57 protein-coding genes and 3 pseudogenes (1 of these 60 only partly in view) are annotated in these 56277 nt (G+C 64.3%); 36 read left to right on the top strand and 24 right to left on the bottom strand.

What is annotated here, in order from left to right; all coding sequences use genetic code 11:
• The 5 genes from CWO91_RS14585 to CWO91_RS14570 form a co-directional block, all read right to left on the bottom strand.
• A protein-coding gene (locus tag CWO91_RS14585; protein WP_165405459.1) for a type II and III secretion system protein family protein crosses the window boundary here: on the bottom strand, positions 1-643 show its 5' portion. 833 nt of this gene lie to the left of the window's left edge; 643 of the gene's 1476 nt are visible here — the first part of the coding sequence; its start codon is at positions 641-643; its stop codon lies off the left edge, out of view.
• 11 nt (positions 644-654) lie between these two features.
• Positions 655-1452, bottom strand: a complete 798-nt coding sequence (cpaB, locus tag CWO91_RS14580) for a Flp pilus assembly protein CpaB (RefSeq protein ID WP_165405457.1) — start codon at positions 1450-1452, stop codon at positions 655-657.
• A gap of 128 nt (positions 1453-1580) precedes the next feature.
• Complete coding sequence (locus CWO91_RS14575) at positions 1581-2105, bottom strand: A24 family peptidase (RefSeq protein ID WP_128940034.1); 525 nt, start codon at positions 2103-2105, stop codon at positions 1581-1583.
• 120 nt (positions 2106-2225) lie between these two features.
• A complete protein-coding gene (locus tag CWO91_RS42935; RefSeq protein ID WP_165405456.1) occupies positions 2226-2372 on the bottom strand; it encodes a hypothetical protein in 147 nt (48 codons plus the stop codon).
• A 71-nt stretch (positions 2373-2443) separates the two neighbouring features.
• Positions 2444-2608: a Flp family type IVb pilin gene (locus tag CWO91_RS14570; RefSeq protein ID WP_014498224.1), complete on the bottom strand. Its 165-nt coding sequence runs from the start codon at positions 2606-2608 to the stop codon at positions 2444-2446.
• 266 nt (positions 2609-2874) lie between these two features.
• On the opposite strand from CWO91_RS14570, the gene CWO91_RS14565 reads away from it, so the two are divergent.
• Positions 2875-3702: a sterol desaturase family protein gene (locus tag CWO91_RS14565; protein WP_130214055.1), complete on the top strand. Its 828-nt coding sequence runs from the start codon at positions 2875-2877 to the stop codon at positions 3700-3702.
• Positions 3703-3961: 259 nt separating this feature from the next.
• Entirely contained in the window at positions 3962-4459 is a 498-nt protein-coding gene (locus CWO91_RS14560; protein WP_130214054.1) for a pilus assembly protein N-terminal domain-containing protein, read from the top strand.
• A gap of 152 nt (positions 4460-4611) precedes the next feature.
• On the opposite strand, the gene CWO91_RS14555 is transcribed toward CWO91_RS14560, so the two are convergent.
• From CWO91_RS14555 to CWO91_RS14545, 3 genes are all read right to left on the bottom strand, one after another.
• On the bottom strand, positions 4612-4824 hold the full coding sequence (locus CWO91_RS14555; RefSeq protein ID WP_130214053.1) for a cold-shock protein: 213 nt from the start codon (positions 4822-4824) through the stop codon (positions 4612-4614).
• 267 nt (positions 4825-5091) lie between these two features.
• Positions 5092-5382 (bottom strand): translation initiation factor IF-1, encoded by a 291-nt coding sequence (infA, locus tag CWO91_RS14550; protein WP_128936634.1) that lies wholly within the window; start codon positions 5380-5382, stop codon positions 5092-5094.
• A 25-nt stretch (positions 5383-5407) separates the two neighbouring features.
• Entirely contained in the window at positions 5408-6931 is a 1524-nt protein-coding gene (locus tag CWO91_RS14545) for a DEAD/DEAH box helicase (RefSeq protein WP_130214052.1), read from the bottom strand.
• A 479-nt stretch (positions 6932-7410) separates the two neighbouring features.
• On the opposite strand from CWO91_RS14545, the gene urtA reads away from it, so the two are divergent.
• From urtA to CWO91_RS14465, 16 genes and pseudogenes are all read left to right on the top strand, one after another.
• Positions 7411-8739, top strand: a complete 1329-nt coding sequence (gene urtA, locus CWO91_RS14540; protein ID WP_165405455.1) for an urea ABC transporter substrate-binding protein — start codon at positions 7411-7413, stop codon at positions 8737-8739.
• Between the two features lie 84 nt (positions 8740-8823).
• Entirely contained in the window at positions 8824-10431 is a 1608-nt protein-coding gene (urtB, locus tag CWO91_RS14535) for an urea ABC transporter permease subunit UrtB (RefSeq protein WP_130214050.1), read from the top strand.
• A complete protein-coding gene (gene urtC / locus CWO91_RS14530; RefSeq protein ID WP_130214049.1) occupies positions 10428-11597 on the top strand; it encodes an urea ABC transporter permease subunit UrtC in 1170 nt (389 codons plus the stop codon). Before urtB ends, urtC begins: the two co-directional genes overlap by 4 nt.
• A 4-nt stretch (positions 11598-11601) precedes the next feature.
• Positions 11602-12363, top strand: coding sequence for an urea ABC transporter ATP-binding protein UrtD (gene urtD, locus CWO91_RS14525; RefSeq protein WP_130214048.1), 762 nt, complete (start codon positions 11602-11604; stop codon positions 12361-12363).
• Positions 12364-12366: 3 nt separating this feature from the next.
• Positions 12367-13062 carry an urea ABC transporter ATP-binding subunit UrtE gene (gene urtE, locus CWO91_RS14520; RefSeq protein ID WP_128936628.1) on the top strand — a complete coding sequence of 232 codons (696 nt, stop codon included), beginning with the start codon at positions 12367-12369 and terminating at the stop codon, positions 13060-13062.
• A gap of 31 nt (positions 13063-13093) precedes the next feature.
• Entirely contained in the window at positions 13094-13924 is an 831-nt protein-coding gene (locus CWO91_RS14515; RefSeq protein WP_130214047.1) for an urease accessory protein UreD, read from the top strand.
• A gap of 24 nt (positions 13925-13948) precedes the next feature.
• Positions 13949-14251 carry an urease subunit gamma gene (locus CWO91_RS14510; RefSeq protein WP_027553946.1) on the top strand — a complete coding sequence of 101 codons (303 nt, stop codon included), beginning with the start codon at positions 13949-13951 and terminating at the stop codon, positions 14249-14251.
• Positions 14252-14382: 131 nt separating this feature from the next.
• Positions 14383-14688 (top strand): urease subunit beta, encoded by a 306-nt coding sequence (locus tag CWO91_RS14505; RefSeq protein ID WP_129145009.1) that lies wholly within the window; start codon positions 14383-14385, stop codon positions 14686-14688.
• Positions 14689-14780: 92 nt separating this feature from the next.
• On the top strand, positions 14781-15221 hold the full coding sequence (locus CWO91_RS14500) for an endonuclease domain-containing protein (RefSeq protein WP_165405454.1): 441 nt from the start codon (positions 14781-14783) through the stop codon (positions 15219-15221).
• Positions 15222-15224: 3 nt separating this feature from the next.
• Positions 15225-15767 (top strand): HD domain-containing protein, encoded by a 543-nt coding sequence (locus CWO91_RS14495; protein ID WP_130214045.1) that lies wholly within the window; start codon positions 15225-15227, stop codon positions 15765-15767.
• A gap of 59 nt (positions 15768-15826) precedes the next feature.
• Positions 15827-17478: pseudogene (gene ureC / locus CWO91_RS14490) on the top strand (urease subunit alpha).
• A 128-nt stretch (positions 17479-17606) separates the two neighbouring features.
• A complete protein-coding gene (locus CWO91_RS14485; protein WP_027553941.1) occupies positions 17607-17906 on the top strand; it encodes a putative quinol monooxygenase in 300 nt (99 codons plus the stop codon).
• 12 nt (positions 17907-17918) lie between these two features.
• Entirely contained in the window at positions 17919-18548 is a 630-nt protein-coding gene (locus CWO91_RS14480; RefSeq protein WP_130214044.1) for an urease accessory protein UreE, read from the top strand.
• Positions 18529-19257 carry an urease accessory protein UreF gene (locus CWO91_RS14475; RefSeq protein ID WP_130214043.1) on the top strand — a complete coding sequence of 243 codons (729 nt, stop codon included), beginning with the start codon at positions 18529-18531 and terminating at the stop codon, positions 19255-19257. Before CWO91_RS14480 ends, CWO91_RS14475 begins: the two co-directional genes overlap by 20 nt.
• Before the next feature lie 65 nt (positions 19258-19322).
• Positions 19323-19946, top strand: coding sequence for an urease accessory protein UreG (ureG, locus tag CWO91_RS14470; protein WP_130214042.1), 624 nt, complete (start codon positions 19323-19325; stop codon positions 19944-19946).
• Between the two features lie 317 nt (positions 19947-20263).
• Positions 20264-21922 carry a CHASE domain-containing protein gene (locus CWO91_RS14465; protein WP_130214041.1) on the top strand — a complete coding sequence of 553 codons (1659 nt, stop codon included), beginning with the start codon at positions 20264-20266 and terminating at the stop codon, positions 21920-21922.
• A 7-nt stretch (positions 21923-21929) separates the two neighbouring features.
• On the opposite strand, the gene CWO91_RS14460 is transcribed toward CWO91_RS14465, so the two are convergent.
• From CWO91_RS14460 to CWO91_RS14440, 5 genes are all read right to left on the bottom strand, one after another.
• Positions 21930-22544 (bottom strand): TetR/AcrR family transcriptional regulator, encoded by a 615-nt coding sequence (locus CWO91_RS14460; protein WP_130214040.1) that lies wholly within the window; start codon positions 22542-22544, stop codon positions 21930-21932.
• Positions 22545-22724: 180 nt separating this feature from the next.
• The gene (locus CWO91_RS14455; RefSeq protein WP_130214067.1) at positions 22725-23867 is read right to left on the bottom strand and encodes an OpgC domain-containing protein; all 1143 of its coding nucleotides are present in this window, start codon (positions 23865-23867) and stop codon (positions 22725-22727) included.
• Positions 23868-24055: 188 nt separating this feature from the next.
• Positions 24056-24511: a hypothetical protein gene (locus tag CWO91_RS14450; protein ID WP_165405453.1), complete on the bottom strand. Its 456-nt coding sequence runs from the start codon at positions 24509-24511 to the stop codon at positions 24056-24058.
• Positions 24512-24604: 93 nt separating this feature from the next.
• The gene (locus tag CWO91_RS14445; RefSeq protein ID WP_130214039.1) at positions 24605-24976 is read right to left on the bottom strand and encodes a DUF883 family protein; all 372 of its coding nucleotides are present in this window, start codon (positions 24974-24976) and stop codon (positions 24605-24607) included.
• Positions 24977-25054: 78 nt separating this feature from the next.
• Positions 25055-26167 carry an AI-2E family transporter gene (locus CWO91_RS14440; RefSeq protein ID WP_165405452.1) on the bottom strand — a complete coding sequence of 371 codons (1113 nt, stop codon included), beginning with the start codon at positions 26165-26167 and terminating at the stop codon, positions 25055-25057.
• Between the two features lie 211 nt (positions 26168-26378).
• Between CWO91_RS14440 and CWO91_RS14435 the strand changes: the two genes are divergently transcribed.
• Entirely contained in the window at positions 26379-27161 is a 783-nt protein-coding gene (locus tag CWO91_RS14435; protein WP_130214037.1) for a L,D-transpeptidase, read from the top strand.
• Positions 27162-27178: 17 nt separating this feature from the next.
• Positions 27179-27829 carry a DUF2865 domain-containing protein gene (locus CWO91_RS14430; protein WP_130214036.1) on the top strand — a complete coding sequence of 217 codons (651 nt, stop codon included), beginning with the start codon at positions 27179-27181 and terminating at the stop codon, positions 27827-27829.
• Positions 27830-28065: 236 nt separating this feature from the next.
• Here CWO91_RS14430 and CWO91_RS14425 read toward each other — a convergent pair whose 3' ends face one another.
• Entirely contained in the window at positions 28066-30159 is a 2094-nt protein-coding gene (locus tag CWO91_RS14425) for a methyl-accepting chemotaxis protein (protein ID WP_130214035.1), read from the bottom strand.
• A gap of 289 nt (positions 30160-30448) precedes the next feature.
• Between CWO91_RS14425 and CWO91_RS14420 the strand changes: the two genes are divergently transcribed.
• On the top strand, positions 30449-30604 hold the full coding sequence (locus tag CWO91_RS14420; protein WP_008546817.1) for a Thivi_2564 family membrane protein: 156 nt from the start codon (positions 30449-30451) through the stop codon (positions 30602-30604).
• A 60-nt stretch (positions 30605-30664) separates the two neighbouring features.
• Here the strand turns inward: CWO91_RS14420 and CWO91_RS14415 are convergent, their stop codons facing one another.
• The 4 genes from CWO91_RS14415 to cysD form a co-directional block, all read right to left on the bottom strand.
• Entirely contained in the window at positions 30665-30865 is a 201-nt protein-coding gene (locus CWO91_RS14415) for a CsbD family protein (protein ID WP_164934719.1), read from the bottom strand.
• Between the two features lie 95 nt (positions 30866-30960).
• Positions 30961-33126 (bottom strand): malate synthase G, encoded by a 2166-nt coding sequence (locus CWO91_RS14410; protein WP_130214034.1) that lies wholly within the window; start codon positions 33124-33126, stop codon positions 30961-30963.
• A gap of 373 nt (positions 33127-33499) precedes the next feature.
• The gene (gene cysC / locus CWO91_RS14405; protein WP_130214033.1) at positions 33500-35416 is read right to left on the bottom strand and encodes an adenylyl-sulfate kinase; all 1917 of its coding nucleotides are present in this window, start codon (positions 35414-35416) and stop codon (positions 33500-33502) included.
• Between the two features lie 22 nt (positions 35417-35438).
• Complete coding sequence (cysD, locus tag CWO91_RS14400; RefSeq protein ID WP_130214065.1) at positions 35439-36233, bottom strand: sulfate adenylyltransferase subunit CysD; 795 nt, start codon at positions 36231-36233, stop codon at positions 35439-35441.
• A 243-nt stretch (positions 36234-36476) separates the two neighbouring features.
• Here cysD and cysG point away from each other — a divergent pair, with 243 nt between their 5' ends.
• The 12 genes from cysG (at position 36477) to CWO91_RS14340 (ending at position 47797) form a co-directional block, all read left to right on the top strand.
• Complete coding sequence (gene cysG / locus CWO91_RS14395; protein ID WP_130214032.1) at positions 36477-37901, top strand: siroheme synthase CysG; 1425 nt, start codon at positions 36477-36479, stop codon at positions 37899-37901.
• A complete protein-coding gene (locus CWO91_RS14390; RefSeq protein ID WP_130214031.1) occupies positions 37898-38215 on the top strand; it encodes a DUF2849 domain-containing protein in 318 nt (105 codons plus the stop codon). The genes cysG and CWO91_RS14390 overlap by 4 nt, the downstream gene beginning before the upstream one ends.
• An 11-nt stretch (positions 38216-38226) precedes the next feature.
• On the top strand, positions 38227-39882 hold the full coding sequence (locus tag CWO91_RS14385; protein ID WP_130214030.1) for a nitrite/sulfite reductase: 1656 nt from the start codon (positions 38227-38229) through the stop codon (positions 39880-39882).
• Positions 39869-40384, top strand: coding sequence for a DUF934 domain-containing protein (locus CWO91_RS14380; protein WP_130214029.1), 516 nt, complete (start codon positions 39869-39871; stop codon positions 40382-40384). Before CWO91_RS14385 ends, CWO91_RS14380 begins: the two co-directional genes overlap by 14 nt.
• Positions 40381-41106 (top strand): phosphoadenylyl-sulfate reductase, encoded by a 726-nt coding sequence (locus CWO91_RS14375; protein ID WP_130214028.1) that lies wholly within the window; start codon positions 40381-40383, stop codon positions 41104-41106. The genes CWO91_RS14380 and CWO91_RS14375 overlap by 4 nt, the downstream gene beginning before the upstream one ends.
• Before the next feature lie 112 nt (positions 41107-41218).
• Positions 41219-42220 (top strand): sulfate ABC transporter substrate-binding protein, encoded by a 1002-nt coding sequence (locus CWO91_RS14370; protein WP_130214027.1) that lies wholly within the window; start codon positions 41219-41221, stop codon positions 42218-42220.
• A 38-nt stretch (positions 42221-42258) separates the two neighbouring features.
• On the top strand, positions 42259-43095 hold the full coding sequence (gene cysT, locus CWO91_RS14365) for a sulfate ABC transporter permease subunit CysT (protein ID WP_165405450.1): 837 nt from the start codon (positions 42259-42261) through the stop codon (positions 43093-43095).
• A gap of 10 nt (positions 43096-43105) precedes the next feature.
• Positions 43106-44017, top strand: coding sequence for a sulfate ABC transporter permease subunit CysW (gene cysW, locus CWO91_RS14360; RefSeq protein ID WP_130214025.1), 912 nt, complete (start codon positions 43106-43108; stop codon positions 44015-44017).
• Positions 44007-45041 carry a sulfate/molybdate ABC transporter ATP-binding protein gene (locus CWO91_RS14355; RefSeq protein ID WP_130214024.1) on the top strand — a complete coding sequence of 345 codons (1035 nt, stop codon included), beginning with the start codon at positions 44007-44009 and terminating at the stop codon, positions 45039-45041. Before cysW ends, CWO91_RS14355 begins: the two co-directional genes overlap by 11 nt.
• A gap of 208 nt (positions 45042-45249) precedes the next feature.
• The gene (locus tag CWO91_RS14350) at positions 45250-45753 is read left to right on the top strand and encodes a CAP domain-containing protein (RefSeq protein WP_130214023.1); all 504 of its coding nucleotides are present in this window, start codon (positions 45250-45252) and stop codon (positions 45751-45753) included.
• A gap of 78 nt (positions 45754-45831) precedes the next feature.
• Positions 45832-47007 (top strand): DUF3734 domain-containing protein, encoded by a 1176-nt coding sequence (locus CWO91_RS14345; protein ID WP_130214022.1) that lies wholly within the window; start codon positions 45832-45834, stop codon positions 47005-47007.
• A gap of 1 nt (position 47008) precedes the next feature.
• Positions 47009-47797, top strand: a complete 789-nt coding sequence (locus CWO91_RS14340; RefSeq protein ID WP_091881341.1) for a 3-hydroxybutyrate dehydrogenase — start codon at positions 47009-47011, stop codon at positions 47795-47797.
• A 133-nt stretch (positions 47798-47930) separates the two neighbouring features.
• Here the strand turns inward: CWO91_RS14340 and CWO91_RS14335 are convergent, their stop codons facing one another.
• From CWO91_RS14335 to CWO91_RS14325, 3 genes are all read right to left on the bottom strand, one after another.
• Entirely contained in the window at positions 47931-48755 is an 825-nt protein-coding gene (locus CWO91_RS14335; RefSeq protein ID WP_130214021.1) for a sulfite exporter TauE/SafE family protein, read from the bottom strand.
• A 187-nt stretch (positions 48756-48942) separates the two neighbouring features.
• Entirely contained in the window at positions 48943-50310 is a 1368-nt protein-coding gene (locus tag CWO91_RS14330; RefSeq protein WP_165405449.1) for a flippase, read from the bottom strand.
• Between the two features lie 341 nt (positions 50311-50651).
• Positions 50652-51491, bottom strand: a complete 840-nt coding sequence (locus CWO91_RS14325; protein WP_130214019.1) for a protein-disulfide reductase DsbD domain-containing protein — start codon at positions 51489-51491, stop codon at positions 50652-50654.
• A 141-nt stretch (positions 51492-51632) separates the two neighbouring features.
• Here CWO91_RS14325 and CWO91_RS14320 point away from each other — a divergent pair.
• Positions 51633-52276 (top strand): annotated as a pseudogene (locus tag CWO91_RS14320) (YqgE/AlgH family protein).
• Between the two features lie 316 nt (positions 52277-52592).
• Here CWO91_RS14320 and CWO91_RS14315 read toward each other — a convergent pair.
• Entirely contained in the window at positions 52593-53480 is an 888-nt protein-coding gene (locus CWO91_RS14315) for a TauD/TfdA dioxygenase family protein (RefSeq protein ID WP_130214018.1), read from the bottom strand.
• Positions 53481-53577: 97 nt separating this feature from the next.
• On the bottom strand, positions 53578-54357 hold the full coding sequence (locus CWO91_RS14310; RefSeq protein WP_165405448.1) for an SDR family NAD(P)-dependent oxidoreductase: 780 nt from the start codon (positions 54355-54357) through the stop codon (positions 53578-53580).
• 96 nt (positions 54358-54453) lie between these two features.
• Here CWO91_RS14310 and CWO91_RS14305 point away from each other — a divergent pair, with 96 nt between their 5' ends.
• Complete coding sequence (locus CWO91_RS14305; RefSeq protein ID WP_130214017.1) at positions 54454-55188, top strand: SDR family NAD(P)-dependent oxidoreductase; 735 nt, start codon at positions 54454-54456, stop codon at positions 55186-55188.
• A 64-nt stretch (positions 55189-55252) separates the two neighbouring features.
• On the top strand, positions 55253-55627 hold the full coding sequence (locus CWO91_RS14300; RefSeq protein WP_091881369.1) for a CsbD family protein: 375 nt from the start codon (positions 55253-55255) through the stop codon (positions 55625-55627).
• Between the two features lie 158 nt (positions 55628-55785).
• On the opposite strand, the pseudogene CWO91_RS14295 reads toward CWO91_RS14300, so the two are convergent.
• Positions 55786-56277, bottom strand: a pseudogene (locus tag CWO91_RS14295) (DUF459 domain-containing protein); the annotation flags it as partial.

The following is a 56277-nucleotide window of genomic DNA, read 5'->3' as shown; positions in this document are numbered from 1 at the left end:
AGAGGTCGATGCCGAGCTGCTTGACGATGTTGCGCTGGACTTCCGCCACCGTCACCTTCAGCATGACCTGGTCGCGGCCGCGGACCACGATCGAGTTCACCACCTTGTCGGCGCTGCCGGCGAGCCGCGCGGCGAGATCGTTGGCCTGCTGCGCTTCCAACGGGTTCGCCGCCGTGCCGGTCAGGACGATGCCGTCGCCGAGGCCGTCGATCTGGATGTCGGAGTTGGGCAGGATCTGCTTCAGCGCGGCCCGCACGCCGTTGAGGTCGCGCTTGACCGCGATGTCATAGGCCGCAATCTGCTGGCCGGCGGAATCGAAGAACACGATGTTGGTCTGGCCGACGGTGGCGCCGATGATGTAGGCGCGCTGCGCCGAACGGACCACCGCATTGGCGATCTTGGGATCGGCGACCAGCACGTCCTTGATGTCGCGCGGCAGGTCGATCACGACAGACTTGCCGATGCCGAGCGAGAGGAAACGCGCGTTCATCTGGCCGTCGGCCGCGACCGGCGCCACGGGACGGTAGTCGGCGGCGACCACCGGGCTGAGGGCCGGGTTGAGCGTCAGCGCGAGGGCGGCCGAAAACGACAGGGCGCGAACCAGTGAGGTTCGCATCGTCGCCAGATTTGCCCTGCAATTCATATCGACTGCCTTCATCTTGCTTTCGCCGTCTGACCTGGAATGCCGTAGCGAATGATCGAAACGCCGTCGCGCTTCTGTGCGGATTCGTCGAGCGTGATCTCGCTCATCTTGACGTCGGCTATGCTGCGCAACGCCAGCGACAGCGTTCCGGCCTGGCGGGCCGACGAAAGCGCCTGGGTCTGCGCGGGATTGAGCTCCAAGGTCACGGTCTTGCCGACCACCGTGTTCTGGCCGTCCTTCTCCTTCGGCGCCTGGTCGATGGCCAGCACGCGGACGTTGGTCAGGATGATCTCGGAGGTGACGATGTCCGGAGCACCGTTGCTCTGGTCCGGATTCTTGAGGCGGCGCGTGAGGATCACATCGACGCGGTCGTTGGGCAGGATGAAGCCGCCTGCGCCGGTCTCCGGCGAGATCTCGGTCGAGATCGCCCGCATGCCGCTCGGCAGGATGGCCGCCATGAAGCCGGAGCCCTCGGCCTTGACCAGCTTCTGGTCGCGGATCGGCTCACCCTGAATGAAAGGAGCGCGCGCGATCGAGCCGGTCACCTGGGTCACGCCCTCGGGACGCTCGTTGCGGCGGATGAAAGTGGCGCTGGCGGTCGCGGCTGGCCAGGTCTGCCATTGCACGTCTTCCGGCTTCACGGTCTGGCCGAGACCGATGTCGTTCTTGGCGACCAGGACGTCGACGGTCGGAAGCTGTGCGACCGGAGCCGGAGGCGGCGCAGAATTGTCCGTGCCGCTCGCCAGGTACGCGGCGACGCCGCCGGCGCAGATGGCGACCGTCAGGACGACAATGCGTGCCCTATTCATACGCTTCACTTTCCAACAAAACGCCGCGACGCTGCCGCCGCCGTGATCGGCAGTTGACCAGCTATTCGTCAAGGCATGGTTAATGAGGCGTATCTAAATCGCCTTAACGCCGGGTTTACCCGGTGCATTCAGCGCAGCGCGAGGTGAGCGAGATCGATCGCCTTCACCCATTCGGTCTCCGGGTAGACCATCAGCGCGCTCAGTGCGAGCGCGATGCCGTAGGGAATGCCGCTCTCCTTGGCGTGCAGCCGTGCGAGCCAGGCCTGGCCCGCCAGTCCGTAGGGCAGCGGCCATTGCCGGAACTGAAGCAGGAGCAGCGTCAGCGCCCCGCCGAACAGCGAGGCGTAGAGCAGGAAGTTCATCAGATGTGCAAAGCCGAACCAGAGTGCGACGGAGGCCGCAACCTTGGCATCGCCGCCGCCGACCCAGCCCATCGCAAAGCAGGTGAAGGCCACGACCAGCAGAAGTGCGCCGGCGCCGACATGGCTCAACATCTCATAAGGCGCCATGCCACCGGCGAGAGCGAGGGCGAAGAAGCCGGCGACCAATGCCAGCGACACGCGGTTCGAGATCGTCATCGTGAAAAGGTCGCTCGCGGCGGCGAACGCCATGAGAGCCGGGAAGAGCAGAAGGCGCGCAAGGTCGAGGATCATGGGACTGCGTCTTGAGGCCTGATTGTGTCGCCGAAGCTGGCGGCGCGGATGCTAGCCGGCAGTGCTAAACAAACCGACAACGGCAGCCGGGTGGCGAGGCTGGCCCCGCCGCGAGCGTGCTCACCAGAGGCTGGCAATGCGCACGGCAAGCACGATCGTCGCAAGCAGCAGCGCAAGGCAGACCCAATAGGCCGGCGAGCCGGTCTGCGCCGCCTCCGCTTCGTTCGCCGCGACCGCGGCATCGGTTCTGTACTCGCGCAACGCCACTGGAACTTGCCGTCTTCAGAAAAACAAAGGCCCCGGAGGTCCGGGGCTTTTGCGAATCGCTCGTCGGGTGCTTACTTCAGCGACGAGCTGATCGAGCCGAACTTGGTGTTCAGCGAGCTGCCGAGATTGTTGACGACCGTGATGATGGCCAGCGCGATGCCGGCGGCGATCAGACCGTACTCGATGGCGGTGGCGCCGGATTCGTCCTTCGCGAAACGCGCAATAAGGTTCTTCATGAACAAAACTCCGTCTGGGTGGGATCGCCTCGTTCGGCGCTGTCTTTGACGCGACGAAGATGAGAGCCGAGCTCTTTCGGTAGCGTTAATTCAATCGCGCAAATCCGCTTGTCGCGCGATGCTTTTGGCCAGAGTGAATTTCGTCTTAAGGCGGCCGTTGAATTGCCCCGGTTCCGAATGCAGCGCACGCGCCGTCCGGCTTCACCCTCCCTTAAATTTAGCGGAGTAGGCCTAGGCAGGACCAGCAATTCGGAAGTGAGGCGACGATGTCGAGCCTGCCCATGCAAGTCGCCCTGATGCTCGGCGAGACCATCGCGAAGGTGGTCCCCGTCACCCTGGTGCTCGCGGCAGTCTTCACCGTGCTCGAGCATTTCTGGGCCTGCAATCCCGGTGCGCCGTGGTGGCGCAAGCGCGAGATCCTCACCGACATCTGCTACTGGTTCTTCGTTCCGGTGTTCGCGCGCACCATGCGGATCGGACTGCTGATCGTCGGCGCCGGCGTCGTCTTCAACATCCACGATGCCGACGAGCTCATCGCCTTCTACGACAATGGCCATGGCCCGCTGTCACAGCTGCCGCTGTGGGTGCAGGCCGTGCTGTTTCTGGTGCTGTCCGATTTCATGCTGTACTGGCTGCACCGGCTTTTCCATGACGGCGGGTTCTGGAAGTACCACGCAGTCCATCATTCGTCGGAGGAGATCGGCTGGATTTCCGCGGCGCGCTTCCATCCCGTCAATCTCATGCTCGGGACGATCAGCGTCGACGTCGTGCTGCTGATGGCCGGTATCTCCCCGAATGTCATGATCTGGGTCGGCCCGTTCACCACCTTCCATTCGGCCTTCGTGCACGCCAATCTGAACTGGACCTTCGGAGCGTTCAGATACGTGCTGGCGACGCCGGTGTTCCACCGTTGGCACCACACTTCGCTCGAAGAGGGCGGCGACACCAATTTTGCCGGAACGTTCCCGATCTGGGACGTGCTGTTCGGCACCTTCCGTATGCCGGAGGGCAGGCTGCCGCAGGATTACGGCAAGGACGAAGCGACCATGCCGAAGGAAATCGGCGGCCAGCTCGCCTATCCGTTCCGCCGGTAGGGCATGATCCGGAAAAGTGTGCAGCGGTTTTCCGAAAAGATCATGCTCAAACAATAACCTAAAGCGCGATGACGATTCGTCTCATCGAGCTTTAGGGCGGCGTCAACGCCTCCGAGGGCCACAAAGCGCCGGTCCCTTCAAACAATAGTCGGCGAGTTTGCGGAACGTTCACGAATTAAGGGCAGGTTAGCCGGGTCGGGCACCGGCTCCGCTGTATCTGATCGTTTCTGCCGGTTTGTGACGTCCCGGGGGTAAGTGTATGCGTAAAGAGTTGCTGCGCCGTCAGGCGCGCGTCTGCCTTCTGGTTGCGGCTGCGATGCTGGCATCGTCTGGTGCCGGCCTTGCCGAGCCCACCGCCGACACCATTGCCGTCAATGTCGACCAGGCCAAGCTGGTCCGGCTCCCCGGCAAGGTCGCGACCATCGTGGTCGGCAATCCCCTGATCGCGGACGTCACGCTGCAGCCCGGCGGCATGATCGTCGTGACCGGGAAGGGTTATGGTGCCACCAATTTCATCGCGCTCGACCGGGGCGGCGAGATCCTGGTCGACCGGCAGATCCAGGTCGAAGGTCCGAGCGACCGGCTCGTCACCGTCTATCGCGGGATCGAGCGCGAGTCCTACAGCTGCATGCCGCTTTGCCAGCGTCGCTTGACGCTCGGCGACAGCGACGCCTACTTCAACCACACGATGACCCAGGCAGGTTCGCTGAGCAACAGTGCCAGCGGGGCTGCCGGCGGGGCCGCCAAGACCAACTAGCAGGACCGGATTGGAGCTCTGCCCGGGCAGGAGATCCGTGCCGCGTACGGAGGAGTCTTCGAACATGAAAAAGGCCGTGCGTTGCGCACGGCCTTTTTGATTCCTTGGCTCGCCTGAGCCGGCCCGGGTCAATATCCGGGGGCCCGGCAGGCTCAGCCCGCGGCGCGGAGGTTGTCCGCTGCCGACTTGCCGGAGCGGCGGTCGGCCACGACCTCATAGGAGACCTTCTGACCTTCCTGCAGCGAGCCGAGGCCCGCGCGCTCGACGGCGCTGATGTGAACGAACACGTCCTTGCCGCCGTCGTCGGGCTGGATGAAGCCATAACCCTTGGTCGCGTTAAACCACTTCACGGTTCCCATGCTCACTGGGGTAGTCCCTTCTAGATAACACAATGTAAGAGCCTGCTCGCGCAGGCAGGTTAGATCGAATTTTTGGAAGGGTCGTCAGCGTGTCTGACCGGCTGTACCGGTGGATGCTAATGTCGTCCGGCCGAAAATCGATTAATTTATTTTATTGGAAATAGGGCCTCAAAACAATCCTGACGCGCACGATTTTTTGATCCGCCGTGATGCCCACGGCGGATCAGCATGCAGATCAGAATTTTACTTCCGCGCTCGCGCGCCAGCAGGCGACTAACGGCGGCGGAACTGGCCGCCGCGCTGCGCCCCACCCCGCGGCGGGCCGCCGGGCGTCGAGGGACGTTCGTCCTTGTGACGGAAAATCAGTCGGCCCTTCTCGAGGTCGTAGGGCGACATCTCCACCGTCACGCGGTCGCCCGCGAGCGTCTTGATGCGGTTCTTCTTCATCTTGCCGGCGGTGTAGGCAACGATCTCGTGTCCGGCGTCGAGCTGCACGCGGTAGCGGGCGTCGGGGAGGATTTCGGTGACCAGTCCTTCGAACTGGATCAGCTCTTCCTTGGCCATGTGGTTGTCTCCAGGTCGTGGACGACTAGTGCGAATGAGGATTGCGATTCGGTCGGCCGTTGGGACGACTCTCGCGACGCAAAAAGGCAACGCCTTGTATTCCATCAGGCTTGCCGGCGCTATGCGCGGGACGCTGTTCCGACCGATCGGTTGGTGAAGAATTCATCTTACCACCGGAATGGCGGCGGCGGCGAGACCCCTTCGACGTGTTGTGGCCCTCACCGGACCTGCCATCAACAGGCCTGCCCTCGACGTGCCGTCCTTCGCCATGTCGTCCATCCGCATGTCTCGCGCCGTGCGGGCGCTGGCCGGGACGGCCTGGCCGGCCCGAGCGATGCTGCCCAGCAGCAGGTGCCTGGGCGGCCTCGCGGCCGGCGTCGGTGCGGTGATCCTCCCGTGGCAGCGCCACGCGGATCAGGCGCTCGATGTCGCGGAGATAGCTGAGCTCCTCGCCGCCGGCGACCAGCGAGATCGCGGTGCCGTCGGCGCCGGCGCGCGCGGTGCGGCCGATGCGGTGGACATAGGTCTCGGGCACGTTGGGCAGATCGAAATTGATGACGTGGCTGATGCCGTCGACGTCGATGCCGCGGGCGGCGATGTCGGTGGCGACCAGGGTGCGGATCTCGCCCGAGCGGAACTGGGCGAGCGTGCGCTCGCGATGGTTCTGCGACTTGTTGCCGTGGATGGCGTTGGCGGCGATGCCCGCCTTGGCCAGCGTCTTCACCACCTTGTCGGCGCCGTGCTTGGTGCGGGTGAAGACCAGTGCGCGGTTGATCGGCTCGTCCTTCAGCAGCTTGGTGAGGAAGGCGGGCTTGGCCGAGAAATCGACCTGGAGGATGCGCTGGTTGATCCGCTCGGCGGTGGAGGAGACCGGGGTCACCGCGACGCGGGCGGGATCACGCAGCATGGCGTCGGCGAGCTCGGCGATGTCCTTCGGCATGGTGGCCGAGAAGAACAGCGTCTGCCGCTTGATCGGCAGCTTGGCGACGATTTTGCGGATGTCGTTGATGAAGCCCATGTCGAGCATGCGGTCGGCCTCGTCGAGCACGAGGAACTCGACGCTCGAGAGCTTCAGTCCGTTGCTCTGGACGAGATCGAGCAGGCGGCCCGGGGTGGCGACCAGAACCTCGACGCCGGGCATCAGCGAGCGGACCTGCCGGCCCATCGGCACGCCGCCGATGGCGAGTGTCGAGGACAGGCGGATGTGGCGGCCATAGGCGTTGAAGCTGTCGAGGATCTGGCCGGACAGCTCGCGGGTGGGCGACAGCACCAGGACGCGGGCCGTCTTGGGCTGCGGCTTGATGCGGTTCTCGAGCAGGCGATGCAGGATCGGCAGCGCGAAGGACGCGGTCTTGCCGGTGCCGGTCTGGGCGATGCCGACGACGTCGCGGCCGGTCAGCGCCAGCGGGATGGTCTGGGCCTGGATCGGGGTGGGGGTGACGTAATTCTCTTCACGAAGAGCGCGCGCGATGGGTTCGGCGAGGCCGAAATCCTGAAACGAAGTCAAAAGAGGGGTTCTTTCCATGTCAAAAGCGGGCGCCCGGCGCATTCGGCGCGGCGCGCGCATAGGGTGTCGAGAAGACACCTGCGTGTTTGGGGTGTCGGATGGGCTTGGGAGATATGGGGCAAGCCAAAGCCCCGTAGGGGCTTAAGAACACGCAGCTCGCAACGACGGCTTGATTCGCAAGCAGTCTCGGTCGTTCATATGGAACATCGTAGGGGCGCTTTCAAGGCAAGCTCGCCTCAAACGGCGGTTGCGGTGCAGAAATAGTTATGCCGGAAATTTAGCCAGAATTGGCAATTTGCATAAAAAGTAGACTGCCTGCCGCTTTCGCATACATTTCCGTTGCCCAGGGTTTAGGCGGACAGAGTGCGGCTAAACTTGGAATTCTGGCTGTTTTATAAGTAAATACAATGACTTGAGAGGTGTTCAGTCCATGGCATGGTTCTTGCGAATCCGTTAATCGCAGGCGGCCGTGGGGCCGTTTCGCAGCGTTTTCACGTCTGCGTCAGGGAGATGATACACTCATGCTTAGCAAATCCACTCACGATATAGCGGCGTCATTTAGCCGCCGCGGCGTCCTCGCCGCGACCGCCGGACTGATGCTCGGTCTGGCTTCATTGACCGGCGCCAAGGCCGCGGATGACACCATCAAGGTCGGCGTGCTTCACTCCCTTTCCGGCACCATGGCCATCAGCGAGACCACGCTGAAGGACACCATCCTCTTCCTGATTGACGAGCAGAACAAGAAGGGCGGCGTGCTCGGCAAGAAGCTGGAAGCCGTCGTCGTCGATCCCGCTTCGAACTGGCCGCTGTTTGCCGAGAAGGCGCGCGAGCTGATCACCAAGGACAAGGTCTCGGTCGTGTTCGGCTGCTGGACCTCGGTGTCGCGCAAGTCGGTGCTCCCGGTCTTCAAGGAGCTGAACAACATCCTGTTCTACCCAGTGCAGTACGAGGGCGAGGAGAGCGAGCGCAACGTGTTCTACACGGGTGCTGCGCCGAACCAGCAGGCGATTCCCGCCGTCGACTATCTGATGAAGGAAGAGAAGGTGAAGCGCTGGGTGCTCGCGGGCACCGACTACGTCTATCCGCGCACCACCAACAAGATCCTGGAAGCCTATTTGAAGTCCAAGGGTGTCGCCCAGGAAGACATCATGATCAACTACACGCCGTTCGGTCACTCCGACTGGCAGACGATCGTGGCCGACATCAAGAAGTTCGGCTCGGCCGGCAAGAAGACCGCGGTGGTCTCGACCATCAACGGCGACGCCAACGTTCCCTTCTACAAGGAGCTCGGCAACCAGGGCATCAAGGCGAAGGACATTCCGGTGGTCGCGTTCTCGGTGGGTGAGGAAGAGCTCGCCGGCATCGACACCAAGCCGCTGGTCGGCCATCTCGCCGCCTGGAACTACTTCGAATCGATCAAGACCAAGGATGGATCGAACGAGAAGTTCATCAAGGACTGGCAGACCTACACCAAGAATCCGAAGCGCGTGACCAACGACCCGATGGAGGCGCACGTGATCGGCTTCAACATGTGGGTGAAGGCCGTGGAGAAGGTGAAGTCGACCGATCCGGACAAGGTGATCGACGCGCTTCCCGGCATCGAGGCGCCGAACCTGACCGGCGGCGTGTCGAAGATGCTGCCGAACCACCACATCACCAAGCCGGTGTTCATCGGCGAGATCAAGGGCAATGGCCAGTTCGACGTGGTCTGGAAGACCCCGGGCCTCGTTGCTGGCGATGCCTGGTCGAAGGAGCTGGACGGCTCCAAGGACCTGATCGGCGACTGGGTCGGCAAGAAGTGCGGCAACTTCAACACCAAGACCAACAAGTGCCTCGGTTCGGGCTCCTGATCCCGACCTGACGCTCCACCACACGATCGGAGAGGGCGGCGATCCCGCCGCCTTCTCCAACCATTTCTGCCGGGGTCATTCACAGTGCCAGCCCATTTGTCTGCCCGTCTCTGCTCGCTTGCGCTCTCGCTGTTTCTGATCGCGTTCGCGCTGCCGGCCTTCGCCGGTCCGTTCGAGGATGCGGTCGCCAAGTTCGCCAATGACGATTTTTCCGACACGGAGGAGGCGATCGGCGCGGTCGCGAGCAGCGGCAATCCGCTGGCATTCCCGATCATCAGCGCGCTGCAGGACGGCCGCCTCATGGCCGACCTCGACAGCAAGAAGGTTTACGTCACCGGCGCCGACGGCAAGTCGATCGACGCAGCAACCGGCCAGTCCGTGGCCAGCGTTCCCGACAGCGCGAGCGCGGTTCGCCTCAACAACCGCCTGCGCCGCAGCGTGGACGCCGCGCTCGGCAGCCTGACGCTTCAGTCGCCGGATCTGTCGACGCGCCTCCAGGCTGCGCAGTCGGTCTTCAAGTCGCATGAGGAAGCCGCGCTCGACGCGGTCGAGGCCGCACTGGCCAAGGAAGGCAACAGATCCGTCAAGACCGCGCTCGGCGAAGCCCGCGCGGCCATCCTGCTGTTCAAGTCGGACGCGACCGAAGTCGAGAAGCTGGAGGCCGTCGCCACCCTCAAGGCGCGCGGCGACCAGGAGGCGCTGGCGCTGCTCACCGGCATGGGCGACCAGCCGGCCTCGGTGAGCAAGGCTGCCGCGAGCGCGATCGGCTCGATCCAGAACTCGCTTGCGGTCTGGTCGATGGTGCAGAATGCCTGGTATGGCCTCTCGCTCGGCTCGGTGCTGCTGCTCGCCGCGATCGGGCTCGCCATCACCTTCGGCGTGATGGGCGTGATCAACATGGCCCATGGCGAGATGGTGATGATCGGAGCCTATACCACCTTCGTGGTGCAGGAGGTGATCCGCACCCGCTATCCCGGCCTGTTCGACTATTCGCTCTTGATCGCGGTGCCGCTTGCCTTCCTCGTCGCCGGTGCCATCGGCGTCCTGATCGAGCGCAGCATCATCCGCTTCCTCTACGGCCGTCCGCTGGAGACGCTGCTGGCGACCTGGGGCCTGTCGCTGGTGTTGCAACAGGCGGTGCGCACCATGTTCGGCCCGACCAACCGCGAGGTCGGCAACCCCTCCTGGATGAGCGGCGCCTTCGAGCTCGGCCAGATCACCATCACCTATAACCGGCTCTGGATCCTCTGCTTCACGCTGGCCGTGTTCGCGATCCTGCTCGCGATGCTGCGCTATACCGCACTCGGCCTCGAGATGCGCGCGGTGACGCAAAATCGCCGCATGGCGGCTTCGATGGGCATCGCCACCTCGCGTGTCGATGCGCTCACTTTCGGGCTCGGCTCGGGCATTGCCGGCATCGCCGGCGTGGCGCTGTCGCAGATCGACAATGTCAGCCCCAATCTCGGCCAGAGCTACATCATCGACAGCTTCATGGTCGTGGTGTTCGGCGGGGTCGGCAATCTCTGGGGCACACTGGTCGGCGCTTTCACACTCGGCATCGCCAACAAGTTCCTGGAGCCGGTCGCGGGTGCCGTGCTCGGCAAGATCGCCATCCTGGTTCTCATCATCCTGTTCATTCAAAAGCGGCCGCGCGGCCTGTTCGCGCTCAAGGGCCGTGCGGTGGAAGCATGACTCCTCACATGCTGACGCGATCGCTGGACCGCAGCGCGACGATCTTCCTTGCCGTCGTCGCAGCCTGCGGCATCCTCATCCCGCTCTCCAACCTGCTGCTGCCCGCGGGCTCGTTCCTGCAGGTGCCGACCTATCTCGTCGCGCTCTGGGGTAAATATGTCTGCTACGCCATCCTCGCGCTCGCGATCGACCTGATCTGGGGCTATTGCGGCATCCTCTCGCTCGGCCACGGCGCCTTCTTCGCGCTCGGCGGCTACGCCATGGGCATGTACCTGATGCGGCAGATCGGCACCCGCGGCGTCTACGGCAACCCGATCCTTCCCGACTTCATGGTGTTCCTGAACTGGCAGAAGCTGCCCTGGTACTGGTACGGCTTCGACATGTTCTGGTTTGCGGCCCTGATGGTGCTGGTCGTGCCGGGCCTGCTCGCGTTTTGCTTCGGCTGGCTCGCCTTCCGCTCCCGCGTCACCGGCGTGTACCTGTCGATCATCACGCAGGCGATGACCTATGCGCTGCTGCTCGCCTTCTTCCGCAACGATTTCGGCTTCGGCGGCAACAACGGCCTGACCGACTTCAAGGACATCCTCGGCTTCAACGTCCAGGCCGAAGGCACGCGTGCCGCATTGTTCGCGCTGAGCTGCCTGGCGCTGATTGCCGGCTTCCTGATCTGCCGCGCCATTGTCTCGTCCAAGCTCGGCAAGGTGCTGATCGCGGTGCGGGACGCAGAATCGCGCACGCGCTTCCTCGGCTATCGCGTCGAATCCTACAAGCTGTTCGTGTTCACGGTGTCGGCCTGCATGGCCGGCGTCGCCGGCGCGCTCTACGTGCCACAGGTCGGCATCATCAATCCCTCAGAATTCGCACCGGGCAATTCGATCGAGGCGGTGATCTGGGTCGCGGTCGGCGGCCGCGGCACGCTGGTCGGCGCCGCACTCGGCGCCGTCGTCGTCAACTACGCCAAGACCTTCTTTACCTCCGGCGTGCTGGCGCCCTACTGGCTGTTCATGCTGGGCGCGCTGTTCATCCTGGTGACGCTGCTGCTGCCCAAGGGCATCGTCGGCACCTTCAATGCCTGGTGGGACTCCTCGAGCGAAAAGCGCACCGCTGCGGCCATTGCGAGCGCTGCGGCCGAAGACGGCGTCACCGAACCCAAGCTGGCGGAGTAGCGCGATGAACGTCATGGACAGCCGCGCGACATCCGCAATGCTCTATCTCGACGGCGTGCACGTCTCTTTCGACGGCTTCCACGCCATCAACAACCTGTCGCTGACGCTCGAGCCCGGCGAGATGCGCGCCATCATCGGTCCGAACGGCGCCGGCAAGACCACGATGATGGACATCATCACCGGCAAGACCAAGCCCGACGAGGGCACCGTGCTGTTCGACGGCGTCACCGATCTGACGCGGCTCGACGAGACCCGCATCGCCGAGCTCGGCATCGGCCGCAAGTTCCAGAAGCCGACCGTGTTCGAGAGCCAGACCGTGCAGGACAACCTCCTGCTGGCGCTCAATGTGGACCACTCGGTCCGCGGCACGCTGTTCTGGCGCGGCAGCAGGGCCGAGTCCGAGCGCATCGACAAGGTGCTGGAGACGATCCGTCTCTCCGAGGCCCGCAACCGCCTTGCCGGCAGCCTCAGCCACGGCCAGAAGCAGTGGCTCGAGATCGGCATGCTGCTGGCGCAGGATCCGAAGCTGCTCCTCGTCGACGAGCCGGTCGCAGGGATGACCGATGTCGAGACGCATCTCACCGCCGAGCTGCTGAAAGAGATCAACAAGACCCACACCGTGATGGTGGTCGAGCACGACATGACCTTCGTGCGCGAGCTCAGGGTCAAGGTCACCTGCCTGCACGAAGGCACCGTGCTGGCGGAAGGCACCATCGACCAGGTCTCGTCGAACGAGCGGGTCATCGAAGTCTATCTGGGACGCTGAGCGATGCTTGAGGTCAAGGACATCAACCTGTTCTACGGCGCTGCCCAAGCGCTGCGCGGCGTCTCGATCTCGGCCGAGCCGGGCAAGGTCACCTGCGTGCTCGGGCGCAACGGCGTCGGCAAGACCTCGCTCTTGCGCGCCATGGTCGGGCAATATCCGATCTCGTCGGGTGCGATCGTGCTCGACGGCAGCGACATCACGGGTCTGAAGCCCTATGAGCGCGCGCGCAAAGGCATCGGTTTCGTACCGCAGGGCCGCGAGATCTTTCCGCTGCTCACGGTCGAGGAGAACCTCAAGACCGGCTTCGGCCCGCTCAGGCGCGAGGACAAGCACATTCCGGACGACGTATTCTCGCTCTTCCCGGTGCTGCAATCCATGCTCGGCCGGCGCGGTGGCGACCTCTCCGGCGGCCAGCAGCAGCAGCTCGCGATCGGGCGCGCGCTGGTGATGCGGCCAAAGCTGCTGCTGCTCGACGAGCCGACCGAGGGGATCCAGCCCTCGATCATCAAGGACATCGGCCGCGCCATCTCCTACCTGCGCAACCTCGGCAACATCGCGATCGTGCTGGTCGAACAATATCTCGACTTTGCCTGCGAACTCGGCGACAGTTTCGCGGTGATGGATCGCGGCGCGGTGAAGTTCACCTGCGACCGCTCCAATCTCGACGCGAGCGAAATCAGCCGCCAGATGGCGCTGTAAGCCATTCTGCCGCGACCGGCTGGGGAGGCGGATGCGCAGCGACGTTTCAGTCACATCAACGGTTTTCGAGGCCAACCGCGCCCGCGGCGCGGTGCGCTTCGACGTCCATGCACGCGATGGCGTGACACGGCGCGGGACCTTGCATGAGTCCGGCTCCCTGCGCGTTCGCTTTCCCTCGCCGGAAGGCGAGGGGCTCTCCGGCGTGTTCGTCAACACGGCCGGTGGTGTCGCCGGCGGCGATCGCTTCGACATTGACATCACAGCCGCTGACGCTGCGCGGCTGACGCTGACGACGGCGGCCGCAGAAAAGGTCTATCGTGCGCAGGGCAATGCGGCCGAGCTCAATATCGCGCTGAGGGTCGGCGCAGGTGCGCATCTGTCCTGGCTGCCCCAGGAAACGATCCTGTTTGACCGCGCCCGTGTCCATCGCCGTTTCGACATCGCGCTCGATGAGGCGGCTTCGCTCCTGCTTTGCGAAATCGTGGTGTTCGGCCGCACCGCCATGGGCGAGCGGATGGAGCAGGGCGAGTTCGTCGATCGCTGGCGGCTCTCTCGGGGCGGCAGGCTGGTGTTCGCCGAGACCGTCAGGCTGCATGGTCATATCGGTGAAAAACTGGCGCGATCCGCCGTGGCCAAGAGTGGCGCCGCGATCGGCACGGCCCTGATCGTGCCTGGCGACGAGGCGTTGGTCGAGCGCATTCGCGAGGCCTCGGAATCGTTCGCCGGCGAGGTCGGGATATCCGCCTGGAATGGCTTTGCAATGGCGCGGTTCTGTGCCCAAGATGCGGCGCGTTTGCGCGCCGACATGATGGCCGTGCTGGCGCGCACCGGCGCCGTGCTGCCGCGGCTCTGGCTGAATTGACGTGTTGAACGGAAGAGATGTCGCATGAATCTGTCTCCCCGCGAAAAGGACAAGCTTCTGATCTCGATGGCGGCCATCGTGGCCCGCCGTCGGCTGGACCGCGGCGTCAAGCTCAACCATCCCGAGGCGGTCGCGATCATCTCCGACTTCATCCTCGAAGGCGCCCGCGACGGCCGCACCGTCGCCGAGCTGATGCAATCCGGCGCGCAGGTGCTGACCCGCGACCAGGTGATGCCGGGCATTCCCGAGATGATCCACGACATCCAGGTCGAGGCGACCTTTCCGGACGGCACCAAGCTCGTCACCGTGCACGAGCCGATCAGGTGAGGCGCGACACCGTATCAACACCGTCATGCCCGGGCTTGTCCCGGGCATCCACGATCTTCGAACCAAGTGGCACCGCGTGGATGGCCGGGACAAGCCCGGCCATGGCGCAGCGGAGCAAGACGAGGTAGCACATGATCCCCGGCGAACTCTTCATCCAGGACGGCGAGATCGAGCTCAATGCCGGCCGCAAGACCGTGACGCTGACGGTCGCCAACACCGGCGACCGCCCGATCCAGGTCGGCTCGCACTACCATTTCTTCGAGACCAACCCGGCGCTGAAGTTTGACCGCAAGAAGTCCCGCGGCATGCGCCTCGACATCGCCGCCGGGACCGCCGTCCGCTTCGAGCCCGGCCAGACCCGTGAGGTCCAGCTCGTCGCCATGGCCGGGAAGAAGACCATTTATGGCTTCCGCGGCGACGTGATGGGGAAGCTGTGATTTAAGCCGAGGCGAGTGCCGTGATCTACAGTGAGGTGAGCACGCCGGTCGGGCTCCCTCCCCCCTTGCGGGGGAGGGTTGGGGAGGGGGGTATGCCACACGACGAGGTCCCTCAGTTTCTAAGAATTCGTGCCAAACAGTTGCGGCGCTCGATGACACGCGCCGAGACGCTCCTATGGCGCCATCTCAAAGCACATCGCCTTGCCCGTCTGGGCTTCCGTCGCCAAGCGCCCATGGGCGACTACATCGCGGATTTCGTCGCGCATTCATGCAAGATCATCGTCGAGGTCGATGGTGAAAGCCACGACTTCGAGGAAAGACTTCGCAAGGACCAAGCGCGCGACCAATGGTTTGCATCCCGCGGCTACCAGGTTCTGCGTTTTACCAACGACGATGTACTGAACAATTTGGAGGGAGTGGCCCTCGCCATCCTTCAAGCAGCGGAGCCCGGAGCACCCCCCTCCCTAACCCTCCCCCGCAAGGGGGGAGGGAACGGAGAGAGAGGTGCGCCCAACGGTGTCGAGGAGGCTTGACGCGTGCTGTCGCCAATCCGCCTCGTTTCTGAAGCTGCAGATTTCGCCGCGCACCGTCACACTGGTATCTCGCGCAAGGCGCGAGCTAACGAGCCATATCTCAATCACCTGGCCGAAGTCGCCAACATGCTCGCGATCGTGACGGATGGATCCGATGCGGAGCTGGTCGCGGCTGGCTGGCTGCACGATACGCTTGAGGACACCAGAACAACCCGCGATGAACTAGAAGAAGAATTTGGTGCACGTGTCGCTGCGCTCGTCGCCGAGGTCACCGACGATATGTCGCTTCCAAAATCTCAGCGCCGACAGAAGCAGATTGAGGACGCTCCGCACAAATCCCCAGATGCGAAGCTCATCAAGATCGCGGACAAGATAAGCAATATTCTCGCGCGTATTCATCCAAACCCGAGCTCGGACAAGCGCGAGGAAGAACTCATCGACTACGTCCATTGGGCCGAGAAGGTTGTCGCGGGTTGCCGTGGCGGCAACGCGACTCTCGACCGGATGTTCGACGACACCGTCAAGCTTGCAAGGAGTTCACTGTGAGCACGAAAATCAAACGTTCCGTCTATGCCGACATGTTCGGCCCGACCACCGGCGACAAGGTGCGGCTGGCCGACACCGACCTCATTATCGAGGTGGAGAAGGATTTTACCACGTACGGCGAGGAGGTGAAGTTCGGCGGCGGCAAGGTGATCCGCGACGCATGGGGCAGTCGCAGGTCACCAACAAGCAGGGCGCGGCCGACACCGTCATCACCAATGCGCTGATCGTCGACCATTGGGGCATCGTGAAAGCCGACGTCGCGATCAAGGACGGCATGATCTCCGCGATTGGCAAGGCCGGCAATCCCGATATCCAGCCGGGCGTCACCATCGTCATCGGCCCGGGCACAGATGTTATCGCAGGCGAAGGCAAGATCCTCACCGCCGGCGGCTTCGACAGCCACATCCATTTCATCTGCCCGCAGCAGATCGAGCACGCGCTGATGAGCGGCGTCACCTCGATGCTGGGTGGCGGCACCGGTCCCTCGCACGGCACCTTCGCCACCACCTGCACGCCGGGGCCGTGGCACATCGCGCGGATGATCCAGTCGTTCGATGCTTTTCCGGTCAATCTCGGCATCTCCGGCAAGGGCAACGCCTCGCGTCCCGCCGCGCTGGTCGAGATGATCCGAGCCGGCGCCTGCGCGCTGAAGCTGCACGAGGATTGGGGCACGACGCCGGCTGCGATCGACAATTGCCTGTCGGTCGCCGACGATCACGACATCCAGGTGATGATCCACACCGACACGCTGAACGAATCCGGTTTCGTCGAGGATACGATCAAGGCATTCAAGGGCCGCACCATCCATGCCTTTCACACCGAAGGCGCCGGCGGTGGTCACGCGCCTGACATCATCAAAGTCGCCGGCCTGAAGAACGTGCTGCCATCCTCGACCAATCCGACGCGGCCGTTCACGCGCAACACCATCGATGAGCATCTGGACATGCTGATGGTGTGCCACCACCTCGATCCCTCGATCGCCGAAGACCTGGCCTTCGCGGAAAGCCGCATCCGGAAAGAGACCATCGCCGCCGAGGACATTCTGCACGATCTCGGCGCGCTCTCGATGATGTCCTCGGACTCGCAGGCCATGGGCCGCCTCGGCGAGGTCATCATCCGGACCTGGCAGACCGCCGACAAGATGAAGAAGCAGCGCGGGTCGCTGCCGCAGGATAAGGGCAAGGACAACGATAATTTCCGCGTCAAGCGCTACATCGCCAAATACACCATCAATCCCGCCATCGCCCACGGCGTGTCGAAACTGATCGGCTCGGTCGAAAAGGGCAAGCTCGCCGATCTCGTGCTGTGGTCGCCGGCCTTCTTCGGCGTCAAGCCGGACTGCATCGTCAAGGGCGGCAGCATCGTCGCAGCGCCCATGGGCGATCCCAACGCCTCGATCCCGACCCCGCAGCCGGTGCACTACCAGCCGATGTTCGGCGCCTTCGGCAAGGCGCGCACGGCGTCCTCGGTGGTGTTCACCTCGAAGGCCGCGGTCACCGGCGGTCTGGCGCGAAAGCTCGGCATCGACAAGAAGCTCTATGCAGTCCAGAACACCCGCGGCAAGATCTCCAAGAAGAGCATGATCCACAACGACGCCACGCCCGATATCGAGGTCGATCCGGAGACCTATGAGGTCCGCGCCGACGGCGAGCTGCTGACTTGCGCCCCCGCCGAGGTGCTGCCCATGGCGCAGCGATATTTTATGTACTGAAATAGCGTCTCAACGCATGTCCCCGGATCCAGTCCGGAGACGGCTTTTCCGGTGTTGCGTTCGATCCGGCCTGGTCTAATGTCCCGCCCGGTATCGTACCCTCAGAAGAAAAGCCGGGAGGATTTCTCGTGATCTATGTCGTTGCCACCTTGACCATCAAGCCCGAAACGCGCGCCGAATTCATTGCAGCCGCCACCGCCTGCATCAAGGAGACGCGGAAGGAGCCCGGCAATATCGCCTACGATTTGCACGAGAGCGTCACCGATCCCAGCAAGATGGTATTCGTCGAGCAGTGGGAGAATGCAGAAGCGCTGGTGCCGCATCGCGCCATGGAGCACATGAAGACGTTCGGCCGCGTCGCGGTGAAGTGCTTCACGGCACCGCCGAAGATCGAGGTGATCACGCCCGAGAAGGTCGAGACACGGTAACGAGGTAAACGCATGATCCGGGCGACGCAGGTCAAAGGACAGTACCGCTTCACGGAAGCACCCGTGGATACGGTCGTGCTCGATTTCGACGATCGGCACCGCCGCCGCATGGCGATGACGGGGACGCGGGGGCTCGAATTCCTGCTCGACCTGGAGCACGCCGTCGCGCTGCGCGGCGGCGATGCCCTGGTGCTGGAGGACGGCCGGCTGGTGGAGGTGGTGGCGGCACCCGAGCCGCTGCTGGAGATCCGCGGTCGCGATCCGCACCATCTCATCCGCGTTGGCTGGCATCTCGGCAACCGCCATCTGCCGACGCAGATCATGGCCAAAGCCTTGCGCATCCGCCGGGACCACGTCATCGAAGCCATGGTGAAGGGTCTCGGCGCCCGCGTGATCGAGATCGAGGCGCCGTTCGATCCCGAGGGCGGTGCCTATGCCGATGCCGGCCACGCGCACGGCCACGACGACCACGCGCATCACGATCACGGCCATCACGATCACCATGATCATCACGGTCATGATCACCACCATCATGGCCATGCCGCGCATGACCATGGTCACGATCATCACCATCACCACGACGAGCATTGCGACCACCCCGACCATCACCACGGCCACAAGCATGCTCATGACCACAAATGACCCGGTCAGCCGCGCTGACCTCGCCGAGCGTGAGGCGGCGGCGCTGTACCGGTTGATGACCTGGCTGTCGCCGGCATTCCCTGTCGGCGGGTTCTCCTATTCCAGCGGCATCGAATGGGCGGTCGAGGCCGGCGATATCACCGACACCGCGACGCTGGCCGACTGGCTCGACGCGATGCTCGGCGACGGCTCGGGCTTTTGCGATGCGACGTTCCTGGTCCATGCCTATCGCGCCGCGGAAGCGGGCGAGACCACCACTTTGAACGATATCGCCGAGCTCGCCGCTGCCTTCGTGCCGTCGCGCGAACGACAGCTGGAAACGACCTCGCAGGGCCGTGCCTTCATCGACATCGCCCGCGCCGCGTGGGATGCCGATGGCCTGGATGCCATGGTCGCGGGATGCCGCACGCCGCTGGTCTATCCGGTCGCGGTCGGCGTGGTCGCCGCGATGCATGGGGTGCCGTTGGCGCCGACGCTCCACGCCTTCTTGCATGCTCTGGTCTCGAACTGGATTTCCGCGGCCAGCCGTCTCATTCCGCTCGGCCAGACCGACAGCCAGCGTGTGCTGGTGAGGCTGGAAGCCGCCGCCGCCGCGACCGCCAATCGTGTGCTGAATGCGACACTGGACGATCTCGGCAGCGCGACCTTCCGCGCCGATCTCGCCAGCCTGCGGCACGAGACACAATATACGCGGCTGTTCCGGTCGTGAGCACGTTGCGTCACACTCAGCCGTCGTCCCGGCCTGCGCCGGGACGACACTAAGAAAGCAACTGCATGTCGAAAACTCACGGACCCTTGCGTGTCGGCGTCGGCGGCCCGGTCGGATCGGGCAAGACCGCGCTGATGGACCTGCTCTGCAAGACCATGCGCGAGCGCTATGACATCGCCGCGATCACCAACGACATCTACACCAAATGGGATGCGGAATACCTCGTGCGCTCGGGCTCGCTGACGCCGGACCGCATCGCGGGGGTCGAGACCGGTGGCTGCCCGCACACTGCGATCCGCGAGGACGCCTCGATGAATCTCGCCGCGGTGGCGGACATGCGTGCGAAATTCCCGGACCTCGATCTCGTGCTGATCGAGTCCGGCGGCGACAATCTGGCTGCCACTTTTTCCCCGGAGCTGGCCGACCTCACCATCTACGTGATCGACGTTGCCGCCGGCGACAAGATCCCATCCAAGGGCGGCCCGGGGATCACCCGGTCAGACCTTCTTGTCATCAACAAGATCGACCTGGCACCCCATGTCGGAGCTTCCCTGGAAAAGATGGAGACGGATGCCAAGCGCATGCGTGGCCAGCGTCCCTTCGTCATGACCAACCTGAAGAAGAGTCAGGGTCTCGATCGCATCGTCGGCTTCATCGAGACCAAGGGAGGCTTAAAACGGGACGCTTAAAACCGCGGGGCCCGACGGACGCGACGACTTAGCGCAGGCGTTTTTGCCCTAACCCCCCGGGGGCAGGGCCGCCACCGCGGAACAAATTTCGGACACGGCGATTAACTACCTCTTGGCCCCCAGGGGCAAATCCATGCCGGCCGGACCATCGGCCGGGACGGATTAAGCTTTTCAGCCGACCTACGTTGCGTACTGATGCCTCCTCCTCCATTATCTCCGCCACTGGGGGTTCACCCTGTTTCGGCACATGGCCGTTCGAGCGGCGTTCATATGCTCCGTGTTTATTGCCGACCTCCTGCTTTCGCCTGAGTAGTCGCGTGGTCCGGCTGGGTTTCATCATTGGCTTCATCGCTCTGCTCGGAGCCTTGCTCTCCGGGCTTGCGGCCTATCGCGTTCACGATCAGGAGCTGGCGCTGGACCGGATCGCGCTCGCGCGTGCGATCGACGTTCACGCAAGCCTGGTCCAGGACCGCCTCACCGAGCGGGAGCTGCTCGCGCGTGTCGCCTCCGGCCTGTTCCGTACGCCATCCGTGATCAAGCCGAGCATGCTGGAGCCGCTGCGCTCGGCCATCTACGCCTTCAAGACCGATTTCGTGGTGGCCGGCTGGATCGCCCGGCTGAAGCCGAACGAGCTTACGGCGGCGCAGGCTGCCATTGCCGGCGCCGGCTTCCCCAATCCACGGATCCGCATGTTTGACGACAAGCCGATCAATTCCGCCGATGTCACCCAGCCGATCGACGTGCTGATGGACCTCGAGCCGCGCAGCAACGAGACCAAGGCGCTGCCTGGCCGCAGCTACGATCAGGATCCGGTTCGCAGCGCCATGCTGACGCGTGCCCGGGTCGAGAAGCGGTCGATCGCCTCAGACCCGATTCCGCTGCTCCGCGGCAACGGACCGATCGGCGTCATCGTGGCCGCGCCCGTCATTCCCGAGGGGGCGACGGAGCCGGCCGGGTTCGTCACATTCTCCTACGAGCTTGCCTCGCTGATGCTGACCAATGACGACATGTCGTTGTTCTCGGTCGCGCTCAGGGATCCGCGCAGGGACGGTGGCGAGCTCGTTGCCAACGACCAGGGCGTGGTCTCCACGCGCATGACGGCGGCGGACGGACTGGCGCCGTCGGCGATGCGCACCGTGAGCTTCGGTGGCCGTGACTGGCAGCTCGCCTACTACGCGAAGACGAATTCGGCGCGTCGCGCCGAGCAGACCGCCATCATCGTGGCGGCGATCGGCTTCGCCATCACCGCCATGGTGTGCGGCCTGTTCGGCTATGTCGCCTACAACAATCTGCGGCTCAGCCGGGAAATCCAGGTGCGGATCGGCTTCGAGCGCCGGCTGACCGCTGTCATCGACGAGCTCAACCACCGGGTCAAGAACATCCTGGCCGTGATCCAGTCGATCGTGACACGCACGCTGCGCCACGGCTCGGATATCGATGTCGCACGCGAGCTGCTGATCGGCCGCATCCACGCCATGTCGAACGTGGTCTCGCTGCTCAGCGAGAGCCAGTGGCAGGGTGTCAAGTTGAGGGGCCTGTTCGAAGCGCGCGCCATCCCGCATGCCGATCGCATCGCCGTCACCGGTCCCGACATCGCGGTCAGCGCGCGCGCGGCGCAGAGCCTGTCGCTGCTGTTCTTCGAGCTCGCCTCGCATTCCGACGAAGGCCTGTCGCTGGTCGGCAAGCATCCGCACATCACCGCCAATTGGACGGTAACGGGCGAGGAGCCCGACGAGATTTTCAATTTCCGCTGGGAGGAGTTCAACACCAGCGAGGCGACGCGCCGCCCCGATTCCGATTTCGGCCTGATCCTGCTCGACCGCGTCGCGCCCGAGGCGCTCGGCGGCACCGCCAAGCGCTACTTCACCGACGTCTCCTATGTCTACGAGCTGATCGCGCCGATGGAGACGGTGGTCGACATGACCGAGCGCGATCGTACCGACAAGATTTCGGCCCCGGTCAGGCCTGTGCGGTGATGCGAGGTCAGCTCTTCGGCCGCAGCACCAAATCAACCAGATTGCGCGCGTAGGCCGGCGTGACCGGCGCGATGCCGAAGACGTAGCGGTAGAACAGGCCGCCGTAGATCGCGTCGTAGAGATCCTCGGGCAGTCCCTCGGCCAGGATGCTGCCGTCCTTCTGGCCCGCCGCGATCATCTCAACCAGCGCGTCGCGGCGGAATTGCAGATAGCGGGCGTAGAACAGCTCGGCGGAGCCGGTCTTCGAAATGCATTCGGAGATCACGGCGAGCTGCACCTTGCCGAACTCGTCCTGGAGCGCCTCGGCATAGGCCGCGGCATGGCGGCGTGCACGCGCCGCGGGCGTTCCGGAGCTCTCCGGCGGCAGCGGCAGCATCTGCGCCGCGTGGTGGAGAAAGGCGTCGATCAGAAGCGCCTCGCGGGACGGCCACCATTTGTAGATCGTCATCTTGGAGACGCTGGAGTGCCGCGCGACCGCGTCGATGGTGGTGGCGGCAAGGCCGGTCGTGGCCATCAGCGCATAGGCGCTTTCGAGAATGGCGTTGGTGGTCTCGATCGATCGCGGCCGGCCGCGCCGGGGCGCGCCGTCGGCCCCATCACCCTCGCTGTTCGCCGTCACCACGTCCGGTCTCCTCGCAACCCGCTTCTGCTCCGGATAGCGCAGCCGCGGCGGCCAGCCTAGGGCATGATCCGGAAAAGTGTGTAGCGGTTTTCCGAAAAGATCATGCTCAAACATAACCTAAAGCGCGATGACGATTCATCCTGATCTCATCGCGCTTTAGGGGAATCGGATGCGCGCCCGCTAGGCCTGCTGCCGCAAGGCGGCGGGCAGGTCCTGCCACTTCGACCAGGCGATGTAATAGGCGACCGCGGTCATCGCGGCGAAGCCGGCGAGGCTCACCACGACCTGCATCACCACCATATTGGGCCCGGTGATCAGGATGAGATGACCTGCAAAGGACAGGAATACGCCGACGCAGAACACGGCGAGCCATTCCTCGCCGCATCTGATGACCGCCTGTAGCGGCTTCAATTGCAGGCCGGGATGATCGGCCGGAATGAGATGAGTCGCGAGGAAGGCGAGCGCAAGGAAGTGAAGCACGCGATAAGGCGCTAGGTTTTCCTTGTCGGTCGGCGCGATGCCGTTGAGGAGAACGTCCGGCAGATAAGCGGAGAGCGCCGGTGAATGGCGCATCAGGGTGACGGCCATCGCGAACACGAGGTAGGCTCCGGCGAGGATCCGCAGCCAGGGCATGCCGCGCAGCGCCCGCCCGGGCGCGCCCGTCACGGCGAACCAGCCGCCCAGCACCATCAGCATCTGCCAGCAGAGCGGATTGAAGGTCCACTCCTGGTCCGGATAGACCCGGAAATTCCAGTCGAACCAGCGTGCGGCAAGGTACAGCGCGACCGATGCCGCCAGCGTCACGTTCGGCCGCCGCAACAGGCCCCAGAGCACAAGCGGAAAGAAGGCCATCAGCGGGATCATCAATTGCAGCAGGTCGAGGTTCAGCGGCTCCTCCTGGAGCACGAGACCGCGGATCAGGATGCGCAGCGGGTGCTCGAGAATCCCCGAGATGTTGTATTCGTGGATGATTTCCGGTGCCATCGATTGCGAGGCGACATAGGCGATGGTGTCGATATAGATGACGAACAGGACGACGTAGGCGGCGTAGAGCCGCCAGACGCGTCGAAAGATGCGCGTCGCCGCGACGACGTAGCCGCGCTCCAGCGCCATCCGGCCGTGGATGATGGCGACGCCATAACCCACCACGAATACGAACAAATCCGCGGCGCCGCTGAAGCCGAAGTTTCGCAGCGTCAACAGGTTGACGACGTTGTTCGGGATGTGGTCGACGAAAACCGACCAGTTGGCGATGCCGAGTGTCAAATACAGTCTGGCGTCGGGTTGAAATGCGGCGAGGTTCGCCTTGACGGACGGTTTCATCACGAAAAAGACTTTTGGAATCAGGGGCGACGCTTTTAGCGGCAACCGCCTGCCCATCCGAGTAGCGTTTGCGTGATGGCGGGGGCATTCGTGCCGGATGGCGCAAAATTGCGCGCGACCGCTCGTACCGATTTGCGATAGATGGGCTCGGAGGAGTTACGACGAAATTTTCTGACCCGCTCTGACCATTATTCAGCAGGTTCGGCCGACGCCTCGTCTGCTACGCCAGCGCGACTCGCCATGATTCCGAGTGCGACCCCACCGATCGCGAGGATCGGCAACAGCCGCTTGACGCCGATGGCACGAACGATCTGAAGTCCCGTAGCGAGCAGCATGGGGTCCGAAAGCATGCTCTGTGCCATCGACTTCGCCGCGCGCTCGGCCGCGATCTGGGCGCGCTTCTGCACCTCGCGCTTGTAGCCCCAATAGGTGCCTGCAGCGGTGAGCGTCAGCAGGAAGAAAATGCCGGCGCCGGCGAGGCAGGCCTGAACCGGGCCATATTTCTCCAGGACCGAAATGAAGGCCGCGGCGCAGAGGAAGCACGTGGTGATGAAGAGCGCGAATGCCGTGCCTGCGGCCAGCGAGGTCAGTCGCACAGTGGTGCCGGTGGATGTACTGATCCCGTCGATAATGCGCTGAAACATGGCCTTGCTCCTCAAATCCCCCACAAGCCGAACCGCCACATACCGGCATCGGCGGCGCGGCAGCGCCGGCGTCTCGAGATCCGTTCCGCAAACCTACCGCCGCCAGGCGGCGCCGATCAGGAAGCCGATGCCGAGGGCGAGCCCGACGGTCGCGAGCGGCCGCTGCGTGATGGCCTCTTCCAGCGTCTCCTCGATCGAGCCGTAGGCGTCTTGCGCAGCCTCCATCATCGCGCTGCCGCGGTCGGACATGTCGTCCATCGCGGAATCCATGTTCTCGCGCGCCTGGCGATACCCGCGGCGAGCCTGCTTGTTGGTGGAATTGGCGAAGGTATTGAGCGCGTCGGTGATCTGTTCGGTGAGGGCGGCGATATCGCTTTTCACGGCTGCTATATCCTTCTCGAGGCTTTCTCTGGTGGCTTTGTCGGTCCAGTCCTTCATCCCGGCTTCGGCATTGGTCGTGGACATCGGGAGCTCCAAACTGTTGACGGCTGAGATAGCCGGAGAACGTTTCGTCGTCGGGGAAGTTCCGTTCACGGAAACCGCTCAGGCCTGCGGCAACTGCGGCGAATCCGCCGGCAACAGATGCTCCTTGAGGATCAGGCCGACGATCAGGAGCGGCGACGCCAGGAACGCGCCCATCGGGCCCCACATCCAGGTCCAGAATGCCAGCGCGAGCAGGACCGCAAGCGCATTCAGCGCCAGCCGCCGGCCGATGATGGTCGGGGTGATGAAGTGCCCTTCCAGGAAGGTGAGGCCGCCGAAGGCGAGCGCCGCCATCAGCGCGCCGCTGATGGTCGGGAAGGCGACCAGCCCCACCATGACCAGTACGGCGAACATCGCGATCGGCCCGATGATCGGAATGAAGTTGAGCGTTGCCGCAAGTGCGCCCAGGCCGGCCGGATTGGGCATGCCAGTGAGCGCGCAGATGAGGCCGGTTGCGACGCCGACACCGACATTTATGACGGTGACGGTCAGGAGGTAATTGCCGAGATGGACCTCGATCTCGTTGAGAATACGCAGTGTACGCAGCCGCGCGTCGTGATTGCTGAAGTTCATGATCATCGCCCGCCGCAGGTCGCGCCAGCTTGCGATGAACAGAATGAGGGTGACGAAGAACAGCAGAAATTCAGTAAAGGTCGGCGACAGGAATTCCAGCGTCGGCTGCACCCACTCGATCTTCGGCAACTGGAAGCTGGGGAATTCCTCCGAGCCGCCGACCATGGCTTGCAGCTCGCGCCACAGCGCCAGTGGCCGGTCGAACACGTGCAGCTTGTCCTTTAGTTGCGCGCCGAGCTCCGGCAGGCGCGTGCTCCATTCCATCACAGGCGAGGCGATCAGCGCGACCGCGAACGCGACCACTGCCGTCCCCGCGATGACGATCAGGACGGCACCGAGCGCGCGCGGCACCTTGCATCGCTCGAGGAAGCTCGCCGCCGGCGACAGCATGGTGCCGATGACGAAGGCCATCACCACGGGCAGGAAGAACGCTCTTCCGACATAGAACACGGCGACGACCGCGATCAGCAGGAGGCCTGCGAGTGCGAAAGTGACGAACTCGGTGCGGCGAATGACCGGTGGCAGCTCACTATGGCTGTCGGGAAGCGGTTCACCTTCGCTGTTGCCGGGAATCAGACGTTCGCTGGGAAGGACGCGCACAATATCTCTCCCGCACGCGCAACTCGCGATCCGCGCGCCCATCGACGATCCGACAACGTGCTGGCTGAGCAAGGGTTCCGTCGCGGCTTCGTGAAGACGCGCTCGCTTGACTGTGACGTCGCTGCCGCAGAGTTCGGCGGAACCTGAGTCGGCCCGGTCGCGTTTGTTGGCGACAGCATCACCCAGATGCACACATCCAACGGGGCAGCTCATGACAAGGTTCTCTCTCGTCCGCCGCTTCTCACCGCGCGCCGTCACTGCGTTTGCCCTCGCAAGCGCACTGCTCACCATGCCCTTTGGCGGCGCGCGTGCGCAAACCCTCGGCTTCGTGCCGATGCAGCCGCAGTCGTATCCGCAGGACCAGGGCTATTCACAGGGTTATGGAAGCGAGGCACCGCAAGCCGCAGACGAGGACGCCCGGCTGCCCGATCGGCTGCGCAGGCAGATCGTCAGCTTCGACAGGAGCGAGCCGGCCGGCACCGTCGTCATCGATACCAGCAACACCTATCTCTACTACGTGCTCGGCCAGGGACGCGCCATCCGCTATGGCGTCGGCGTTGGCCGCGAGGGCTTTACCTGGGCGGGCGTGCAGAGCGTCAGCCGCAAGGCCGAGTGGCCGGACTGGCATCCGCCGGCCGAAATGATCGCGCGCCAGCCCTATCTGCCGCGCTTCGTGGCGGGCGGTCCGGGTAACCCGCTCGGTGCCCGCGCGATGTATCTCGGCTCGAGCGAATACCGCATCCACGGCACCAACGATCCCAGCACCATCGGCAAGTTCGTCTCGTCCGGCTGCATCCGCTTGACCAATGAGGACGTCATCGACCTGTTCGGCCGCGTCAATGTCGGGACGAAGGTCGTGGTGCTGCCAAAGAACGCGCCGCTGATGGCCAAGGGAAGTGACAAGGGAGGCGATTCCGTGCGCAAGCACCCGGCCATGACGACGCGGCCCTCGGGCCGCCAGGCGCTGAACATCTCGGCGTCGTCGGTAAACTAAGAGCTCGGTGAGGTGACATGACTAAACGCGCGATCGGCAAGCTGGCCTGCAGTGCGGCGGCCGTGTTCACCATCACCTCTCTCGGCCTCGCGTTGACGCCGTCGGCGCATGCGGAGGACTTTTTCTCGGCGTTGTTCGGCGCGTTCGGCGCACGGCCTCCCCAGATCCGGACGCCGTTCCCGAACGATAACGTGCCGCGCTATGACGTGCCGCGCCAGCGAGCCGCCTATGGTGGCGGCGCCGCCTATTGCGTGCGCGGATGCGACGGCCGCTATTTTCCGGCGCAAGGAACGGATGCCGAAAGCAAGGCGCAGTCCTGCAAGAGCTTCTGCCCGGCGTCCGAAACCTCGCTCGTCTACGGCAGCAATATCGACGACGCCACGACGGAGAACGGAAAATCCTACTCCGATCTGCCGAACGCCTTCCGCTATCGCAACGAGATCGTCGCGGGCTGCACCTGCAACGGCAAGGATCCGGTCGGGCTCGCCCAGGTCAAGGTCGAGGACGACCCCACCTTGCGCAAGGGCGACATCGTCGCGGGCGCTGGCGGCCTTGTGATTGCCACCCGCAATGCCAACGACCGCCGCGGCGTCGCGATGAATTTCTCGCCGCTGCCGGAATCGGTCCGCGCCAGATTCCGCCAGATGCCGGTGGTGGCGAAGGAGTAGGGGGCGAGTGAGCGACGGCTGGTGCTTCAATCTCCGCCGTCGTCCTGGACAAGCGCGCCCAAAGCGCGCGCTGATCCGGGACCCATAACCACAAGATTGGGTTTGGCGAAGATTCGTGGTTGTCGGCTCGCGCCAAACCACTCCCTGTGGTTATGGGTCCCGGCCCCTCGTGCGCAATTGCGCACTCGGCCAGGACGACACGGAAGATGTGGTACCAGCCTCGACTCCAATCAGCCCTATGCCGCCCGGATCTTGCCCAGGAAATCGCTGACCTGCCGACCGAGCTGGCGGCTCTGCGTCTCGAGCGTCTCCGAGGCCTGCTTGACGTTCTCGGCGGCACCGGCCGCGGTGTCGGCATCGGCCTTCACGCCGGTGATGTTATCCGAGACGTTCTTGGTGCCCTGCGCCGCATATTGCGTGCTGCGGGTGATCTCCTGGGTCGCCGCACCCTGTTCCTGCACGGCGGCGGCGATGGCGGTGGCGACCTCGTTCACCTCGCCGATGATGCCGCCGATGGCCTGGATCGCGTTGATGGCATCGCCCGCGACCTTCTGGATGTCGGCGATTTGCTCGGAGATTTCCTCCGTCGCCTTCGCCGTCTGGCTGGCCAGTGACTTCACCTCGGACGCCACCACGGCAAATCCGCGCCCCGCTTCGCCGGCGCGGGCGGCCTCGATCGTGGCATTGAGCGCGAGCAAATTGGTCTGCGCAGCGATGGTGTTGATCAGCCCGACCACCTCGCCGATGCGCCCCGCCGACTGCGCCAGCCCCTGCACCGTGCTATCGGTTTCGCGCGCCTGGTTGACTGCGCGGCTGGCGATGCCTGCGGCATGCGCGGCCTGCTGGCTGATGTCGTTGATCGAAGCGGAGAGCTCTTCGGCCGCTGCCGCGACGCTCTCCACACTCGTGGAGGCATCGTTCGAGGCCTTGCCCGCGATCTCGACGCGTTCATTGGTCTGGCGCGATACCGCTGAGAGGTCGCCGGAGGTCTTGCGCATCTCGCCGGAGGCCTCGCTCAACTCGCCCAGCGATTTGCGCACCACGCCCTCGAACTCGCCGACATAGGTCTCCATGGCACGCTGGCGCGCGGCGGCGCCTGCATTGCGCTCGCGCTCCTGCGCCTCGATCTTGAGCTTGTCGATCGCCTGCTGCTTGAAGGTTTCGAGCGCGCCGGCAAGTGCGCCGATCTCGTCGTGGCGGTCGAGATAGCCGGAATCGACGGTGAGGTCGCCGCCGGCGACCTTGAGCATGGCGTCGCGGATCCGGTGCAGCGGCGTGATCACGCGGCGGCTGACCGCCAGCATCGCGGCGCCCGTGAACAGAATCGCGGCAATCAGCAGCACAAGCTGGGTCAGCAGCGATTGCAGCGCCTGCGCGCGCTGGCTAGTGGAATGGTCCCTGGCGGCGCCAAGCGCGGTATCGGCGAGCTTGATCGCGCTCGCCATCCGGCCGACCGAGTAGGGGCTCCACTGATTGGCAGTCATCGACGCCTTCTCACCCTTGGCGATTGCGGCGATGATGCCGTCGCGCGTGGCGAGATATTGCGGGTCGAAATAGAACGATTTGGTTTCCGCCATGGCTGCAGCCAGCGCCGGCGGCAATTGCATGCCCGATGCGGCGAGCTCGGTCGCGCTCCAGGCCGTCTCGGTGCCGCCGACCCATTTCGTGAAAGCGAGCTGGACCTCGGGCGCGATCTTGCCGCTGTTAAGCGCGTTGCCGACGATCAGCGAGGATTCACCCGCATTGACGCGCAGCAACCAGGCCATCTGCTTGATCATCAGCAGTTGATCGATCATTGCGTCCTGATGATTGACGCTCGCGGCCAGCACGGGCGACAGCTTTTCGAGGATGGCCATCAGCCCGTCCTCGCTCTCGAGATACTCTTTGACAAGCGCCGCGCGACGCGATGCCCTGGGTTTGGCGACCTCAGTCCAGAACTCAGCCTGCTGCGCCAGCAGCGCCTTGTTCAGCCGGTCGAGATCGGCAACCACCGTCCCGCGCTGGGGCAAGTCGATCGAGGGTAAAATCTCGATCGCGCGCGCCAGGGCGGGCATCAGCTCGTCGCGGATGCCGCGGATGTATGTCTCGATTTCCTTGTCCATCTGGATGTCGGAGGTCAGCTGACGGCTGCTGGTCGAGCGGTCGGAGCGGATGTTCGCCATCGCCTTGAACACATCGGCGGACGCCGCCGCTACCGCGACGATCCGGTTCGCCTGCTGAAGCCGGGTCCACGAATTCCATGCGCTGATCGAGAAGCCGATCACGACGACGAGCGCGGTGGACAGGATCACCGCTTTCAGCAGCGTGGAGACGGTCAGGCGGTTGAGCATCGGATCCCCCGGTACGCGTTTCGAAGTTCGTGGCCCCGAACGGCAGCCCTACGAACTTCGAACGACCAAGGGATGCGCGCAGCAAAGGCGCCGGCCGGTGGCAGGCGCCTGAAGCGCATTTGGCCTCAAAAGGGTAAAAACTTAGACAGTGATATTGCCGTAAAAATACCGAGGCCCTTCGCTGCGTCGAGCAAATACGAGAAATTGCAAGGGGTTGCAGAGGCGGAACCCGCGCGCCTTACAAGCGTTAGGACAGCGTCGGCAATTTGCCTAAAGGGGGGTCCTAGCGATGCTGGTCGGCGTACTCGTCACCTTTCTCGTCGTTATTCTCGTACTTTATCTCATCAACATGCTGCCGATGGACGGCCGCGCCAAACAGATCGCGCGCGTGATCGTCATCATCATTGGCATCGTGTCGCTCCTGAAATATCTTGCGGTGTTCTAGCGGACCTACGGATATTCAAACAAAAAGCCCCGGCCTGGGCCGGGGCTTTTTCGTGCTGCCTCAATGCAGCGACTTGAGCCAGTCGTCGACGTCCTGGCGAACCTGGTCCTTGGCCTTGCCATAACGTTCCTGGAGCCGGCCCTCGAGCTGCTCGCGACGCCCCTCGATCAATCGGAGGTCGTCGTCAGTGAGCTTGCCCCATTTCTCCTTGGCCGAACCCTTGAACTGCTTCCAGTTTCCTTCGATGCGATTCCAGTCCATAACCATCTCCATCGCGTTTGATGGCGCTACAACGCAAGCGGCGCGCAGCCGTTCCGCTGCGCGCCGCGACGTTTCGCCGTTCGAACGGAGGCTATTTAACCCGCTGCCTTCGCCTCGCGGCGGCGGGCGGTGAGGATGTACTCGGTGTAACCGTTCGGCTGCTCGCGGCCCTTGAAGATGAGGTCGCAGGCCGCCTTGAAGGCGACGCCATCGAAGGCAGGCGCCATCGGCTTGTAGATCGGATCGCCCGCGTTCTGCTTGTCGACGACCACGGCCATGCGCTTCAGGGACTCCATCACCTGCGCTTCGGCGATGACGCCCTGGTGCAGCCAGTTGGCGAGATGCTGGCTGGAGATGCGTAAAGTAGCGCGGTCTTCCATCAGGCCGACATCGTGGATGTCCGGCACCTTGGAGCAGCCGACGCCCTGGTCGATCCAGCGCACGACATAGCCGAGGATGCCCTGGCAGTTGTTGTCGATCTCCTGCCTGACGTCATCGGGCGCCCAGTTCGACTTCGACACCGGGATGGTGAGGATGTCCGAGAGCTTTGCGCGTGGACCGCCCTTGGTCAATTCCTCTTGGCGCGCGATGACGTTGACCTGGTGGTAGTGCAGCGCGTGCAGCGTCGCGGCGGTCGGCGAGGGCACCCAGGCGGTGGTGGCGCCGGCCTGCGGATGGCTAAGCTTCTGCGCCAGCATATCCGCCATCTTGTCGGGCGCGGCCCACATGCCCTTGCCGATCTGGGCGTGGCCGGGCAGGCCGTCGATCAGGCCCATATCGACGTTCCAGTCTTCATAGGCCTTGATCCAGGCCTGCGCCTTCATCTCGTTCTTGCGGATCATCGGGCCCGCTTCCATCGAGGTGTGGATCTCGTCGCCGGTGCGGTCGAGGAAGCCGGTGTTGATGAACATGATGCGCTTGGAGGCGCGCTGGATGCAGGCCTTGAGGTTGACCGTGGTGCGCCGCTCCTCGTCCATAATGCCGACCTTGAGCGTGTTCTCGGGCAGGCCCAGCATCTTCTCGACGCGGTCGAAGATCTCGCAGGTCAGCGACACCTCGTCGGGGCCGTGCATCTTCGGCTTGACGATATAGGCAGATCCCGTGCGGCTGTTCTTGACCTTGGAATTGCCCTTGAGGTCGTGAATGGCGAGCAGGCCCGACACGGCCGCGTCTAACAGGCCCTCGGGAATCTCCTCGCCGGTCTCGTCCAGCACCGCGTCGGTGAACATGTGGTGACCGCAGTTGCGCATCAGGAGCAGGCTGCGGCCGTGCAGCTTGAGCTCGCCCTTGCCATCCGGCGTCTTGTAGCTGCGGTCGGCGTTCAGCGAGCGCGTCAGCGTCTTGCCGCCCTTCTCGAAATCGGCCGACAGCGTGCCGTTCATCAGACCGAGCGTGTTGCGGTAGACCAGCACCTTGTCCTCGGCATCGACTGCGGCGACGGAATCCTCCATGTCGAGGATGGTGGAGACCGCGGCCTCCATGATCATGTCGGCGACGCCGGCCGGATCGTCCTTGCCGATCGCGCTGCTGCGGTCGATCTTCACCTCGACATGCAGGCCGTTGTTGACGAGCAGCACCGCGCTCGGCGCGGCCGTATCGCCCTGGAAGCCCGCGAACTGTGCGGCGTTCTTCAGCGCGGTGGCGTTGCCGCTCTTCAGCTTCACAGCGAGCTGGCCCGCGACGACGCTGTAGGCGGTGACGTCGGTGTGGCTGCCGGTCGCCAGCGGCACGGCGGTATCGAGGAACGCCTTGGCCTTGGCGATCACCTTGTCGCCGCGCGCCTTGTTGTAGCCCTTGCCGCTCTCGGAAGGATCATGCGGAATGGCATCGGTGCCGTAGAAGGCATCATAGAGCGAGCCCCAGCGCGCATTCGCCGCATTCAGCGCATAGCGCGCATTGGTGAGCGGCACGACGAGCTGCGGGCCGCAGATCTTGCTGATCTCCTCGTCGACATTGGCCGTCTCGACCTTCTGCGTCGCCGGCTCCGGGACGAGATAGCCGATCTCCTTCAGGAAGGCGGTATAGGCGCCGAGGTCGAACGCCTTGCCCTTGTTGGCGCGGTGCCAATCGTCGATCTTGGCCTGCAGCGTGTCGCGGAAGGCGAGCAACGACCGGTTCTTCGGCCCCAGATCCTTGATGATGGCGGCAAGCCCGGCCCAGAACGCATCCGGCGCGATCCCCGTTTTCGGGGCCGCTTCCTTGGCGATGAAATCGAACAGGACGGGAGCGATCTTCAATCCGTGGGCATCGACGCGTTTCATGATGGGCTTTCTTGTTGGAAATGGCTGTTTTTGGCTGCTTTTGACCCGACAGCAGCAAAATGCGCCCATAGGGGGCGGCTTTCGGAGGCCTATTAGCCCCAAAATCAAGGCCGTGAGAAGACCCCTAGGGGTTTGTCAAAATGTCAAGACAGGTCGGCGGGCGGGCGAGGGCCGCACCCAGACGTCAAATGCCAAGCAATGGGCGCGATCTCTCCCCGGCGTCGTCCCGGCGAAGGCCGGGACCTATAACCACAGGGAGAAATTTGGCGAAGATTAGTAGTTCGGGACTCGCACCTCAGCCCACCGAAAGATCACGCGGTATGGGTCCCGGCCTTCGCCGGGACGACACCGATGATGTGGCGCGGGCTGCGACTCAAATATTCGCGGCGAGGTCCACGACTTCGTCGAACAGCACGCCGGTGGTCTTCAGCATACGCTCGATCTCGTCGGCGGCTTCGGCGACCGTCCGTGCCGACGTATCGATCACGAGCTCGGCGGCCTGCGGCGCCTCGTAGTCGTTGCCGATGCCGGTGAACGAGGTGAGTGCGCCGGCGCGGGCCTTCTTGTAGTGGCCCTTGGGATCGCGCTCCTCGCAAACCTCGGCCGGCGTTGCGACATGAATCTCGCGGAACGCGGTGTCGGCGATGCGGCGCGCGGTGGCGCGGTCCTCGCGCGCTGGTGAGACCGCGGCGACGATCGCGATGTGGCCGTTACGAGCGAGGTGCGTCGCAACTTCCGCGAGGCGGCGGATGTTCTCGCTGCGATCAGTGGCGGTGAAGCCGAGATCGCTGTTGAGACCGGCGCGCAGCGTGTCGCCGTCGAGCAGGATCGGCGAGCCGCCATTGGTGAACAGTCGCCGCTCCAGCGCCTTGGCCAGGGTCGACTTGCCGGAGGCGGGCAAGCCCGTGAGCCAGACCACGGCGCCTTTGTGGCGATAGCGCGCGGAGCGCTCGTCAGGGCGCAGCGCCGATTCCACCGGCACGATATCGACCGGCACGGCGCGCTGGCCGGCATCGACCGACAGCACCAGGCCGCCGCCGGCGATGCGCCCGGAGACTTCGATCACGAGACGTCCGGTGCGCGGATTCTCGGTGTAGGAATCGGTGGCAATCGGGCTCGACAGAGAGATGTCGATCTCGCCGACATGGTTGCGGCCGATCGCCTTGTTCTCGCTGCTTTCGAGCTCGCCGGGATCGACCGCCTTCTCGATTGCCACCACGGTGGCGCGGCTTTCCTTCGGCCCGCAGCGGACCAGGAGCTGATCGCCCTTGGCGAGCGGCTTGTCGTGCAGCCAGAAGATCCGCGCGCGCAGACGGCGCGTCTCGCGCGGTGCGGTGCCGGCATGCGCGATGATGTCGCCGCGCTCGATGAACAATTCGCGGTCGAGCGTGATGCCGACCGAGCGGCCGGCGCCCTGCCGGCCCGCGACCGGTGTCACCGGCCAGCTCTCGACCGTCTTGATCTTGGCGATCTTGCCGGCCGGCATGATCACGATCTCATCGCCGGCGATCAGGCTGCCGGATTCGATGCGGCCCGCCACGATGCGGCGGTCGTCGAACTTGTAGATCGCCTGCACCGGCAGCCGCAGCGCCAGCGTCTCCAGCGGCCGTGCCGGCTCAAGCCGGTCGAGCGCTTCGACCACAGTCGGTCCCTTGTACCAGCCGATCCGGTCGGTGCGCGCTGCAACGCCGTCGCCGTCGCGCGCGGAAATCGGGATCACGGCCGTGGGCTTTACGCCGAGGCCACTGAGATGCGCTGAGATCTCGTCGCTGATGGCCTTGAAGCGCTCAGCTGAGAAGTCGACGCGGTCCATCTTGTTAACGACGACCGCAACCTGCTTCACGCCCAAGAGATGCAGCAGATAGCCGTGACGCCTTGTCTGGTCGCGCACGCCTTCGAGCGCGTCGATGATCAGCACCGCGCCATCGGCTTGCGAGGCGCCGGTGATCATGTTGCGCAGGAATTCGGCGTGGCCGGGCGCGTCGATCAGCACGATGTCGCGCGAATTGGTACGGAAGCGGATCTGCGTGGTGTCGATGGTGATGCCCTGGTCGCGCTCGGTCTGGAGTGCATCGAGCAGGAACGACCATTCGAACGGCATGCCGCGCCGCGCGCTGACGGCTTTCAGCATGTCGAGCTTGCCCTCGGGCAGGCTGCCGGTCTCGTGCAGGAGGCGGCCGACCAGCGTCGACTTGCCGTGGTCGACATGGCCCACGATGACGATGCGCACTTGCGGACGCGTGGTGCCGTTCGGAGTGGACGGCGAAGCCGTGGTGACGATCATGTTCATGCGACGCTCGCGTCCTTGGGAATCAGAGATAGCCGGCGACGCGCAGGCGCTCAAAAGCGTCCTCGGTCTCGTGGTCGAGCGCGCGCCCGGCGCGCTCCGGCACCTTGGTCTGTTCGAGCTCGATCAGGATCTCGTCGATGCTGACCGCGGTCGAAACGACCGGATTGGTGATGTCCTGATCGCCCAGCGAGCGATAGCGCTTGCCGTCCTTGGCGAGATACAGCGGAATGATCGGGATGTTCTCGCGCTTGGTGTAGGCCCAGATGTCGGCCTCGGTCCAATGCAGGATCGGGTGGATGCGCAAATGCGCGCCTTGCGGCGGCGAGGCATTGAAATGATCCCAGAACTCCGGCGGCTGATCACGCACGTCCCAATTGCCTTCCAATCCGCGCGGCGAGAACACGCGCTCCTTGGCGCGCGTCGCCTCCTCATCGCGGCGAATGCCGGCGATCAGGCCGTCAAAGCCATACTTGGCTAGCGCCATTTTGAGGCCTTCGGTCTTGCGCGCCGCGGAGCGCGCGGCCGGCGGCAGCGTCGGGTCGACGGCATCGATCGGCGGGCAGGGCTCGACGCGCAAATCGAGATCCCACTCTTTGCCGTAATGATCGCGGAAGCGATACATCTCCGGAAACTTCTTGCCGGTGTCGACATGAAGGGCGGGGAACGGCATCTTGCCGAAGAAGGCTTTCCGCGCCAGCCAGATCATGACGTTGGAGTCCTTGCCGAGCGACCACAGCAGGGCGATCTTCTTCAGCCGTGCGAAGGCCTCGCGGAAGATGTAGATGCTCTGCGCCTCGAGCTGGTCGAGATGGTCCATGCTTGGAGCAAGCTCGGCAGAAAATTCTTGCGCGCGCACGCGCTCAGCCAGCGCCGGATTGCTCAGTCGATCAGCAGCGGAATCGTCCTTGAGAAGATGCATCTCTGCCACTTTGCGTTTGGAGGCGAAAATTCTATAGTTGCATTGCGGAAGAGAAGAAAAAATTTCTCTTTGCGCGCTCGAAACGAGACATATATAGAAAATAATTCCAGTCAACCCCGTTTGTGGGGAAGCGAGTATCGCATGCGGTTCTTGCCGGTGTTTCTCGATCTCAAGACCGGTCCGGTGGTCCTCATCGGCGCGGGCGAGCTTTTGCGCGCCAAGCTGCGCGTGCTCACGGCTGCCGGCGCGCGCATCCGCGTGCATGCGATCGATGGCGATCGTGATCTGCGCCTCAGCTCCGAGGACGCCGCACGCGTTGAAATCGTGTCCGGCGATCCGCTCACTGCGGATCTCTCGGGCGTCATCGCCGTCGTCTGCGCCGGCGCGAATGATGTCGGCGTGGCGATGTCGGTTCGCGCCAAGGCGCTGGGCCTGCCCGTCAACGTGATGGACGATCTCGAACATTCCAGCTTCATCTTCCCGGCGATCGTCGACCGTGGCGAGGTCGTGGTCGCGGTCGGCACCGGCGGCACCTCGCCGGTGGTGGCGCGGCGCGTGCGCGAGAAGATCGAGGCGCTGCTGCCGGCGGGCATCGGCGAGCTCGCCGAATTCATCGGCGGCTTCCGCAAATCCATCAACGAGCGCATCGCCGAGTTTCCGCTGCGCCGCCGCTTCTGGGAGCGCGTCATCGACGGACCGATCGGCGCTGCCGTGCTCGCAGGCCGCAAGAGCGAGGCGGGCGCCGCACTCAAGGCTATTGCTGATCCCTCCGCCTTCGCACGCGCCGACAAGCCGGAAGGCTCGGTCGCGCTGGTCGGCGCCGGGCCCGGCGATCCCGATCTTCTCACCATCAAGGCGCTGCGCGCGCTGCAGGACGCCGATATCGTCTTTCACGACGAGCTGGTCTCGCCTGAAATTCTCGACCGCATCCGCCGCGATACCACGCGCGTTGCCGTCGGCCGTCGCGTCGGCAAGCCAGGCATCGGCCAGGATGCCATCAACAAGCGCATGATCGAGGCCGCGCAATCCGGCCAGCGCGTGGTGCGGCTGAAAGGCGGCGATCCCTTCGTATTCGGCCGTGGCGGCGAAGAGATGGAAGCCTTGCGCGCCGCCGGCATCGCCTATTCGATCATTCCCGGCATCACCGCAGGTATCGGCGGTGCCGCCGATTTCGAGGTGCCGCTCACCTACCGTCATGAAGCAACCCGCATCACCTTCCTCACCGCGCACAAGGCGCGCGATGCCGAAGTCGTGGACTGGTCGACGCTGACCGACACCAAGATGACCGTCGTCGTCTACATGGGCACGACCGCCGCGCCCGCCATACGCGCCGGCCTCTTCGCTGCCGGCCGTTCGCCGGAAACCCCGGTCGGCGTGTTCGCCCGCGTCACGCGCCCCGATGCGCAAGGCGCGATCGGCACGCTCCGCGATCTGCCGGAGCTCGTGCGGCGGACCAATGGCGGTCCTGCCATTCTCATCATCGGCGAGGTGGTCCGGCATGCCGGCTCGCTTCGCCGCCAAACTCCCAACCAAATCATCTCTGACCTCCTGGATGCAGCCGAATGACCTCCCCGCTTGAACAGAAGAAGATCAAAATCGCCGGCCCCTCGGTCGTGACCGCCAACCGCACCTGGGACGGCATTGTGGTCTATCGCACCGCCGCCAAAGGCTGGTCCGCGGACCTGTCGGAAGCCGCGATCGTGCGCAACTCCGACGAGGCGAAGGCGTTGCTTGCTGAGTCCGTCGCCGATGACATCGGCGCGATCGGTCCCTATATCGCGCCGGTGCAGATCGGTGCGGACGGCAAGGTCCAGCCCGGCAATCTGCGCGAACAGATCCGCCGCACCGGCGTCACCATCGGACAGCCGGCCCAGGTTTAAGGCGCTTTCTTATGTATGCTTACGACGAAATCGACCGCACGCTCGTCAACGAGCGCGTCTCGGAGTTCCGCGACCAGGTGAAGCGGCGCCTCTCCGGCGAGCTCACCGAGGACGAGTTCAAGATCCTGCGGCTCCAGAACGGCGTCTATCTGCAACTGCACGCCTACATGTTCCGCGTTGCGATTCCCTATGGCACGTTGGCGACCAACCAGCTGCGGGCGCTCGCCCATGTCGCGCGCAAATACGACCGCGGCTACGGCCATTTCACCACGCGGCAGAACATCCAGTTCAACTGGATCAAGCTCGCCGAGCTGCCGGATGCGCTGGCCGATCTCGCCAAGGTCGGCATCCATGCGATGCAGACCTCCGGCAACAACATGCGCAACGTCACCTCGGACCAGTGGGCCGGCGTCGCGCCCGGTGAGATCGAGGATCCCCGCATCTGGTCGGAGCTGATCCGCCAGCACACCACGCTGCATCCGGAATTCTCGTTCCTGCCGCGCAAGTTCAAGATCGCGATCACCGCGTCCGATCATGACCGCGCCGCGATCAAGATCCACGACATCGGCCTCCGGCTGATCAAGAACGAGAAGGGCGAGACCGGCTTCGAAGTGCTGGTCGGCGGTGGCCTCGGCCGCACGCCGTTCATCGCCAAGACCATCAAGCACTTCGTGCACGGCCGCGACATCCTCAGCTACATCGAGGCGATCTTACGCGTCTACAACCAGTATGGCCGCCGCGACAATATCTACAAGGCGCGCATCAAGATCCTGGTGCACGAGCTCGGCATCGAAAAATTCTCCCGCGAGGTCGAGGACGAGTGGCAGCACATCCGCAACTCGTCGCTCCAGATCGACGACGAGGTGATCGAGGACATCCGTTCGCGCTTCACCTATCCGGCCTACGAGAAGCTGCCGCACATGCCGGACGAACTGCGGCAGGCCGCGGCCGATCCGGATTTCGAGGCGTGGCGCAAGAACTCGGTGGCCCCGCACAAGGTGCAGGGTTACTCGATCGTCACGATCTCGCTGAAGCCGACCGGTGGGCCTCCGGGTGATGCCACCGCCGAGCAGATGGACGCGCTGGCCGACCTTGCCGACAAATATTCCTTCGGCGAGATTCGCGTCGGCCACGAGCAGAACCTGGCGCTGCCGCACGTTGCCAAGCGCGACCTGCCGGCGCTCTGGAAGGCGCTCGACAAGCTCGGGCTTGCGACGCCCAATGTCAATCTGATCACCGACATCATCGCCTGCCCGGGTCTCGACTATTGCTCGCTGGCGAATGCGCGCTCGATCCCGATCGCGCAGGAGCTGACGCGGCGGTTCGCCAATCACGAGCTCGCCAACCTGATCGGCCGTCTCCACATCAACATCTCCGGCTGCATCAATGCCTGCGGCCATCACCATGTCGGCCACATCGGCATTCTCGGCGTCGAGAAGAATGGCGAGGAGGTCTACCAGATCACCATCGGCGGCCGCGCCGACGAGAACGCCGCGCTCGGCACCCTGATCGGCCCGGGCGTGAAGTTCGACGAGGTCGCCGACGTCGTCGAGGATATCGTGGAGGCTTATCTGGCGCTGCGCGAGCGGCCCGACGAGCTGTTCATGGACACGGTCAAACGCCTCGGCGTCGAACCCTTCAAGGAGCGCGTTTATGCCACTCGTTAACGGTGGAAAGATCGTCGACGACAGCTTCGCCAAGCTCGCCGTCGATACGCCGCTGCCCGAGGGCGGCGACATCCTGGTGCCGGCCGAACGTTTCCTCGGTGAGGCGGAAGGCCTGCTCAAGCGCGCCGGCAAGGTCGGCGTGATCTGGCCGAACAATCGCGACATCGCCGAGCTCGTGCCCTATCTCGGCAAGGTCGCCACGGTCGCGCTGGTGTTCCCGACTTTCCGCGACGGACGAGCCTACAGCCAGGCGCGCCTGCTGCGGGAGCGCTACAATTACCGCGGTGAATTGCGTGCCACCGGCCAGGTGCTGCGCGACCAGTTCGTGTTCATGCTGCGTGCCGGCTTCGATGCCTTCGAGGTCAAGAAGCAGGCCGACGCGGAAGCCTTCATGCAGACCGCCAAGCGCTATTCGGTGTTCTACCAGCCGACCGGCGACGGCCGCATCACGGCGCTGCACCGGCGCATGCAGTTGCGCCATTCCGAAGGTGTCGGCACGTGAACGCGATCGCGCCCCAGGTTTCGTCCATTTCTGCGCTGCCCTCGGCGGACGAGCTCGATCGGAGCTTACGCGATGCCTCGCCCGCGGAGGTCATCGCCGCAGCGCTGAAGACGGTCGGGCGCGACAAGCTCGCGCTGGTGTCGTCCTTCGGGACGGAGTCGGCGACGCTGCTCAAGGTGATGGCGGACGTCGACCCGGCGATCCCGGTGATCTTTCTCGACACCGGCTGGTTGTTCGAGGAGACGCTCGCCTATCGCGACACTTTGATCGCGACGCTGGGCCTGAAGGACGTCCGTTCGATCAAGCCCGCCGAGGAAACGCTATCGCGTGACGATCCCGACCGCGACCTCTGGTTCTCCGATCCCGACGCCTGCTGCCGCATCCGCAAGGTGGAGCCGCTGGCGCGTGCGCTCAAGCCGTTCTCGGCCTGGCTCAACGGCCGCAAGCGTTTCCAGGGCAACGCACGCGCCGACATTCCGGTCGTCGAGGACGACGGCGCAAGGTTGAAGTTCAACCCCTTCGCCAATGTCTCGCGCGAGGAACTCGAGGCAATCTTCGTCCGCGCCAAATTGCCGCGTCACCCTCTCGTCGCCTCCGGCTTCCTGTCGGTTGGGTGTATGCCTTGCACGAGCAGAACCGCCGAAGGCGAGGATTCTCGCGCCGGTCGCTGGCGCGGCCGGACCAAGACAGAATGCGGCATTCACACGATGAAGACTTCGTAGCACAGTCAGGCTGCGACATCGCGAACAAGAAAATCCGGTTCCGTTGACTTAAGAGCGTTTCGACCCGAGTTATGCCTGCACGCCTTCGCTGACACCGACGTCAACGAAGTGAATGGAGATGGACATGATGCGCCGTATCGTTCCGCTCGCTGCAGGACTCCTCTGGGCAAGCTCGGCTCTCGCCGCTGACATCAATCTGCTGAACGTGTCGTACGATCCGACGCGCGAGCTCTATGCCGAGTTCAACAAGGCGTTCGCGAACGCCTATCAGAAGGAAACCGGCAAGAGCGTCGAGATCAAGCAGTCGCATGGCGGCAGCGGTTCGCAGGCGCGCGCGGTGATCGACGGGCTGCAGGCCGATGTGGTGACGCTCGCGCTCGCCTATGACATCGACGCCATCGCCGCCAAGGGCCTCACCACAGCCGATTGGCAGAAGCGGCTGCCGCAGAATTCATCACCCTACACCTCGACCATCGTCTTCCTGGTGCGCAAGGGCAATCCCAAGGGCATCAAGGACTGGGACGATTTGATCAAGCCGGGCGTCGCCGTGATCACGCCGAACCCGAAGACATCAGGCGGCGCGCGCTGGAATTACCTCGCAGCGTGGGGCTTTGCGCAAAAGAAGTTCGGCTCGGCCGACAAGGCCAAGGACTTCATCGGAAAGCTCTATCAGCAGGTGCCGGTGCTCGATACCGGTGCGCGCGGCGCCACCGTGACCTTCGTCGAGCGCGGCGTCGGCGACGTGCTGCTCGCCTGGGAGAACGAGGCGTTCCTCGCGCTGAAGGAGTTCGGCGCGAACAAGTTCGAGATCGTGGCGCCGCCGCAATCGATCCTCGCCGAACCGCCGGTCGCCATCGTCGACAAGGTTGCCGATAAAAAAGGCACCCGCAACGCCGCCGATGCCTATCTCCAGTATTGGTATACCAAAGAGGGGCAGGAGATCGCCGCGCGCAATTTCTACCGTCCGCGCGATGCCGAAATCGCCAAGAAGTACGAAAGCGCGTTCGCCAAGGTCGAGCTGTTCACGATCGACGACGTCTTTGGCGGCTGGACCAAGGCGCAGCGGGAACATTTTGCCGACGGCGGCGTCTTTGATCAGATCTACAAGAACTGATCGAGCGCCGTCTTAGGAGGCTTTTAGCAGGGGGCCTGGTGAGCGCACTCGCAGCACGACGCCGGACATTGCCGGGCTTCGGTCTCACCATGGGACTGACGCTTTCCTGGCTGTCCGTGATCATCCTGATTCCGCTCGCCGGCCTGTTCCTGAGGTCGCTCGAGCTGAGCCCGGAACAGTTCTGGAACATCCTTTCCAGCCGCCGCACGCTGAACGCGCTCCGCGTCTCCTTCGGCCTCGCCTTCGCGGCGGCCTGCGTCAATCTGGTGATGGGCAGCATCATCGTCTGGGCGCTGGTGCGCTATCGCTTTCCCGGCCGGCGGCTGTTCGATGCCATCGTCGACGTGCCATTCGCGCTGCCGACCGCGGTTGCCGGCGTGGCGTTGACTGCGCTGTTCGCCGAGAAGGGCTGGTTAGGAGCGCCACTCGCGGCGCTCGGCATCAAGGTGGCGTTCACGCCGGTCGGCATCTTCGTTGCCATGATCTTCATCGGCATTCCCTTCGTGGTGCGCACGGTGCAGCCGGTGCTCCAGGATCTCGATCCCGAGATCGAGGAGGCCGCGGGCAGCCTGGGCGCCAGCCGCTGCCAGACCATCATCCGCGTGATCCTGCCGTCGCTCGCACCGGCGCTGCTCACCGGCCTTGCGCTCGCCTTCGCCCGTGCGGTCGGCGAATACGGCTCGGTGATCTTCATCGCCGGCAATTTGCCCAATGTCTCCGAGATCGCGCCGCTGCTGATCGTGATCCGGCTGTCCGAATTCCGCTACGCCGATGCGACCGCGATCGCGGTGGTCATGCTCGTCGTCTCCTTCGTCATCATCTTCGCCGTCAACCGGCTCCAGCGCTGGGCGCAGAGCCGGATCCCGGAGCGTTGAGGGGGATGCGATGACGATGCAGATCGCAGAATCCGCTTCGCTGGTCTCGCCCGATGCGCGCGCACGTGCGCATGCGGCCGCGGCGCGCGACAGCCTGCGTACCGAGCCAAGGGCGGTGCGCATCACCATCATCGCGCTGGCGATGATCTTCCTCACCGTCTTCGTCGTGCTGCCGCTCGTCGTGGTGTTCGCCCAGGCGTTCTCGAAAGGAATCCTGGCCTATCTCGCCGCGCTGGCCGAGCCGGAGGCGCTGGCCGCGATCAGACTGACGCTGCTGGTCGCCGCGATCTCGGTCGGTCTCAATCTTGTTTTTGGTCTCATCGCGGCCTGGGCCATCGCCAAGTTCGACTTCAGGGGCAAGACCTTCCTGATCACGCTGATCGACCTGCCGTTCTCGGTGAGCCCGGTGATCTCGGGCCTCGTCTTCGTGCTGCTGTTCGGCGCGCAGGGCTATTTCGGCAGCTGGCTGCGCGAGCACGACATCCAGATCCTGTTCGCGGTGCCCGGCATTGCGCTCGCCACCACCTTCGTGACCTTCCCCTTCGTGGCGCGCGCGCTGATCCCGCTGATGCAGGAGCAGGGCACGCAGGAGGAGGAAGCTGCGATCTCGCTCGGCGCCTCGGGCCTGCAAACCTTCTTCCGCGTCACGCTGCCGAACATCAAATGGGGCGTGCTCTACGGCGTGCTGCTCTGTAACGCCCGCGCGATGGGTGAGTTCGGCGCGGTCTCGGTCGTCTCCGGCCACATCCGCGGCGAGACCAACACCATGCCGCTCCTGGTCGAGATTCTCTACAACGAGTACCAGTTCGTCGCCGCCTTCGCGATCGCCTCGCTGCTGGCGATGCTGGCGCTGATCACGCTGATCGCAAAAACCGTTCTCGAACGTCATCTGGACGAAGGACAAGACGCCCGTGACCATTGAAGTCAGGAATCTCGTCAAGAAGTTCGGCAGCTTCAAAGCGCTCGACGGTGTCGATCTCAAGGTCGACAATGGCGAGCTGGTCGCGCTGCTCGGGCCATCAGGCTCCGGCAAGACCACGCTGCTGCGGATCATCGCCGGCCTCGATTGGCCAGACGCCGGCGACGTCTCCTTCAACGGCGAGGACGCGCTGGCGCAGGGCGCGCGCGAACGGCATGTCGGCTTCGTGTTCCAGCACTACGCCCTGTTTCGCCACATGACCGTGTTCGAGAACGTCGCCTTCGGCCTGCGCGTGCAGCCACGCGCGGTCCGGAAAGACGAAGCCACGATCCGTGCGCGGGTGAAGGAGCTGCTCGATCTCGTGCAGCTCGACTGGCTCGCCGACCGCTATCCGAGCCAGCTTTCCGGCGGTCAGCGCCAGCGCATCGCGCTCGCCCGCGCCCTCGCGATCGAGCCGCGCATCCTGCTGCTCGATGAGCCCTTCGGTGCGCTCGATGCCAAGGTGCGCAAAGAGCTGCGCCGATGGCTGCGCTCGCTGCATCACGAGATCAACGTCACCTCGATCTTCGTCACCCACGACCAGGAGGAGGCGCTGGAAGTCGCCAACCGCGTCGTGGTGATGGACAAGGGCCGGATCGAGCAGATCGGCTCGCCCGACGACGTCTATGAAAGCCCGGCCACCGCCTTCGTCCACGGCTTCATCGGCGAATGCATCGAGCTCCCGGTTGAAGTGGACGGCGGCGTGATCCGGCTCGGCGACCGGCCACTGCGACTTACTGCCGACGGGCTTACGCCTGGCGCGTCAAAACTGTTCGTGCGGCGACATGACATGCTGGTCGGCCCGCCCGGCTCCGGCGCCTTCGAGGGCGCGGTTCAGCATGTCCGCAATTTCGGCCCCGTGCAGCGCGCCGAGGTCGCGCTGTCAGGTGGCGAGACCATCGAGATCGACGCGCCCCGCGATAGGGAACTGCGCGCCGGCGACACAATTGGGCTCGAACCGCGCCGCTACCGGATATTTGCGGGCTAGATCCCCGTCATTCCGGAATGGTCCGAAGGACCAGACCCGGAATCTCGAGATTCTCAGGTGCACAACTGCGCACCTCGGGTGCGCAACTGCGCACCAGAGTTCAGCGCAGCGCGCTGCCCCGGAATGACACCGAGCAGATTTTCCTCAAAATTCACCTTTCAGCCACGGTTGGTATGCAACAACGGCCCCTCATTTGGGGGCCTGATTCATGCGCGCTGCGGCCGCAATATCAATCACTTTGCTTTTGGCCGGCTGCGCCGGCAACGAAGCGCCGGTCCAGCAGCCGTCCATGTATATCGACATGGCGGTCCCGGGCGCCAAGCTCGATGCGCAGGCGGCCGCCGTGATGATCTCGCAATACCGCCAGAACAACGGGCTCGGTACCGTCGTGATCGATCCCAATTTGATGCTGCTCGCCGAATCCCAGTCCCAGGCCATGGCGGCCGCCAACAAGATGGACCATGACGTTCGCGCGCCGCTCGCCAAGCGGCTCGCCGGCGGCGGCTATCCCGCGACCGTCGCGGTCGAGAACGTCTCGGCCGGCTATCATACGCTGGCGGAAGCGTTTTCCGGCTGGCGCGACTCGCCGCCCCACCGCGCCAACATGCTCAAGGGCGGTGTCACAAAACTGGGCATCGCGGCGGGCTATGCTCCCGGCACCAAATACAAGGTGTTCTGGACCATGATCCTGGCTTCGACGGACCCGCGATAAGCCAGACTTGATCCCGGGATGCATTGACGCCGCAGCGGACTGTCGCCACGGTGGCTCGCCTTTTGCTATTGTTCCCTCATGACAGATCATAGTCCGGACTCCGCCAGCATCCCCGCAAATGCGCAACGCGTCCTGGTCCTCCAGGGCGGTGGCGCGCTCGGCTCGTACCAGGCCGGCGCCTTCCAGGCGCTGTGCGGCCACGGCTTCGAGCCGGAGTGGGTCGCCGGCATCTCCATCGGAGCGATCAACGCCGCCATCATCGCCGGCAACGAGGGCCGCACCCGCGTCGAGCGGCTGAAGGAATTCTGGGAGATGGTGTCGGCGCCGGTGCCGTGGAAGCCGATCGGCAAGAGCGATCACAGCCGCGAGCTGTTCAACTCGACGAGCGCGGCGCTGATCGCGACCTTCGGCGTGCCCGGCTTCTTCGTCCCGCGCGTTCCGCCGGCGCCGCTGTGGCCGCCGGGTCATCCCGAAGCGGAGAGCTATTACGATACCGCGCCGCTGAAGAAGACGCTGGAGCGTCTGGTCGATTTCGACCGCATCAACGATGTGAAGACGCGTCTGTCGATCGGTGCGGTCGGCGTCACCTCCGGCAACTTCAAATATTTCGACAATTACGAGTTCAAGAAGCTCGGCAAGAGAATCGGGCCCGAGCACATCATGGCCTCCGGCGCGCTGCCGCCGGGGTTTCCGTCCGTGATCATCGATGGCGAGCACTATTGGGACGGCGGCATCGCCTCCAACACGCCGCTCGATTACGTGCTCGATGCCGAGCTCGCCCGCGACATGCTGATCTTCCAGGTCGATTTGTTTTCCGCGCGCGGCGATTTGCCGACCTCGCTGCTCGAGGCCGCCGAGCGCGAGAAGGACATCCGCTATTCCAGCCGCACGCGGATGAACACCGACAAGAACAAGCAGCTGCACAACGCCCGCCGGGCGGTGCGCGACCTCATCAGCAAGTTGCCGGATTACCTCAAGAACGATCCTTCCGTCGAATTCCTCGCCAAGGCGTCGCGCGAAAGCACCGTCACGGTGGTGCACCTGATCTATCGCAGCAAGAACTACGAATCCTCGTCCAAGGACTACGACTTCTCGCATGTCGCCATGGTCGAGCATTGGGAAGCCGGCGTGCGCGACGTGCATCTGTCGATGCGCCACAAGGACTGGCTCGAGAAGCCGCAGTCCGGCGAGACCATGGTGACCTACGATCTCACGGGGGACGTCACCGCACCCTCGGCAAAAAGGAGCGAATGAAATGGGTAGTCTGTCAGGCAAGAACGCCGTCGTGACCGGATCGACCAGCGGCATCGGGCTCGCTTACGCACGCGCCTTCGCCGCCGCCGGCGCCAACGTGGTCATCAACGGCTTCGGCTCGCCCGAGGACATCGAGAAGGAACGCGCCAAGATCGAGTCCGACTTCAAGGTCAAGGCGATCTACTCGCCCGCCGACATGACCAAGCCCGCCGAGATCGCCGGGATGATCGCGCTCGGCGAGAAGACGTTCGGTTCGGTCGACATCCTCGTCAACAATGCCGGCATCCAGTTCGTCTCGCCGATCGAGGAGTTTCCGCTCGAGAAGTGGGACCAGATCATCGCCATCAACCTGTCCTCGGCCTTCCATGCCATCCGTGCCGCCGTTCCCGGCATGAAGAAGAAGGGTTGGGGCCGCATCATCAATACTGCGTCGGCGCACTCGCTCGTCGCCTCGCCCTTCAAGTCGGCCTATGTCTCGGCCAAGCACGGCATCGCCGGTCTCACCAAGACTGTGGCGCTGGAAGTTGCGACCCACAAGATCACCTGCAACTGCATCAGCCCCGGCTATGTCTGGACGCCGCTGGTCGAGAAGCAGATCCCCGACACGATGAAGGCACGCAATCTGACGCGCGAGCAGGTCATCAACGACGTGCTGCTCGATGCGCAGCCGACCAAGGAGTTCGTCACCTCCGAGCAGGTCGCCGCGCTCGCCCTGTTCCTGTGCAGCGACGATGCCGCCCAGATCACCGGCACCAATCTCTCGATCGACGGCGGCTGGACCGCGGAGTAAGCGCTCGATGCCGTAGGGTGGGCAAAGGCGCGTCAGCGCCGTGCCCACCATTTTTCCGCGCTTGAAAGAAGTGGAGGGCACGCTTTCGCTTTGCCCGCCCTACGAAAGCGAGAACGAGGCGGCAGCCTCTCGCTCAATGCGTCCAGGCCAAAGCCGTCACGAAGGCGGACGACAAATTCAATTCCGCAAACATGATCTTGCCGGCGACCACGAACAGCACGCTGGCAAGCGTCAGGCGCAGCACCGTCTCAGGGACGCGCGTCGCGCTGAAACTGCCGACGATGATGCCGGGCAGCGAGCCCATCAGCAGCACGCCCATCAGCGCCCAGTCGACGTCACCGAGCGCCCAGTGTCCGATACCGGCAACCAGCGTCAGCGGCACGGCATGGGCGATGTCGGAGCCGACGATGGTCGCCATCGGCAGGCGCGGGTAGAGCAGCAGCAACACGGTGACGCCGACCGCACCGGCGCCGACCGACGAGATCGAGACCAGCACGCCGAGCGCGATTCCGGTGATCACTGTCGCAATTGCGGTGACGCGCTCGTCGACCTGCTCAAGGCGTTTCCGGTAGCGATCCATGATCGACTTGCGGAAGATCAGCGACGTCGCAGTCAGGATCAGCGCGAAGCACAGCACCAGATTGACCAGGCTGCGCTCGGTATCGCTCTTGAGGTCGAGCTTCCACAGCACCAGCAGCGTCACCGCGCTCGCCGGAATGCTGCCGCAGGCGAGCCGCAGCACCGCCGGCCAATGCACGCTGCGCGACCAGCCATGCACCACGCTGCCGCCGGTCTTGGTAGCGGCGGCATAGAGCAGGTCGGTCCCGACCGCCGTGGAGGGATGAACGCCGAACAGCAGGATCAGGAGCGGCGTCATCAACGAGCCGCCGCCGACGCCGGTCATCCCGACCAGCAGGCCGACGCCGAAGCCAGAGGCGACGTAGAGTGGATCAAACATGTCCGGGGAATCTTAGGTTGGTCTCGTCGGTTGGGCAATACGACGTAGAATGAACTTTCTCCGGCATGCAACTGTTTGGATCAAATAAGAAAAATCATGCTGCAGGTGGGAGATGCATAGCCATTTTGCCCTGTTCACCGGCGTCTTGCGAAACCGCCGTTCCCCAACGGGCAGGCAGCCGCATGGCCTATTTGCCAAACGCCAGCACGTGCAGGCCGAGGCGCTGCCGCACGATCCAGAACAAGAGCACTGTCTCGAAGCTGAGCGAGATCGAGGTCGCGGCGGCGGCGCCGTGGCCACCGTAGCGCGGTACCAGTGCGATGCAGAGCACGACGTTCATCACGAAGGCCAGCGCATAAGCGAGCGCGCAGATTCTCTGCTGGCCAAGCATGTTGAGCAGCCGCTCGACCGGCCCGATCGCGGAGCGCACCACCAGGCCGATCGCGGCCACGAACATGATGTCGTAGCCGACTACAAATTGTGGCCCGAACAGCCAGAGCAGCGGCTTGCCGAGCGCAAGCAGCACGATGGTCGCCGCCAGCGACGGCCAGAACGTCCAGCTGATGGCGTGCGCGACATAGGCCGACAGCCGCGCCTTGTCGCCGCTTGCGTTGTATTCGGCGAAGCGATGCGCGGTCGTCGCCGACATCGCGTAGTGGATGAAGGAGACCAGCGCCAGCGTCTTGACCACGGCAAAATAAACGCCGACCTCGTCGGAGGGGCGGAACTGCTGCAGCACCAGTACGTCGGTGTAGGACAGCAGCAGGTAAAAGCTCTCGACCAGCAGGATCGGCAGCGAGATGGCGAGCCAGCCGCCGATGTCGTAGGCCTTGGGGCCCGGCTCGATGTGGTCGGCGAGCTTGCGGTTCAGCACCAGCATCTGCCCGGTCATCGCGATCCACACCGCACCTAGGCTCGCGATCATCGCGGCAACCGCGCCGAGATGATAGCCGAGCAGGAAGGCAGAGGCCGTGATGCCGATGATCAGCGCCTGGCGGATGATGAATTGCGGCATCAGCCCGAGCTGCATCCAGTCGTGCGAGCGCGCGATGCCGTCCTGGGTGTTGGCGACGACGAAGGCCGGCAGCGTCATGCAGCCGATATAAAGCGGCAGCACCTCGGCCGGATCGATCCAGGGTGAGAGCAGCCTGACGATGCCGGCAAGGCCGAGCGACACCAGCGCGGAGACGGCAAAGGTTAGCCAGCGGCTGCCGGAGAGAAAGCCGCGCAGCAACGCATGCTCGCCGCGGGCGCGGTACTCCGGAATGATCTTTTGTGCGGAAGCGGAGATGCCGAAATCCATCATGCTGCCGAGCAGCAGCACCCAGGTCCAGACATAGACGTAGACGCCGTAGTCGGACGTGCCCATCCAGCGCGCGAGCAGCACCTGCGAGACATAGGCGAGGCCTGCGCTGACGACGCGGATGACGAAGATGGTGCCGGCCAGCCGCCGCGTCAGCGAGGCCTCGCTCGAGCCGCCCGTCAGCCTGCCGCGCAGCCGCGCGATCAACCCGGCCGGTCCGGTCGTTGCGGGTTGTGCATCCATCACGGCCAATTCGAGATCCCCGGGGGGTTCCGCATGCTGCGGCATGCCCGGGAATTAGCAACCATTCGTTAAGATTCGGTTGGGTGGGCTTCCTATCGTCGGCGTCGTCCCGGACAAGAATAGCTCTGGGCAACGCGAAGCGTTGCCAAGAGCGGCGCGCCGATCCGGGACCCATACCCACAGGGCGAAGTTTGACGAAGACTCGGAGTGACTTGCCTCGCGCCTCACCCGATCCTGTGGCTATGGGTCCCGGATCGGCGCGCGCTTGAGGCGCGCTTGTCCGGGACGACAGTTGTGAGTTGTCGCTGGCAGGCAACTCCTCGTCGTCCTCACTTCGCCGGGACGACGGCTTACTCCAAATTCGTATTGAACTCGTACGACTTGTCAGGCCCGACCAGCGTGAACTTCAGCGCCGCACCGTCGGGCTTGGCGCCCGGCGGCAGCCCGTCGAGCTCGAAGGAGAATCGCTTCACGTCCGGCGGGCTGGGCTGGACCAGGGCCGGAATCGGCAGCGCCCAATCGGGCGTCGGCCCTTCCACGAGCAGGTTGACGCTGCGCGCGTCCGCCGGCGCGACCACGTCGACGACCACCTTGTTGCCGTCACGCTTGACGTCGCGGATAGTGAGCGGGTTGGGATCGCCGATATTGGCGGGTTTGGGGACGGTGTCGAGCGCTGCGCGCAGATTGGCGTCCTCGGTCGAGGCGACGCTGTTGAAGCCAAGCTCGGCGCGGGCCTCGACAGGAATGCAGAGCTTCTCGCACACGGCATAGTTGATCTCGGCGCGTAAGGTCACCGGCTTGTCGGCCGCCTTGGCGACGATGCGCAGGGGCAGTACGATCTGGTCGCGATAGCCGATCGAATGACCGCCCGCGCCGTCGTCGAACTTCAGCGGCGCCGGCCACATGATCGTCACCGCCTCGACATTGTCCGACTTGGAGAAGTCGAACCGCGGCGGAACGCCGGAGTCGCCGGGCGTACGCCAGTAGGTTTTCCAGCCCGGCTGGAGCTGGAAGGCGATACCGCCAAGCAGGACAGCGCCGCTGCGCGACCCCGCGACCAGCCGCACTGCGGAATGTCCGTCGCGCTGCCACGGCGAAGCGTCGTCGGCCCGGGCTGCGACTGCCAGCGACGACGCGAGCAGGGTTGTCGCGACGCCAATCGCCGCACGCAAGGGAACTATGCTGGACATGGCACGTCTTTACAGGGTGGCCCCGGGGCAAACCATTGAATTGCTTGTGATGGATGCATCTGAATCAAGTCTCTGCAAGCCTTGATTTGACAGCCGCCGGGCCCGACATCAGGATAGGAATTGAAACCGGAGTGCTTCACCATGGCTCCTACAGGCAAAAGGACGGGCGAGAGCACCCGCAGCGCAGGCCCCGCGCTCCCCAATTCGGCCGGTTATCTCGACGGCCGGCTCCTGATTGCGATGCCCGTGATGGGCGATCCCCGTTTCGAGCGCTCCGTGATCTATCTCTGCGCCCATTCGGCCGAAGGCGCGATGGGCATCATCGTCAATCACCCCGCGGGCTCCATCGACTTCCCCGAGCTCCTGATGCAGCTCGGCATCATCAAGAAGGGCGAGCACATCAAGCTGCCGGAAAATGCCGAAAGCATGAAAGTGCTGCGCGGCGCCCGGTCGACACCGGGCGTGGCTTCGTGCTGCATTCCAGCGACTTCTACATTGAGAACGCGACGCTGCGGATCGACGAGGGCGTCTGCCTCACCGCGACCGTCGACATCCTGCGCGCGATCGCCAACGGCTCCGGCCCCAAGCACGCCATCCTCGCGCTCGGCTATGCCGGCTGGGCGCCGGGTCAGCTCGAGACCGAGATCCAGAGCAATGGCTGGCTGCATTGCGACGCCGACACTGACTTGATCTTCGGCGACGATGTCGATGACAAATACAACCGCGCCTTGCAGAAGATTGGCATCGATCCCGGCATGCTCTCCAACGAGGCCGGGCACGCGTAGCGTTAGCCGTCGTCCTGGCGAAAGCCAGGACCCATTACCCCAGGGAGTAGTCGTTGAAGCGAACTGGTAACCACCAGCCTTCGCCAAACTGCGCTCGGTGGTAATGTAATGGGTCCTGGATCAGCGCTCGCTCCGCTCGCTGGTCCAGGACGACGATGGTGATTGATGCCGTCGCTCCGCCCTCCAGCGTCGTCCCGGCGAAGGCCGGGACCCATACCCCCAGGGAGCGGTTGTCAAGGCGATCTGGCAACCACCAATCTTCGCCAAACTAGATTCGGTGGCTATGGGTCCCGGCCTTCGCCGGGACGACGAAAAACTACTCCGCCGCCTGCTGCTGCACCGTCGGCTCCGTGCCGGCCACCGTCGCGCGGCGCATGTCGCGCGGTTGCGACTGGTCGTAGCGGCGGACGCGGTGCATGGTCTGGCGGTTGTCCCACATCACGAGATCATGCAGCTTCCATTTGTGGACGTAGACGAACTCTGCTTGCGTCGCGTGCTCGTTCAGGTCGCGCAGCAGCAGCCGGCCCTCCGGCACGCTCATGCCGACGACCTTGCCGGCATGCGATGAGAGATACAGCGATTTGCGGCGATGCACGGGGTGCGTGCGCACCAGACGCTGCAGCACCGGCTTGAACATCTCCTTCTCGTCGTCGGTATATTCGGTGAAGCCGAGCGATCCCCGCGAATACATCAGCGAGTGCTCGCAGACGAGGTTCTCGATCTCCGCCTTGGTCTCCTCGTCGAGCGCGTCATAGGCGGCGCGCATGTCGGCGAATTCGGTGTTGCCGCCCTTCGGGTTCACCACGCGCGCGGACAGCAGCGAGAATTTTGCCGGAATGGGGCGGAACGAGCTGTCGGAATGCCACAGGCAATTGCCGAGGTTGAACAGATGCGCGCGGCTGTCCTTCGCCAGCGGCTTGCCGTCCTTGCCGAGGTTCGAGACATCGTTCAGCCCGGATTGCAGCCGATAGTCCTTCTCCTTGGTGACGGTGCCGCCGCGCGCGTCCTCGCGCTGGCCGAAATTCAGCGCAAACGCCATCTGCTGCTCGTCGGTGATGTCCTGGTCGTGGAAGACCAGCACCGCGTATTTGTCCATGGCGGCTTCGACTTCCCGCGCCTCGTCCGGCGTGAGCGGCTTTCGCAGGTCGAGGCCCGACACCTCACCGACGAAATGCTTCTGAAGCTGCCGGATGGCGATCGTCATGGCGTTTTCTCCCGCATCTGCGAGCGGTTTCCCCGCTCCGTTTGCGAAAAAAATGACTCCCGCGTCCGGCGATGTCAACGCGTCGCGCGCATGGCTCTCACGCGTTGCGGGCCATCAGCCCGCCGTCGACCGGGATCACCGCGCCGGTGAGGAAAGAGGCGGCCGGCAGGCACAGGCTGAGCGTCATATGCGCGACCTCTTCAGGGTCGCCATAGCGGCCGAGCGCGGTGCGGCGCTTGGCGTAGATGGTCTTGTGCTCCTCGGAAATGCGATCGGTGATTGCCGTGCGGATCGGGCCGGGACAGATGCAGTTGACGGTGATGCCCTCGCGGCCGAGCTCCACCGCCAGCGAACGGGTGAGGCTCGCAACGCCGCCCTTCGCCGCCGAATAGGGGCTATGTAATGCAGTGGCGCCAAGCGCTTCGGTCGAGGCGATGTTGACGATGCGCGGGCTCTTCGATTTGCGCAAGTGCGGCAGCGCGGCGCGGATGACGCGCGGATGCGCCGTCAGCATCACGGCGAGGCCCTTGGCCCATGCGTCCTCATAGGTCTCGTCGTCGATCGCGACACGCACGGAGATGCCGGCATTGTTGACGACGATGTCGAGCCCGCCGAAATGCGCCGCGACATCGCCGACCACGCGCTTGATCTCGCCGCCGTCGGCAACATCGAGCTTCCACGCCTTCGCTGCCCCGCTGCTTGCCGAGATCTCCTTGGCGACTGCATCGGCGCCGCGCTCGTCATAATCGGTGACGGCGACGTTCGCACCTTCAGTGGCGAACACGCGCGCGGTGGCGCGTCCCATGCCGCTGGCCGCGCCGGTGACGAGGACGGTCAGGCCCTTCACGGACCGGCTGAGCGGTTTGAATTCGAACATGCTGCTTCCTCGCGCCCTGCTTGTTCTTGTTATGATTGACAAGGCTGGCATCGATCCGCAGACAGGTCAAACAAGCAAAACAAAAGGGAGGCCGCGATGAACGAGCTCGATTTCTCAGGCAAGCAGGTGCAGGTGGTCGGCGGTTCCAGCGGCATCGGCAACGGCATCGCGCAGGCCTTTCGCGCCAGGGGTGCGCATGTCGCGGTTTGCGGCACGCGTGCTCGGCCTGCGGAATATTCCATCGAGGAAGGCTCCGATCTCACGGGTCTCGCCTACGCGCAGCTCGACGTCAGCGATGCCGGTGCGATCGAAGCGTTCAAGCCGCCCTTCGAACGGCTCGACATCCTGGTGCTCGCGCAGGGCGCAGTGATCTATCGCCGCGGCGAATTCGAGATGACGGGTTTTCGCAAGGTCGTCGAGGTCAACCTGATGAGCCTGATGGCGTGCGCAACGCGGTTTCATTCCATGCTGCGGGATGCGAAGGGCTCTCTGATCATAGTGTCCTCGACCGCCGCCTATCATTCCACCATGGGCAATCCCGCCTACAACGCCTCGAAGACCGGCGCGGTCGGATTGACGCGTACGCTGGGCGAGGCCTGGGCCGAGGACGGCATCCGCGTCAACGGCATCGCGCCCGGGCTCGTCGACACCAAGATGACGAAGGTGACCACCGACAATCCCAAGCGGCTCGAAGGCGCGCTGGCGCGCATTCCGCTGCGGCGATTGGGCACGCCGGCCGACATGGCGGGCGCGGCGCTGTTCCTGGCTTCGCCGCTATCGTCCTACATCGTCGGCCAGACGTTGGTCGTCGATGGCGGCCTCATTCTGTAGGCAATGATAAGGAACTGCGCTGCTTCTGATCGGTTACTTCGGCTGATCACCGAGGAGGATTATCATGGACGCGGATCGGATCATTGGATCAGCCAAGGAAATGGCGGGCGGCGTGGAAGGCACCGTGGGCGAGATGGCGGGAGACGCAAAAACGCAGGCCTCAGGCAAGGCACGGGAAGCCGCAGGGACAGTGCAGAATCTATACGGCCAGGCGAAGGACGCAGCGCGAGAAGCCGCAGACACGGCCACCAGCTACGCCAAGGATGCCTATGAGGCGAGTGGCGATACGTTCCGCGACGGCTCGCAGGCGATTGCGCGGAAGGTGCATGACAACCCGCTCGGCGCGCTGCTGATTGCCGGCGGCATCGGCTTCGCGCTCGCGCTTCTGATGTCGCGCCCCGCGCGCCGCCCGCCGCCGCGCTGGCGCTATTACGGCTGAGACATCCGCCATTCCGGGGCGCGCCTCTTGGCGTGAGCCCGAAATCCATCCATCCATCGACATGAATGGTAGAGCGATGGATTCTCCGATGCGCAATTGTGCATCTGAGCTCGCGCTACGCGCGCCCGGGACTGACATCTCAAATCAAAAGAGAAAAATTACCGGAACATTTCGGCCGATCGCCCGACATTACCCGGCGGCCGCGGGATCGCGGGGTTCAGATTCGGATTGCGAGGGCCCGGGGGCGGCGCCAGTTGACGCGACGGCGGTGGCGGCGGCGAGCCGAAGCCGAAGAAATCCCGGAATGACGGCGCTGCCTGTGCCGGCTGCTGTGGCGGGAGCTGCGGCTTCTTCGGCGCGAGTTTTGGCGGGGCGACCGCGGCGGCGGCTCCCGGTGAGCCGTGAGCAACGCTGCCGTCAGGCGTCGTCGCCGCCATCGGCGTATCGCCCTTGGCCTGCTCGCGGCCGACTTCGCGGCGCGGCCAGGCATAATCATCGGCACGGCCGGCCGGAGCCGTCAGCGGCTCGCCTTTCACCATCGTCTTCGCAGCGAGCGCATCGACGGCGGCGGGACGCGAGCCCGGCCCGCCCAGCAATTGATCGGTCGAGATCGAGGCCGCAACCAGCGGAACGATCGGGCCGGCCAGCGG

The organism is Bradyrhizobium genosp. SA-3 (assembly GCF_004212635.1).
Taxonomy (GTDB): Bacteria; Pseudomonadota; Alphaproteobacteria; order Rhizobiales; family Xanthobacteraceae; genus Bradyrhizobium.
The sequence above is the reverse complement of the archived record's forward strand: the minus strand, read 5'-3'. Positions and strand labels throughout refer to the sequence as shown.

Bases quoted from the DNA above. Each gene is read 5' to 3' on its own strand.
- CWO91_RS14380 (WP_130214029.1), top strand. From the start codon at position 39,869: ATGCCACTCGTTAACGGTGGAAAGATCGTCGACGACAGCTTCGCCAAG.
- CWO91_RS14425 (WP_130214035.1), bottom strand. From the start codon at position 30,159: ATGCTCAACCGCCTGACCGTCTCCACGCTGCTGAAAGCGGTGATCCTG.
- cysW (WP_130214025.1), top strand. From the start codon at position 43,106: ATGACGATGCAGATCGCAGAATCCGCTTCGCTGGTCTCGCCCGATGCG.
- urtE (WP_128936628.1), top strand. From the start codon at position 12,367: ATGCTTGAGGTCAAGGACATCAACCTGTTCTACGGCGCTGCCCAAGCG.
- urtC (WP_130214049.1), top strand. From the start codon at position 10,428: ATGACTCCTCACATGCTGACGCGATCGCTGGACCGCAGCGCGACGATC.
- ureG (WP_130214042.1), top strand. From the start codon at position 19,323: ATGTCGAAAACTCACGGACCCTTGCGTGTCGGCGTCGGCGGCCCGGTC.
- CWO91_RS14390 (WP_130214031.1), top strand. From the start codon at position 37,898: ATGACCTCCCCGCTTGAACAGAAGAAGATCAAAATCGCCGGCCCCTCG.
- CWO91_RS14340 (WP_091881341.1), top strand. From the start codon at position 47,009: ATGGGTAGTCTGTCAGGCAAGAACGCCGTCGTGACCGGATCGACCAGC.
- CWO91_RS14505 (WP_129145009.1), top strand. From the start codon at position 14,383: ATGATCCCCGGCGAACTCTTCATCCAGGACGGCGAGATCGAGCTCAAT.
- CWO91_RS14545 (WP_130214052.1), bottom strand. From the start codon at position 6,931: ATGCGCCGGGCGCCCGCTTTTGACATGGAAAGAACCCCTCTTTTGACT.
- urtA (WP_165405455.1), top strand. From the start codon at position 7,411: ATGCTTAGCAAATCCACTCACGATATAGCGGCGTCATTTAGCCGCCGC.
- CWO91_RS14345 (WP_130214022.1), top strand. From the start codon at position 45,832: ATGACAGATCATAGTCCGGACTCCGCCAGCATCCCCGCAAATGCGCAA.
- CWO91_RS14560 (WP_130214054.1), top strand. From the start codon at position 3,962: ATGCGTAAAGAGTTGCTGCGCCGTCAGGCGCGCGTCTGCCTTCTGGTT.
- cysD (WP_130214065.1), bottom strand. From the start codon at position 36,233: ATGGACCATCTCGACCAGCTCGAGGCGCAGAGCATCTACATCTTCCGC.
- CWO91_RS14435 (WP_130214037.1), top strand. From the start codon at position 26,379: ATGACAAGGTTCTCTCTCGTCCGCCGCTTCTCACCGCGCGCCGTCACT.
- CWO91_RS14420 (WP_008546817.1), top strand. From the start codon at position 30,449: ATGCTGGTCGGCGTACTCGTCACCTTTCTCGTCGTTATTCTCGTACTT.
- urtD (WP_130214048.1), top strand. From the start codon at position 11,602: ATGAACGTCATGGACAGCCGCGCGACATCCGCAATGCTCTATCTCGAC.
- CWO91_RS14430 (WP_130214036.1), top strand. From the start codon at position 27,179: ATGACTAAACGCGCGATCGGCAAGCTGGCCTGCAGTGCGGCGGCCGTG.
- cysC (WP_130214033.1), bottom strand. From the start codon at position 35,416: ATGAACATGATCGTCACCACGGCTTCGCCGTCCACTCCGAACGGCACC.
- CWO91_RS14450 (WP_165405453.1), bottom strand. From the start codon at position 24,511: ATGTTTCAGCGCATTATCGACGGGATCAGTACATCCACCGGCACCACT.
- CWO91_RS14385 (WP_130214030.1), top strand. From the start codon at position 38,227: ATGTATGCTTACGACGAAATCGACCGCACGCTCGTCAACGAGCGCGTC.
- cysG (WP_130214032.1), top strand. From the start codon at position 36,477: ATGCGGTTCTTGCCGGTGTTTCTCGATCTCAAGACCGGTCCGGTGGTC.
- infA (WP_128936634.1), bottom strand. From the start codon at position 5,382: ATGGCCAAGGAAGAGCTGATCCAGTTCGAAGGACTGGTCACCGAAATC.
- CWO91_RS14410 (WP_130214034.1), bottom strand. From the start codon at position 33,126: ATGAAACGCGTCGATGCCCACGGATTGAAGATCGCTCCCGTCCTGTTC.
- CWO91_RS14350 (WP_130214023.1), top strand. From the start codon at position 45,250: ATGCGCGCTGCGGCCGCAATATCAATCACTTTGCTTTTGGCCGGCTGC.
- CWO91_RS14310 (WP_165405448.1), bottom strand. From the start codon at position 54,357: ATGTTCGAATTCAAACCGCTCAGCCGGTCCGTGAAGGGCCTGACCGTC.
- CWO91_RS14515 (WP_130214047.1), top strand. From the start codon at position 13,094: ATGCGCAGCGACGTTTCAGTCACATCAACGGTTTTCGAGGCCAACCGC.
- CWO91_RS14305 (WP_130214017.1), top strand. From the start codon at position 54,454: ATGAACGAGCTCGATTTCTCAGGCAAGCAGGTGCAGGTGGTCGGCGGT.
- CWO91_RS14565 (WP_130214055.1), top strand. From the start codon at position 2,875: ATGTCGAGCCTGCCCATGCAAGTCGCCCTGATGCTCGGCGAGACCATC.
- CWO91_RS14480 (WP_130214044.1), top strand. From the start codon at position 17,919: ATGATCCGGGCGACGCAGGTCAAAGGACAGTACCGCTTCACGGAAGCA.
- CWO91_RS14575 (WP_128940034.1), bottom strand. From the start codon at position 2,105: ATGATCCTCGACCTTGCGCGCCTTCTGCTCTTCCCGGCTCTCATGGCG.
- cpaB (WP_165405457.1), bottom strand. From the start codon at position 1,452: ATGAATAGGGCACGCATTGTCGTCCTGACGGTCGCCATCTGCGCCGGC.
- CWO91_RS14300 (WP_091881369.1), top strand. From the start codon at position 55,253: ATGGACGCGGATCGGATCATTGGATCAGCCAAGGAAATGGCGGGCGGC.
- CWO91_RS14500 (WP_165405454.1), top strand. From the start codon at position 14,781: ATGCCACACGACGAGGTCCCTCAGTTTCTAAGAATTCGTGCCAAACAG.
- CWO91_RS14510 (WP_027553946.1), top strand. From the start codon at position 13,949: ATGAATCTGTCTCCCCGCGAAAAGGACAAGCTTCTGATCTCGATGGCG.
- CWO91_RS14335 (WP_130214021.1), bottom strand. From the start codon at position 48,755: ATGTTTGATCCACTCTACGTCGCCTCTGGCTTCGGCGTCGGCCTGCTG.
- CWO91_RS14455 (WP_130214067.1), bottom strand. From the start codon at position 23,867: ATGAAACCGTCCGTCAAGGCGAACCTCGCCGCATTTCAACCCGACGCC.
- CWO91_RS14325 (WP_130214019.1), bottom strand. From the start codon at position 51,491: ATGTCCAGCATAGTTCCCTTGCGTGCGGCGATTGGCGTCGCGACAACC.
- CWO91_RS14370 (WP_130214027.1), top strand. From the start codon at position 41,219: ATGGAGATGGACATGATGCGCCGTATCGTTCCGCTCGCTGCAGGACTC.
- CWO91_RS14475 (WP_130214043.1), top strand. From the start codon at position 18,529: ATGCTCATGACCACAAATGACCCGGTCAGCCGCGCTGACCTCGCCGAG.
- CWO91_RS14445 (WP_130214039.1), bottom strand. From the start codon at position 24,976: ATGTCCACGACCAATGCCGAAGCCGGGATGAAGGACTGGACCGACAAA.
- CWO91_RS14415 (WP_164934719.1), bottom strand. From the start codon at position 30,865: ATGGACTGGAATCGCATCGAAGGAAACTGGAAGCAGTTCAAGGGTTCG.
- CWO91_RS14315 (WP_130214018.1), bottom strand. From the start codon at position 53,480: ATGACGATCGCCATCCGGCAGCTTCAGAAGCATTTCGTCGGTGAGGTG.
- CWO91_RS14570 (WP_014498224.1), bottom strand. From the start codon at position 2,608: ATGAAGAACCTTATTGCGCGTTTCGCGAAGGACGAATCCGGCGCCACC.